47 protein-coding genes and 1 tRNA gene are annotated in these 47,305 nt (G+C 67.1%); 31 read left to right on the top strand and 17 right to left on the bottom strand.

The window, feature by feature from the left end; genetic code table 11:
* The 5 genes from AC1RQK_RS37955 to tolA all read left to right on the top strand — a co-directional run.
* Positions 1–1,531: sensor histidine kinase (locus AC1RQK_RS37955; protein WP_492814608.1), on the top strand; the 1,531-nt coding region annotated here is incomplete at its 5' end.
* Positions 1,528–1,845 carry a DUF4212 domain-containing protein gene (locus AC1RQK_RS37950; RefSeq protein ID WP_492814607.1) on the top strand — a complete coding sequence of 106 codons (318 nt, stop codon included), beginning with the start codon at positions 1,528–1,530 and terminating at the stop codon, positions 1,843–1,845. The genes AC1RQK_RS37955 and AC1RQK_RS37950, both read left to right, overlap by 4 nt.
* Positions 1,846–2,108: 263 nt before the next feature.
* A complete protein-coding gene (locus AC1RQK_RS37945; RefSeq protein WP_492373790.1) occupies positions 2,109–3,809 on the top strand; it encodes an MFS transporter in 1,701 nt (566 codons plus the stop codon).
* A 204-nt stretch (positions 3,810–4,013) separates the two neighbouring features.
* Positions 4,014–4,090, top strand: a tRNA-Met gene (locus tag AC1RQK_RS37940).
* Positions 4,091–4,563: 473 nt separating this feature from the next.
* Positions 4,564–5,310 carry a cell envelope integrity protein TolA gene (gene tolA / locus AC1RQK_RS37935; RefSeq protein ID WP_492373789.1) on the top strand — a complete coding sequence of 249 codons (747 nt, stop codon included), beginning with the start codon at positions 4,564–4,566 and terminating at the stop codon, positions 5,308–5,310.
* 118 nt (positions 5,311–5,428) lie between these two features.
* Here the strand turns inward: tolA and AC1RQK_RS37930 are convergent, their stop codons facing one another.
* The 6 genes from AC1RQK_RS37930 to AC1RQK_RS37905 all read right to left on the bottom strand — a co-directional run bounded on the left by AC1RQK_RS37930 (position 5,429) and on the right by AC1RQK_RS37905 (position 11,548).
* Positions 5,429–6,280 carry a MetQ/NlpA family ABC transporter substrate-binding protein gene (locus AC1RQK_RS37930; RefSeq protein ID WP_492373788.1) on the bottom strand — a complete coding sequence of 284 codons (852 nt, stop codon included), beginning with the start codon at positions 6,278–6,280 and terminating at the stop codon, positions 5,429–5,431.
* 83 nt (positions 6,281–6,363) lie between these two features.
* Complete coding sequence (locus tag AC1RQK_RS37925; protein ID WP_492373787.1) at positions 6,364–7,827, bottom strand: efflux transporter outer membrane subunit; 1,464 nt, start codon at positions 7,825–7,827, stop codon at positions 6,364–6,366.
* On the bottom strand, positions 7,824–8,792 hold the full coding sequence (locus AC1RQK_RS37920; RefSeq protein ID WP_309407611.1) for an efflux RND transporter periplasmic adaptor subunit: 969 nt from the start codon (positions 8,790–8,792) through the stop codon (positions 7,824–7,826). The genes AC1RQK_RS37925 and AC1RQK_RS37920 overlap by 4 nt, the downstream gene beginning before the upstream one ends.
* A complete protein-coding gene (locus tag AC1RQK_RS37915; protein ID WP_150991902.1) occupies positions 8,789–8,998 on the bottom strand; it encodes a DUF1656 domain-containing protein in 210 nt (69 codons plus the stop codon). The genes AC1RQK_RS37920 and AC1RQK_RS37915 overlap by 4 nt, the downstream gene beginning before the upstream one ends.
* Entirely contained in the window at positions 8,995–11,082 is a 2,088-nt protein-coding gene (locus AC1RQK_RS37910; protein WP_492814603.1) for an FUSC family protein, read from the bottom strand. The genes AC1RQK_RS37915 and AC1RQK_RS37910 overlap by 4 nt, the downstream gene beginning before the upstream one ends.
* 4 nt (positions 11,083–11,086) lie before the next feature.
* A complete protein-coding gene (locus tag AC1RQK_RS37905) occupies positions 11,087–11,548 on the bottom strand; it encodes a MarR family winged helix-turn-helix transcriptional regulator (protein WP_492373784.1) in 462 nt (153 codons plus the stop codon).
* Positions 11,549–11,877: 329 nt separating this feature from the next.
* Between AC1RQK_RS37905 and AC1RQK_RS37900 the strand changes: the two genes are divergently transcribed.
* The 5 genes from AC1RQK_RS37900 (at position 11,878) to AC1RQK_RS37880 (ending at position 16,804) form a co-directional block, all read left to right on the top strand.
* Complete coding sequence (locus AC1RQK_RS37900; protein WP_492814601.1) at positions 11,878–12,675, top strand: crotonase/enoyl-CoA hydratase family protein; 798 nt, start codon at positions 11,878–11,880, stop codon at positions 12,673–12,675.
* Positions 12,676–12,720: 45 nt separating this feature from the next.
* Complete coding sequence (locus tag AC1RQK_RS37895; protein ID WP_492814599.1) at positions 12,721–13,899, top strand: thiolase family protein; 1,179 nt, start codon at positions 12,721–12,723, stop codon at positions 13,897–13,899.
* A 38-nt stretch (positions 13,900–13,937) separates the two neighbouring features.
* Positions 13,938–14,702: an SDR family NAD(P)-dependent oxidoreductase gene (locus tag AC1RQK_RS37890; RefSeq protein ID WP_492814597.1), complete on the top strand. Its 765-nt coding sequence runs from the start codon at positions 13,938–13,940 to the stop codon at positions 14,700–14,702.
* A gap of 93 nt (positions 14,703–14,795) precedes the next feature.
* A complete protein-coding gene (locus AC1RQK_RS37885) occupies positions 14,796–15,803 on the top strand; it encodes a Bug family tripartite tricarboxylate transporter substrate binding protein (protein WP_492373780.1) in 1,008 nt (335 codons plus the stop codon).
* Positions 15,804–15,883: 80 nt separating this feature from the next.
* The gene (locus AC1RQK_RS37880; protein WP_492814595.1) at positions 15,884–16,804 is read left to right on the top strand and encodes a LysR family transcriptional regulator; all 921 of its coding nucleotides are present in this window, start codon (positions 15,884–15,886) and stop codon (positions 16,802–16,804) included.
* Here the strand turns inward: AC1RQK_RS37880 and madM are convergent.
* Both madM and madL read right to left on the bottom strand, forming a co-directional pair.
* The gene (madM, locus tag AC1RQK_RS37875) at positions 16,801–17,577 is read right to left on the bottom strand and encodes a malonate transporter subunit MadM (RefSeq protein ID WP_492814594.1); all 777 of its coding nucleotides are present in this window, start codon (positions 17,575–17,577) and stop codon (positions 16,801–16,803) included. The two genes, AC1RQK_RS37880 and madM, sit on opposite strands and share 4 nt — an antisense overlap.
* Before the next feature lie 10 nt (positions 17,578–17,587).
* On the bottom strand, positions 17,588–17,998 hold the full coding sequence (madL, locus tag AC1RQK_RS37870; protein ID WP_174427787.1) for a malonate transporter subunit MadL: 411 nt from the start codon (positions 17,996–17,998) through the stop codon (positions 17,588–17,590).
* Positions 17,999–18,346: 348 nt separating this feature from the next.
* Here madL and mdcA point away from each other — a divergent pair, with 348 nt between their 5' ends.
* From mdcA to mdcH, 7 genes are read left to right on the top strand one after another with little or no spacing between them, the layout of a single operon-like run.
* Positions 18,347–20,005: a malonate decarboxylase subunit alpha gene (gene mdcA / locus AC1RQK_RS37865; RefSeq protein WP_183034496.1), complete on the top strand. Its 1,659-nt coding sequence runs from the start codon at positions 18,347–18,349 to the stop codon at positions 20,003–20,005.
* On the top strand, positions 20,005–20,910 hold the full coding sequence (locus tag AC1RQK_RS37860) for a triphosphoribosyl-dephospho-CoA synthase (RefSeq protein ID WP_492373778.1): 906 nt from the start codon (positions 20,005–20,007) through the stop codon (positions 20,908–20,910). The genes mdcA and AC1RQK_RS37860 overlap by 1 nt, the downstream gene beginning before the upstream one ends.
* Positions 20,910–21,224 (top strand): malonate decarboxylase subunit delta, encoded by a 315-nt coding sequence (locus AC1RQK_RS37855; RefSeq protein ID WP_492814591.1) that lies wholly within the window; start codon positions 20,910–20,912, stop codon positions 21,222–21,224. The genes AC1RQK_RS37860 and AC1RQK_RS37855 overlap by 1 nt, the downstream gene beginning before the upstream one ends.
* On the top strand, positions 21,221–22,072 hold the full coding sequence (locus AC1RQK_RS37850) for a biotin-independent malonate decarboxylase subunit beta (RefSeq protein ID WP_477134436.1): 852 nt from the start codon (positions 21,221–21,223) through the stop codon (positions 22,070–22,072). The genes AC1RQK_RS37855 and AC1RQK_RS37850 overlap by 4 nt, the downstream gene beginning before the upstream one ends.
* Entirely contained in the window at positions 22,069–22,887 is an 819-nt protein-coding gene (gene mdcE / locus AC1RQK_RS37845; RefSeq protein WP_492814589.1) for a biotin-independent malonate decarboxylase subunit gamma, read from the top strand. Before AC1RQK_RS37850 ends, mdcE begins: the two co-directional genes overlap by 4 nt.
* Before the next feature lie 24 nt (positions 22,888–22,911).
* Positions 22,912–23,550 carry a malonate decarboxylase holo-ACP synthase gene (locus tag AC1RQK_RS37840; protein ID WP_492814587.1) on the top strand — a complete coding sequence of 213 codons (639 nt, stop codon included), beginning with the start codon at positions 22,912–22,914 and terminating at the stop codon, positions 23,548–23,550.
* On the top strand, positions 23,547–24,485 hold the full coding sequence (mdcH, locus tag AC1RQK_RS37835) for a malonate decarboxylase subunit epsilon (protein ID WP_492814585.1): 939 nt from the start codon (positions 23,547–23,549) through the stop codon (positions 24,483–24,485). The genes AC1RQK_RS37840 and mdcH overlap by 4 nt, the downstream gene beginning before the upstream one ends.
* Before the next feature lie 9 nt (positions 24,486–24,494).
* Here the strand turns inward: mdcH and AC1RQK_RS37830 are convergent, their stop codons facing one another.
* The gene (locus AC1RQK_RS37830) at positions 24,495–24,965 is read right to left on the bottom strand and encodes an Lrp/AsnC family transcriptional regulator (protein WP_006158020.1); all 471 of its coding nucleotides are present in this window, start codon (positions 24,963–24,965) and stop codon (positions 24,495–24,497) included.
* A gap of 162 nt (positions 24,966–25,127) precedes the next feature.
* Here AC1RQK_RS37830 and AC1RQK_RS37825 point away from each other — a divergent pair, with 162 nt between their 5' ends.
* Both AC1RQK_RS37825 and AC1RQK_RS37820 read left to right on the top strand, forming a co-directional pair.
* Positions 25,128–26,039, top strand: a complete 912-nt coding sequence (locus tag AC1RQK_RS37825) for a DMT family transporter (RefSeq protein WP_492814583.1) — start codon at positions 25,128–25,130, stop codon at positions 26,037–26,039.
* A gap of 114 nt (positions 26,040–26,153) precedes the next feature.
* A complete protein-coding gene (locus AC1RQK_RS37820; protein WP_492814581.1) occupies positions 26,154–26,549 on the top strand; it encodes a hypothetical protein in 396 nt (131 codons plus the stop codon).
* Positions 26,550–26,600: 51 nt separating this feature from the next.
* On the opposite strand, the gene AC1RQK_RS37815 is transcribed toward AC1RQK_RS37820, so the two are convergent.
* On the bottom strand, positions 26,601–27,632 hold the full coding sequence (locus tag AC1RQK_RS37815) for a DUF6352 family protein (RefSeq protein ID WP_492814579.1): 1,032 nt from the start codon (positions 27,630–27,632) through the stop codon (positions 26,601–26,603).
* Between the two features lie 231 nt (positions 27,633–27,863).
* On the opposite strand from AC1RQK_RS37815, the gene AC1RQK_RS37810 reads away from it, so the two are divergent.
* The 4 genes from AC1RQK_RS37810 to AC1RQK_RS37795 all read left to right on the top strand — a co-directional run bounded on the left by AC1RQK_RS37810 (position 27,864) and on the right by AC1RQK_RS37795 (position 31,288).
* Positions 27,864–28,913: an AvrD family protein gene (locus AC1RQK_RS37810; protein ID WP_492373770.1), complete on the top strand. Its 1,050-nt coding sequence runs from the start codon at positions 27,864–27,866 to the stop codon at positions 28,911–28,913.
* A 1-nt stretch (position 28,914) separates the two neighbouring features.
* Positions 28,915–29,670, top strand: coding sequence for an AAA family ATPase (locus AC1RQK_RS37805; protein WP_492373769.1), 756 nt, complete (start codon positions 28,915–28,917; stop codon positions 29,668–29,670).
* Positions 29,671–29,753: 83 nt separating this feature from the next.
* Positions 29,754–30,329 (top strand): flavodoxin family protein, encoded by a 576-nt coding sequence (locus AC1RQK_RS37800; protein WP_492373768.1) that lies wholly within the window; start codon positions 29,754–29,756, stop codon positions 30,327–30,329.
* 221 nt (positions 30,330–30,550) lie between these two features.
* Positions 30,551–31,288 carry a helix-turn-helix transcriptional regulator gene (locus AC1RQK_RS37795; RefSeq protein ID WP_492373767.1) on the top strand — a complete coding sequence of 246 codons (738 nt, stop codon included), beginning with the start codon at positions 30,551–30,553 and terminating at the stop codon, positions 31,286–31,288.
* A gap of 31 nt (positions 31,289–31,319) precedes the next feature.
* On the opposite strand, the gene AC1RQK_RS37790 is transcribed toward AC1RQK_RS37795, so the two are convergent.
* Together AC1RQK_RS37790 and AC1RQK_RS37785 are read right to left on the bottom strand one after the other, a co-directional pair.
* On the bottom strand, positions 31,320–32,546 hold the full coding sequence (locus tag AC1RQK_RS37790) for an aminotransferase-like domain-containing protein (protein WP_492373766.1): 1,227 nt from the start codon (positions 32,544–32,546) through the stop codon (positions 31,320–31,322).
* 42 nt (positions 32,547–32,588) lie between these two features.
* Complete coding sequence (locus AC1RQK_RS37785; RefSeq protein WP_492373804.1) at positions 32,589–33,545, bottom strand: Bug family tripartite tricarboxylate transporter substrate binding protein; 957 nt, start codon at positions 33,543–33,545, stop codon at positions 32,589–32,591.
* A gap of 263 nt (positions 33,546–33,808) precedes the next feature.
* On the opposite strand from AC1RQK_RS37785, the gene AC1RQK_RS37780 reads away from it, so the two are divergent.
* Together AC1RQK_RS37780 and AC1RQK_RS37775 are read left to right on the top strand one after the other, a co-directional pair.
* Positions 33,809–34,750, top strand: a complete 942-nt coding sequence (locus tag AC1RQK_RS37780; protein WP_492373765.1) for a LysR substrate-binding domain-containing protein — start codon at positions 33,809–33,811, stop codon at positions 34,748–34,750.
* A gap of 117 nt (positions 34,751–34,867) precedes the next feature.
* Positions 34,868–35,098 carry a hypothetical protein gene (locus AC1RQK_RS37775; RefSeq protein ID WP_150993073.1) on the top strand — a complete coding sequence of 77 codons (231 nt, stop codon included), beginning with the start codon at positions 34,868–34,870 and terminating at the stop codon, positions 35,096–35,098.
* Positions 35,099–35,391: 293 nt separating this feature from the next.
* Here the strand turns inward: AC1RQK_RS37775 and AC1RQK_RS37770 are convergent, their stop codons facing one another.
* The 3 genes from AC1RQK_RS37770 to AC1RQK_RS37760 form a co-directional block, all read right to left on the bottom strand.
* The gene (locus AC1RQK_RS37770; protein ID WP_492373764.1) at positions 35,392–35,811 is read right to left on the bottom strand and encodes a carboxymuconolactone decarboxylase family protein; all 420 of its coding nucleotides are present in this window, start codon (positions 35,809–35,811) and stop codon (positions 35,392–35,394) included.
* Between the two features lie 89 nt (positions 35,812–35,900).
* Positions 35,901–37,418 carry a M20/M25/M40 family metallo-hydrolase gene (locus AC1RQK_RS37765; protein WP_492373803.1) on the bottom strand — a complete coding sequence of 506 codons (1,518 nt, stop codon included), beginning with the start codon at positions 37,416–37,418 and terminating at the stop codon, positions 35,901–35,903.
* 295 nt (positions 37,419–37,713) lie between these two features.
* Entirely contained in the window at positions 37,714–37,875 is a 162-nt protein-coding gene (locus tag AC1RQK_RS37760) for a hypothetical protein (RefSeq protein WP_492814575.1), read from the bottom strand.
* A 259-nt stretch (positions 37,876–38,134) separates the two neighbouring features.
* Here AC1RQK_RS37760 and AC1RQK_RS37755 point away from each other — a divergent pair, with 259 nt between their 5' ends.
* The gene (locus tag AC1RQK_RS37755) at positions 38,135–38,572 is read left to right on the top strand and encodes a universal stress protein (RefSeq protein WP_183034476.1); all 438 of its coding nucleotides are present in this window, start codon (positions 38,135–38,137) and stop codon (positions 38,570–38,572) included.
* Positions 38,573–38,602: 30 nt separating this feature from the next.
* Here AC1RQK_RS37755 and AC1RQK_RS37750 read toward each other — a convergent pair whose 3' ends face one another.
* Positions 38,603–39,664 (bottom strand): serine/threonine protein kinase, encoded by a 1,062-nt coding sequence (locus AC1RQK_RS37750; protein WP_492373762.1) that lies wholly within the window; start codon positions 39,662–39,664, stop codon positions 38,603–38,605.
* Positions 39,665–39,697: 33 nt separating this feature from the next.
* Positions 39,698–41,368: a DEAD/DEAH box helicase gene (locus AC1RQK_RS37745; RefSeq protein WP_492373761.1), complete on the bottom strand. Its 1,671-nt coding sequence runs from the start codon at positions 41,366–41,368 to the stop codon at positions 39,698–39,700.
* Between the two features lie 307 nt (positions 41,369–41,675).
* On the opposite strand from AC1RQK_RS37745, the gene AC1RQK_RS37740 reads away from it, so the two are divergent.
* The 5 genes from AC1RQK_RS37740 (at position 41,676) to ybeY (ending at position 47,132) form a co-directional block, all read left to right on the top strand.
* Entirely contained in the window at positions 41,676–43,364 is a 1,689-nt protein-coding gene (locus AC1RQK_RS37740; protein WP_492373760.1) for a ClcB-like voltage-gated chloride channel protein, read from the top strand.
* A 137-nt stretch (positions 43,365–43,501) separates the two neighbouring features.
* Positions 43,502–43,882: a hypothetical protein gene (locus AC1RQK_RS37735; RefSeq protein ID WP_492373759.1), complete on the top strand. Its 381-nt coding sequence runs from the start codon at positions 43,502–43,504 to the stop codon at positions 43,880–43,882.
* Between the two features lie 94 nt (positions 43,883–43,976).
* Positions 43,977–45,329 carry a tRNA (N6-isopentenyl adenosine(37)-C2)-methylthiotransferase MiaB gene (miaB, locus tag AC1RQK_RS37730; RefSeq protein ID WP_492373758.1) on the top strand — a complete coding sequence of 451 codons (1,353 nt, stop codon included), beginning with the start codon at positions 43,977–43,979 and terminating at the stop codon, positions 45,327–45,329.
* A gap of 40 nt (positions 45,330–45,369) precedes the next feature.
* Positions 45,370–46,365 carry a PhoH family protein gene (locus AC1RQK_RS37725; RefSeq protein ID WP_043343789.1) on the top strand — a complete coding sequence of 332 codons (996 nt, stop codon included), beginning with the start codon at positions 45,370–45,372 and terminating at the stop codon, positions 46,363–46,365.
* 14 nt (positions 46,366–46,379) lie between these two features.
* Positions 46,380–47,132: an rRNA maturation RNase YbeY gene (gene ybeY, locus AC1RQK_RS37720; RefSeq protein WP_183034470.1), complete on the top strand. Its 753-nt coding sequence runs from the start codon at positions 46,380–46,382 to the stop codon at positions 47,130–47,132.
* Positions 47,133–47,305 lie beyond the last annotated feature (173 nt).

The following is a 47,305-nucleotide window of genomic DNA, read 5'->3' as shown; positions in this document are numbered from 1 at the left end:
CCCCCCCCCCCCCCCCCCCCCCCCCCCCACGCCCTCCCCGCCCGATGAGATCGTCAGCGACGAAACGCTGGCCGACGCCCTGCCGCACCTTGAAGACAGCGCGGGCCATCCGTCGCCGCGTTCGCTGTTCGGTGAAATCCTGGACTGGATGCTGGCACCGCTGCTGCTGCTGTGGCCGATGAGCATTGCCGTGACCTACCTGGTGGCAAAGTCCATTGCCAACGGGCCCTTCGACCGCTCGCTGGAGGCCAGCGCCATCGTGCTGTCGCAGCAGGTGCGCGAGGTCAACGGGCGCGTCACGCTGCAGTTGCCACTGTCCGCGCGCGAAATCCTGCGCGCCGATGAAACCGACAACATCTACTACCAGGTGGTGGGCACGCACGGCGAGTTCGTCGCCGGGGACAACGACATGCCGCTGCCCGGCGAGGACGATCGCGGCCACGCCGGGCTGGTCTCGCTGCGCGACGACCGCATCGCGGGCAACGACGTGCGCGTGGCCTACACCTACGTCGACCTGAAGCAGGCGGGCGACGCGCAGCCGGTGCTGGTGCAGGTTGGCGAGACGCTCGACAAGCGCGCGCGGCTGGCCAATGAAATCATCAAGGGCGTGATCCTGCCGCAGTTCGTGATCCTGCCGCTGGCGGTGGTGCTGGTGTGGTTCGGCCTCACGCGCGGGCTAGCCCCGCTGACTTCGATCCAGCAGCGCATCCGCGCACGCAACCCCGGCGACACCAGCCCCATCGACGAGCGCGCCGCGCCGCAGGAAATCACGCCGCTGGTGGCCTCGTTCAACGACCTGCTGGCGCGGCTCGACGTTTCCGTGCAGACGCAGAAGCGCTTTATCGCCGATGCCGCCCACCAGATGAAGACGCCGCTGGCCGGGCTGCGCATGCAGGCGGAACTGGCGCAGCGCGAGCAATCGCCCGAGGAGCTGCGCAAGTCGCTGGCGCAGATCGCCGGCAGCTCAGAGCGCGCGGCCCACCTGGTGACGCAGTTGCTGTCGCTGGCGCGCATGGAGAACCTGGCCGGCGCCGGCAGCATGGCGCCGCTGGACCTGGCCGCGCTCGCGCGCGAGGTGGTCAAGGACTGGCTGCCGCAGGCGTGGGCGCGCCGCATCGACCTCGGTGTGGATGCCGACGACCACCCGGTGATGGTGCAAGGCAATCGCCTGATGCTTACCGAGATGCTCAACAACCTGATCGACAACGCCATCCGCTACACGCCGGCCGATGGCCGCGCTACCGTGCGCGTCAGCGCGGATGCGTTCGAGCCCTTCGCGTACCTCGAAGTGGAAGACACCGGCCCCGGCATCCCGGTGGCCGAACGCGAGCGCGTGATGGAACGGTTCTACCGCGTGCTCGGCACCAAGACCCAGGGCAGCGGCCTGGGCCTGGCCATCGTGCGCGAGATCGTGCAGCAGCATGGCGGCGATGTCAGCATCCTCGACCACGTCTACCAGACGGAGCCGCGCCTGGCCGGCGCGTGCTTTCGCATCACGCTGCGCCGGCCATCCCCCCTGGAGCCTGCATGACCAACCCCGACCACGCGCGCGGCGGGCGCGACCAGGCCGATCAGTCCGAGCGCCGCGCGTGGCATCGCAACCTGCGCTGGATTGCCGCGTTGCTGTCGATCTGGTTCATCGTCACCTTCGTGGTCGCCTGGTATGCCCGCGAGCTGCGCTTCAATTTCTTCGGCTGGCCCTTCTCGTTCTGGGTTGGTGCGCAGGGTGCGCTGATCGTCTACGTCCTGATGGCGGCAATCTATGCCTGGCGCATGAACCGCGATGAGAGCGATGACACCGGCGGGCTGCCCGTGCCTGCCCGCCAACATGACGATGCTGCATAGCAAGAAGCCCGGCCCTGGCGCTCGAAGCTGATTTTCGCAAGCCCTCCAGAGACCCTTCGCACCGCAGCGCAGCACCACCAAGCCATCTTTTTGCCTAGCGTATACCCCGAGCGTTTAGTGGCGAATTCGGCCGAAATTGTCAGAACGCAGTAAGTTTCGCCTCCCACAATCCATTGCAACTTAGGAGGTTGTCGCGCGCCCGCCAGAGAACGCGTGCGCGCCGGCCGCCAACCTGAAAGTTCCGATCACAAACGGAGGAGACAATGGCTAACGCACAGAACGTGGCAATGCCCGGAGGCACAGCGCAGGGCTCGGCGATGACGCCCGAAGAGAGGAAGGTGATCTTTGCCTCCTCGCTCGGGACGGTGTTCGAGTGGTACGACTTTTATCTTTACGGTTCGCTGGCGGCCATCATCGCCAAGCAGTTCTTCTCCGGCCTCGATCCAACCGCCGCCTTCATTTTCGCCCTGCTGGCCTTTGCCGCCGGCTTCATCGTGCGGCCGTTCGGCGCGCTGGTGTTCGGCCGCCTGGGCGACATGATCGGGCGCAAGTACACCTTCCTGGTGACCATCCTGATCATGGGGGCCTCGACCTTCATCGTGGGCCTGCTGCCGGGATTTGCCACCATCGGCTGGGCCGCCCCGATCATCCTGATCGGGCTGCGCATGCTGCAGGGCCTGGCGCTCGGCGGCGAGTACGGCGGTGCCGCCACCTACGTGGCCGAGCACGCGCCGCACGGCAAGCGCGGTGCCTATACCGCTTGGATCCAGACCACCGCCACGCTCGGCCTGTTCCTGTCGCTGATCGTGATCCTGGTGTGCCGCAACATGACGGGCGCCAACTTTGAAGTCTGGGGCTGGCGCATTCCGTTCCTGGTCTCGATCCTGCTGCTCGGCGTGTCGGTCTACATCCGCCTGTCGATGAGCGAATCGCCCGCCTTCCAGAAGATGAAGGCCGAAGGCAAGACCTCCAAGGCCCCGCTGACCGAAGCGTTCGGCCAATGGCGCAACCTGAAGATCGTGATCCTGGCGCTGATAGGCCTGACCGCCGGCCAGGCCGTGGTCTGGTACACCGGCCAGTTCTACTCGCTGTTCTTCCTGACCCAGGTGCTCAAGGTCGACGCCACCACCGCCAACCTGCTGATCGCGGGCGCCCTGGTGATCGGCACGCCCTTCTTCATCTTCTTTGGCTCGCTGTCGGACAAGGTCGGGCGCAAGTGGATCATCATGGCCGGCTGCGCGCTGGCGATGCTGACCTACTTCCCGCTGTTCAAGGCCCTGACCCACTACGCCAACCCGGCCCTGGAGCGCGCGCAGCAAAGTGCCCAGATCGTGGTGACCGCGGATCCGAAGCAATGCTCCTTCCAGGGCAGCCCGATCGCCCGCGAAATCGATTTCCGCAGCTCCTGCGACATCGTCAAGCGGACCCTGGCACAAGCTTCGGCCAGCTATGAAGTGGTGGAAGCTCCGGCCGGCACCGTGGCCTCGGTGAAGATCGGCGACAAGGAGATCGCTTCCTTCAACGCCTCGCTGGTACCGGCTGGCCACAGCTTCGACGATGCGAGCAAGAAGCAGATCGCTGCGTTCAAGAAGCAGGTGGGCGAGTCGATGGCCTCGGCCGGCTACCCGACCAAGGCGGACCCCGCGCAGATGAACACCATCATGGTGCTGGTGGTCCTCGTCATCCTGGTGATCTACGTGACCATGGTGTACGGCCCGATCGCGGCCATGCTGGTGGAGATGTTCCCGACCCGGATCCGCTACACATCCATGTCGCTGCCGTATCACATCGGCAATGGCTGGTTCGGCGGCCTGCTGCCCACCATCTCCTTCGCGCTGGTGGCGCAGAACGGCAACATCTACTACGGCCTCTGGTACCCGATCATCATCGCGGGCGTCACCCTGGTCCTCGGCTCGCTGTTCATCCGCGAAACCAAGGACGTGGATATCTACGCCAACGACTGAAAGCGCGTGAGCCGGCCCGTCGTCCAGGGCACCAGTCTCATGCACGACTGATCCGGTAGTCAGTCGCTCCACCGGCGGGCCGCAAGGTCCGCCGTTTTTTTTGCAGGCTGCAGGGTGCATGCCGTGCTATTCGACGCCCTCAAAACTTTTTGAAGAAGTGGTGTTGACAGCCTCAAAATGCCATGTATAATCTCGGTCTTGTTCGGCGAATTAGCTCAGTTGGTTAGAGCGACGGAATCATAATCCGCAGGTCCGGGGTTCGAGTCCCTGATTCGCCACCATATTCGTTGAAGCCTGGAAACGGGCTACAACAAAAACCCCTCCCGATCGCAAGATCGGGAGGGGTTTTGCTTTTGGGGCTTCTGCTTTCTCGCGATCGATTTCCATCGCTCCCGATCGCAGGCAATCAGCAAACACCGGGGGCCGCTGCACGCCATTCAGGCCCGAGCCTCATCGTGAAAACGGCCCCCTTGGCCATGATCGCTCTCCTGCGATCTGGTGGATCATCATGGGCTGGCCTGGTACATGCGCTTTCGCTACCCTCGCCGGATCTACGCTCCACCCTCGGCGCATCCCGCCGCAGAGAATCCCGCTTGCCTACCGCAACGATGCCGACCTAAGCTGCATGCAGTGGATGCCATGCGCGGGGTCGCGCACAAAGCATTGCACCGTCTCCTTTCACAGGGATGTGAGAGTGATTCCAGAGTGACACAGCACTGACTATGCATCGCCCGTCCGTGGCCTGCCGCGCGTCATGATGACCATCGCCCATCCGTATCAACAGGTGCAGGAGCGAGGAACGCTGAAGTGTTTCCTGTTGGCTCTGTTCATGCATCTGCTGCTGGGCTTGATGCTTTACTACGGGGTGCATTGGCAGAGCCGCACGCCGGCCGGCGTGGAGGCGGAGCTATGGGACACCGTGCCCGAGATTGCGCAGCCCCAGCCGGTGGTCCAGCCGACGCCCGTGGAACCGCAGCCCGTGTTGAAGCCGGAGCCGGACGACAACGCCGACATCGCCTTGCAGGCTCAGAAGCGCAAGCAGGCGGCCGCGGCCGAGGAGGCCAGGCAGGCCGACCAGCGCGAGCGCAAGGCGCGAGAGGCGGAGCGCCAGGCGGCCTTGAAGCAGCAGCGCCAGAGCGAACTAGCGCGCCTGCAGGCCATGGCCAACAGCGCTCCCACCACAGGTGGCGTAGGCAGCCGCGCGGGCACCGGTGCCGGTGCTGGCGGCAACGCCTCGCCCGGCTACGCGGACCGCGTGCGGCGCCGCGTGAAGCCGAACATCATCTTTACCGAAGAGATCGCCGGCAACCCGGCCGCGGTGGTCGCGGTGCGCATGGCGCCGGATGGCTCGCTGCTGTCGGTGCGGCTCACCAAGTCCAGCGGCAATGCCGGCTGGGACAACGCCGTGCTGCGCGCGGTGGAGCGATCCGACCCGCTGCCGCGCGACGAGAACGGCGTGGCGCCCCCCGGCGTCAACATCACGTTCATGCCACGGGAATAGCGGCCGGCCACAAACAAAAAGCCCCTTCGGACCTTGCGATCCGAAAGGGCTTGAGTGTCAGGTCTGCGCAACCGGGACGGCTACCGGGACAACTCCATGTCCTCGGCCACCTGCCCGATCAGAATGACGGCACCATTGCACCCTTGAACTCGTTCTTCATGAACTGCCGTACCTCTTCCGACTGGTAAGCGGCGACCAGCTTCTTCACCCACGGCTTGTCCTTGTCCTGGGTGCGCACGGCGATGATGTTGGCGTACGGGCTGTGGATGTCTTCCAGCGCGATGGCGTTGCGGGTGGGCTGCAGGCCGGCGGCGAGCGCGTAGTTGGTGTTGATCACCGCTGCGGCCACGTCGGGCAGCGAGCGCGCCAGTTGCGCGGCGTCGAGCTCGACGAGCTTCAGCTTTTTCGGGTTGTCGCTCACGTCCAGCGGCGTGGCGTTGACGCCGTTGGTACCAACGCCGCTCTTGAGCTTGATCACGCCTTGCGCGGCCAGCAGGAGCAGCGCGCGGTTCTCGTTGGAGGGATCGTTGGGCACGGCGACCTTGGCACCTTGCGGCAGGTCCTTGGGCGACTTCAGCTTCTGCGAGTAGATGCCCAGCGGAGAGATATACGTGTAGCCCGCGCTGACCATCTTGTAGCCGCGCTGCTTCACCTGGCTGTCCAGGTAAGGCTGATGCTGGAAGCTGTTGGCGTCGAGGTCGCCGGCGTCGAGCGCGGCGTTGGGCTGCACATAGTCGTTGAACTCGACGACCTTGATGTTGAGTCCTTCGCGCTTGGCGACCTTCTGCACTACCTGCCAGACTTGCGCGTCAGGGCCGCTGACGGTGCCGACGCGCAGGGTCTGCTCCTGCGCCATCGCAGCGCCCGATGCCACGATGCCGAGCGTGGCTACCGCGACGGACAGCGCTTGCCGCAGGGAGGGATAAGAGAAACCAGAAGAGAAACCAGAAAAACCAGAAAAGTTGGACATGCTGCTTGTGTTCCTTTCCGCCATGCAAGCCAGCTTGCATGGCTTTAACCATGATGACAGCCCAGCGCGCGCACGATGCACGTTCAGTGCGCCTGCTCGCTCATCGTGCGCGACTCGACCTTGGGCGCATTTTGCCATCCGCCGCCCAGCGCAAGGAAGAGATTGATCTGGTCCAGCGCGACCTGGCTTTCCGACGCCGCCAGTGACGCTTCGGTGCTGGCCAGCGTGCGGTCGGCATCCAGGCTCGACAGGTACGGCGAGCGCCCGGCCTGGTAGAGCTGGCGGTTCTGCCGCGCGACTTCACTGGCCTTGTCGCGGGCATCGCGCAGCGCCTGGGTGCGCTCCAGCTCCCGCGTGTAGCTGCTCAGCGCCGACTGCGTTTCGCGCAGCGCCTTGAGCACCACGCCGTCGAAGTGGGCGAGCGCCGCTTCGGCGCCGGCTTCGGTGCCGTGGATGCGGGCACGCGTGCCGCTGGTCGGGATGTTCCAGGTGATCAGCGGGCCATAGCCCCAGTGCGCGGTCGGTGCCTGGCCAAGGTGGTCAAGGATGCCGGTGAAGCCGGCGGAGGCGCCGATGCGGATGGACGGGTACAGATCCGCCGTGGCAACGCCGATCTTGGCCGTGGCCGAGGCGAGTTCGCGCTCGGCCTGGCGCACGTCGGGCCGGCGCTTGAGCAGCGCGGCGCCGTCGCCCACGGGCAGCGCCTGGCGCAGCCTGGGTTCTTCGTGGCAGGCGTACTCCGCCTGCGATGTGGCGCTGGGCGGCTTGCCCAGCATCACCGCCAAGCGGTACGCCGCGCCCTCTTGCTCGGCCTTGAAGCGCGGCAAGGCCGCGCGCAGCACGTCGGCCTGCGCCTGTGAGCGCAGCAGGTCCACCGGCTGCCCGCGCCCGGCATCGACCAGCTTGCGGGCCAGCTCGACGCCGCGGCGCTGCAACTCCAGCTGATGCTCGGCCACGGTCAGTTCATGCGTGGCGGCGCAGCCCTGCACGTAGGCGCGCACGGTTTCGGCCACCACGCCGACACGGGCCTGGTCGAGTGCCGCCTGGCTGGCCTGCGCGCCGGCCAGCGCCGCTTCATCCGCGCGCGCCAGCTTGCCGAAGAAGTCGATCAGGTAGGAAACCTTGAAGCCGACATCGCCAAAGTTCATCACCGGAATCTTCTCTTCCTTGAGCAGCGGCTCGCCGGCGATCTGCCCGCGTTCCGCGCTGGCGGAGAGCCCGGCTCCCGGCAGGTTCTCTGCCTCCACCTCGTGGTAGACCGCGATGGCGCGCTTCAGGTTGGCCGCGGCCACGCGCAAATCGGTATTGGCAACAAGCGCCTGCTGCACCAGCTGGTCGAGCTTCGGATCGTCATACAGGCGCCACCAGCCATCGGGCACCTCGGCAATCGATACGGCGGGGTTGTTCGTGCCGAGCAGCGGGCCGTTGGCCGCTTGCGCCTTCACGGCGGCGTTGTCCGGCACATGGTAGTCGGGCCCGACCGTGGTGCAGGCGGCAAACAGCAGCGGCACCAGTGCCGGCAGCAGGGCTTTGCGCAACGTGTTCACTGCGCGCCTCCCTGGCTGGCGGCTCCCTTGGCGGCCAGCGCGAGCTTGTCCTTCTGATCCTTCTGGCCTTCCGGCCCGGCCTGCGCCTTGTCCCGGGCCGAGGGCTCGCGCACCGATACGGTAGCGGTACGGCCTGCGACCATGCGCAAGTCGGCGGGCGGCTCGTCCAGCGCGATGCGCACCGGGATGCGTTGCGCGAGGCGGACCCAGTTGAACGTCGGGTTCACATTCGGCAGCAGGTTAGAGCCGTTGGTGCGGTCGCGATCCTCGATGCCGGCGGCAATGCTCTGCACGTGGCCATGCAGCACGCGGGATTCGCCCATGATGCGGATGTCCACCGGATTGCCGATATGGATGCCGTGCAGCTTGGTTTCTTCGAAGTAGCCTTCCACGTGAAAGGAATTCGCATCCACCATCGACAGCACCGGGCGGCCGGTGTTGACGTAGTCGCCCAGGCGCGGCAGCCGGTCGTTCAGGTAGCCGTCGACCGGGCTGAGCACGCTGGTGCGTTCCAGGTTGAGCTTGGCGAGGTTGACCGCGGCCTGCGCCTGCGCCAGCGCCGCTTCCCCTTGCTGGACCTTGGCCAGGCCTTCTTCCACCACTTCCTTGGAGACAACCTCGGACAGGGTCTGGCTGCGGCGGGCTTCACGGCGCGCCTGCGCGAGCATGGCGCTTTGCGCCGCCGCCGTGGCCTGCGCCTGCTGCAAGGCCAGCGCGAAGCGGTCGCGGTCGATCTCGAACAACGGCTGTCCGCGCTGCACGCGCTGGTTGTCCTTGACGAGGACCTTGGTCACCAGCCCGGACACGTCCGGCGCGATCTGCACCACGTCTGCGCGGATATGGCCGTCGCGGGTCCATGGCGCCACCGTGTAGTAGTCCCACAGGTGCTTGACGACGACGACCGCGACCGCGGTGACGACAAGGGTAAGGACGATGGGTCCAAGCGTACGAAGATTCAGTTTCATGACTGCAGCCGATAGGCCAGGTAGACGATGCCACCCAGGACGATCACATATAACGCCAGATTGAACAGGGACCGGTGCCAGACCAGCCGATAAAAACCCACACGCGCCAGCACGGCACGCGCGCAAGCGGTGATCAGGAACGCCACCAGCATCCACGCCAGCAGGCTCGGGACAAACACACCATAGACGTCGACTTCACCACTCATTGTTCGTTGCTCGCTTGCTTGCTCATTGGGTCTGCCGCCTGGCCCGCGGGCAAGGCACCAGCCGCGCTCATTGCCAAGGGTGCCGCCGAAAACAGCGCGACGTGCATTTCCACCAGCGCGGCAAAGGCTTCGCGCGAAGCCTGGTCGGCGCGCGAGGCAACCTTGCGGATCGCCTTGGCCAGCCGGTCGCGCAGCACTTGCGGCGGCGTGTCGGCACGGGCATCCAGGCGTGCCTGGTAGTAGCTGGCAACGCCCTGCAGCACGCGCCGTACCGAGTGCTGGTGCTCCGGCGCCAGCGCGGGCAGTTCACGCTGCAGCGCCAGCGTGCTGAGCTCCACGCGCACTTCGGTAAAGCCGTCGCCGGTGGTTTCATCCTCGCTGGCCGCCAGCCGCGGCACCAGTTGCGCCAGGCGGTCCAGCATGCGGGCACGCAGATGCGCGTGCTCGCCCGGCTCGCGCCCGGTGGCATTGCGGGCGATATCGCCCCAGCTGGCGCGCACCAGCCTGCGTACCGCGGCCCTGGTGCCGAAGGGGCGGGCCACCAGGGTCCACACCAGCGCGAACAGAATGCCCGCGATGCCGGCCACGTTGCCGTTGAAGAAGGCGTTGAAGTCGGCGTTGTAGGCGCCCTGGATGCCGATATCGTTGGCCGTGATCACGGCCAGCGGCATGGCGATCAGCGCGAGCCGGGGCTGCGCCATCATCACGCCGATGATCAGGTAGGGCACCGCGAACATCAGCACCAGCATCTCGAAATCGTGCGCGTTCGGCAGGACCACGAACAAGTAGATGGTGGCGAGCACCAGGCAGACCACGTTCCAGCGGAAGAACGAGCGGATCATGGGCGCCGGCTCGTCCATCGCGGCAAAGAAGCAGCACGACACCGCGCCCAGCGCGACCGCGCCCGCGCCATCCGCCCAGCCCGTCCAGATCCACACCATGCCCATGCTGAAGATCGCCAGCGCGGTCGTGGCGGTGGAGAACAGCAGCATGCCGTGATCGTAATGGCGCGCGGCGCCCACGCCCCAGCGCTGGAACACCGGCGCCCAGTCGCCCTGCGGTGCGGCCTCGCCGATACGGCGCTGCAGCGACACGCAGTCCTGCCACAACTCCATCAGCTCGCGCAGACGGCCCTCGGCCGTGGCGGCCAGCGCCGCGTGCCAGTCTGGCCCGGCACTGCCTGGCTCCAGGCCGGCGTCGTCGATCGGCGCGTCCTGGGATAGCTGCAACGCTGGCAGCGGCGCCTGCGCGCCCGCGCTGATCCATGCCGACACCAGCGCCATGTTGTGCGACAGCCGTTGCGGAATGCCTGCGGCGTGCTGGTGCAAGGCGTCAACCACGGAAGCCAGCGACGACAGCACGGGCAGCAGCATGGTCATGCGGCCACGCAACTCCTGCGCGTGCTTCACGCGCGCGGCGCTTTCGGCGTCGTAGGAGAGATGGCTGATCAACTGGTCGAGCGCGAGGATGTCGGCGGCCAGGCGATGGCGGCTGTGATGGCGCGACACCTTCGCGGCCGGATGCGCCGAAAGCATATCGGTGGCCCACAGCGCGGCGTCCGCCAGCCACTGGGCGGATTTCTGGCCGAGCACCGTGGCAACCTTGGCGGGGAAAATGGTCGAGCCGACAATGCTCGCGCACACGATGCCCAGGCAGATTTCCTCGGCCCGCGCCACGGCGATGTCGAACACGCCCGAGGGATCGCTCACCGAGGGCAAGGCCACCATCGGCAGCGTATAGGCCGCCAGCATGAACACATAGCTGCGCGGCGTGCGGTGCAGCAGCGCGACGTAGAGCAGGATGCCGGTCCATAACGCCACCGCGGCCATCAGCAGCACTGGCGCATTGACCAGCGGCGGCACGATGGCGACGGATGCGGCCGCGCCAAGCAGCGTGCCAAGCACGCGATACAGCGCCTTGGAGCGCGTCGCGCCGGTGAGCGGATGCGCCACGATATACACGGAGGCCATGGCCCAGTACGGGCGCGGCAGGCCCAGGTACAGCGCGATGAACAACGCCAGCATGGCCGCTGCAAAGGCTTTGAGGGAGAAGATCCAGTCCCGTCCGGTGGGCCAGCTGACCATGTTCTTACGACCCGAAAGCAGTGGTGGGCGCGGACTCGGCGGCTTGGGCGAGCGCGTTGAGCACGCGCATGGCGCCCTCGAAGTCCTGCTCGCTGATGCCAGCGAAGACGCTGGCGCGGAGATGCTTGAGCTCGACCTCGATTTTTTCGGCGAGCGCCTCGCCAGCGTCGGTGAGCCAGAGCGCATTGGCCCGGCGATCGTTCGCATCCACTTCCCGGCGCACCAGGCCGGCGGCGGAGAGCTGGTCAACCAGACGGACCAGCGATGCGCCTTCCAGCCCGACATAGTCGGCCAGGGTGACCTGGCGCACGCCGCCGCCAAGGCGGCGGATAAACAGCAGGGGCCCCGCCGCCGCCGCGGAAATCCCGTAGGCGGTGACGGCGCCCTGCGAAATGTGGCGCCATTGGCGCCCGGCCAGCATCAGCTGGCCGGTAAAGGCAAAACGGAGGGCGTCGATGGAAGGCATGGACGGAATGATAGCAGCCATATAGTTAGGATGCAAATTATCACACTACAAAGCAATCTCCGTTGATACAAGCCGATGCGGGGCGATGCGGGAAGCACATGGAAATCGCATCGCCAGTTGAACCTGCCTTGCGCATCCAGGCTCGCGCCGCTGCCAAACGGCACCGGCACTGATATACGCGGGATATCGGCATCGCCGAAATGAATATTGGACACCCGAGGGCACGGTCCCTTAGCCTTTTGGGCAAGCGATTGTCGGCGGCGCCGCGCTGCGCCGGCCGTCCCGAGCCAAGGCGACGACGACGACGACAACAACGACCGGAGACCAGCATGACAAGCTTCCTGCGCTACGAGCAGCAGGGCCACATCGTGACCCTGACCATGAACGAGCCGGAGCGGCGTAACCCCCTCACCGGCAACACCGCTGTGGCCGACTTCCTGGAGGCCATCGACCGCATCCACCGCGACACCAGCGTGCGCGCGGTGATCATCACCGGCGCCGGCACCGCGTTTTCCTCAGGTGGCAATATCCGCGATATGGAACGCCAGGCTTCGGGCCAGGTGCCCGGCATGGAGATTCGCCAGGACTATCGCCTGGGCATCCAGCGCCTGCCGCTGGCGCTGTTCAACCTGGAGGTACCGGTGATCGCCGCCGTCAACGGCGCGGCCATGGGTGCGGGCCTGGACCTGGCCTGCATGTGCGACATGCGCATTGCGTCCGAGCAGGCGCAGTTTGCCGAGAGCTTCGTCAAGCTGGGGATCATTCCGGGCGATGGCGGCGCCTGGCTGCTGCCGCGCGTGATCGGCCTTGCGCGCGCCGCCGAGCTGACCTTCACCGGACAGGTCATCGATGCGCGCCAGGCGCTGGAGTGGAACCTCGTCTCGCGCGTGGTGCCGCCGGATCAGCTGCTGCCCACGGCCAATGAACTGGCCGAACGCATTGCCGCCAATCCGCCGCATGCGGTGCGGCTGGCCAAGCGCCTGCTGCGCGAGGCATTGCATACCCGGCTGGACACGCTGCTGGAATTGTCGGCCGGCTTCCAGGCGCTGTCGCACCAGACCTCGGATCACCGTGAGGCGGTGTCGGCCTTTCTGGAAAAGCGCAAGCCCGAGTTCACCGGCAGTTGATCCATCGTCGTTCCCATTTCCGTCAAGAAACATCGGAGACCCGCCATGCAGCAAGCCGTCATCGTCGACGCCATCCGTTCGCCCATGGGCCGCGCCAAGCCCGGCTCGGCCTTCACTGAACTCCATCCCACGGAGCTGCTGGCGCAGGTGCTGGCAGGGCTGGTCGCGCGCAACAAGCTGGACCCCGGGCTGGTGGAAGACGTCATCACCGGATGCGTGAGCCAGGTGGGCGAGCAATCCGCCACGCCCGGCCGCGTGGCCTGGCTGGCGGCGGGATTCCCAGAGCATGTGCCCTCCACCACCATCGACCGTAAATGCGGCTCCAGCCAGCAGGCCGTGCACTTTGCCGCGCAAGGCATCATGGCGGGCGCCTACGACATCGTGGTTGCCTGCGGCATCGAATCCATGAGCCGCGTGCCAATGGGCTCGGGGCGCATTGGGCAGAATCCGTACGGCCCGTCGTTCGAGGCGCGCTATGCGCCCGGGCTGGTGTCGCAAGGGGTCGCGGCGGAGCTGGTCACGGCGCAGTGGGAACTGTCACGCGATGATCTCGATCAGTACGCCGCGCAATCGCACCAGCGCGCGCACCAGGCGCGCGAGGCCGGCGCCTTCCGCCGCGAGATCCTGCCAATCCGTACCGCCGCGGGCCTCATCGCGCACGATGAAACCATCCGCCCCGCCACCACCGCCGAGCGCCTGGCCACGCTGGCACCGTCCTTTCGCGACGAGACGCTCGGCCAGCGCTTCCCGCAGATCGGCTGGCATGTGACCGCCGGCAACGCCTCGCAGATCAGCGACGGCGCCGCCGCCATCTTGCTGATGAGCGAGCGCGCCGCCTCCCGCCTGGGCCTGAACGCCCGCGCGCGCTTCGTCGCCTTCGATGCCTGCGGCGACAGCCCCCTGACCATGCTGACCGCGCCGATCCCGTCGAGCCAGCGCGCGCTGGACAAAGGCGGCCTTGCGCTCGATGCGATTGCACACTACGAGATCAACGAGGCCTTTGCCTGCGTGCCGCTCGCGTGGCAGCACGCGCTGGGCGCCGACCCGGCACGCCTGAACCCGCGTGGCGGCGCGATCGCGCTCGGCCACCCGCTGGGCGCTTCGGGCGCGCGGCTGATGACCACCATGCTGCACGCGCTGGAAGACAGCGGCGAGCGCTACGGCCTGCAATCGATGTGCGAAGCCGGCGGCATGGCCAACGCCACCATCATCGAACGGCTCTGAGCCGGCACGCACCCATATCCAGAACGAGGAGATACCAGATGAAGCTTGCCAACATGTCCGCCGTCGTCACCGGGGGCGCCTCCGGGCTGGGCCTCGCCTGCGCCCGCCGCCTCACCGAACGCGGCGTCGCCGTGGTGATCGCCGACCTGTCCGAAGACAACGGTGCGGCCGCCGTAGAGGAGCTCGGCGCGCTCGCCCGCTTTGTCCAGGCTGATGTCTGCGACACCGCACAGATGACCCGCGTGTTCGACGCGGCCGACACGCTCGGCACCATGCGCGCGCTGATCCATTGTGCTGGCGTGGGCGGCCCGGTGCGCCTGGTGGAGAAGGACGGCCAGCCCGGCTCGCTGGAAAAATACGAATCGATCGTGCGCATCAATCTCGTCGGCAGCTTCAACACGCTGCGCCTGGCCGCCGCGCGCATGGCCCGCAACGAGCTGGTCGACGGCGAGCGCGGCGCGTGCGTGCTGACGGCGTCGGTGGCAGCCTATGAAGGGCAGATCGGGCAGATCCCCTATGCGTCCGCCAAGGCCGGCATCGTCGGCATGACGCTGGTGGCGGCGCGCGACCTGGCGCAGCGCATGATCCGCGTGTGCACCATTGCTCCCGGGCTGTTCGATACGCCGCTGCTGGCGCGCCTGCCGGAAAATGTGCGCGCCTCGCTGGGCGCCTCGGTGCCGCATCCGGCGAGGCTCGGCATGCCGGATGAATTCGCCTCGACGGCGCTGCACATCCTGGAGAACGCCATGCTCAACGGGGAGACCATCCGGCTCGACGGCGCGATCCGCATGGCGCCGCGCTAAAGGCGCAGTCGTCGCAATGGCGATGCGGACCGGGAAGCGGACGCGCCGCCACGCCCGCACGAGGGCGACCATGCATACCGGAGGAGACACCCCATGCCTATCACGCTGTTCGGCAGGCTTTGCGCCACCCCGCTACGCGCGGCCGCGCTTACCTTGTGCGCGGCCGCGATGCTGCCCGCCGCCGGCACGGCCCTGGCCGAGCCGGCATGGCCTGAACGCCCTATCACGATCATCGTGCCCGGCGCGCCGGGTGGCACCACCGACCTCCCGACCCGGCTGGTGGCGCAAAAGCTCAGCGCCATGCTGGGCCAGCCGGTCATCGTCGACAACCGCCCCGGCAGCGGCGGCATCATCGGCACGCAGGCCCTGCTGCGCGCGCCGGACGATGGCTACACCTTGCTGGTCGGCAACACTGGCTCCCATGCCATCAACTACAGCGCCTACAAGCACCTGAACTACCGGCCCCAGGACTTCGTGCCGATCACCGACATGATCTCGTTTCCCAACGTGCTGGTGGTCAACGCGCAATCGCCCATCAAGACCGTGGCCGACCTGAGCGCGGAACTGAAGAAAAAGCCCGGCCAGCTCTCTTATGGTTCCGCCGGCATCGGGCAGACCACCCATCTCACCGCCGAGCTGTTCCGCATGCGGTCCGCGACCGAGGTCATCCACGTGCCCTACCGTGGCTCGACACCAGCCACCACCGCGCTGCTGTCCGGGGAAACCACCTTCATGTTCGACAACCTGACGCAGGCGCTGCCGCACATCCGCGCGGGCAAGCTGCGCGCGCTGGCGGTCACCAGCGCCGAGCGCCTGCCCAGCCTGCCGGACGTGCCGACCATGGCACAGGCAGGCGTGAACGATTTCGTGGTGATGGGCTGGCTCGGCATATTCGCCGCGGCACGCACGCCGCCGGCCCTGGTCTCCAAGCTCCAGGCCAGCCTGGCGAGCGTCATGCGCGACACCGAGGTAGCGGCCAGGTTCAAGGAGATGGGGGGACTGGCCGGCGGACAGCCGCAGGCGAGTTTCGCCAGGTTCGTCGGCAGCGAGCAGAAACGTTGGGGGGAAACCATCCGCGCGTCGAACCTGAACCTGGACTGAGGAGCGCCCCCCGAACCATCCGGCATCGAATCTGGTTATCATGCTCCGGTCACCGCCACCGCACGCACGCCTCGCCTCCCATGCGAAACCGGATCAACGAAGAAATCACCTTGCGCAAGCTCGAAGTCCTGCTCGCCTACATGGAGACCGGCAACCTCGCCAAGGCCGCCGAGGTGCTGGATGTGAGCACGGTCAGCGTGCACCGCGCGCTGCACTCGCTGGAAGAAGGCATGCGCTGCGCGTTGTTCCGCCACGAAGGGCGCAACCTGCTGCCGACCGAAGCCGCGCACGTGCTGGCGGATGTGGCCACCGATGTCCTCAAGGCCATGGCCGACGGCATCCGCGCCACGCGCCAGGCCGCCGGGTATTCAGCCGATCACATGAAGATCGGCTCGCTCTATTCGCTGACCATCCGCACGGTGCCCGACGTGGTGATCGGCATCAAGGTCAGGCGGCCCGAACTACAGGCCGAACTGGTGCTCGGCTCCAACGCCGACCTGCTCTTCAAGCTCAAGCAAGGCGCCATCGACGCTGCGCTGATGGCCATGCCCGAGCCGGACCCCGAGATCGAATCCATTGCGCTGTTCGAGGACGAAATCTACTTCGCCGCGCCGGCGGATTCGCCTTATGCGCGGCAAGCCTCCATCGACCTGCGGCAATGCCGGGACGAGCCCTTCGTCACGCTCAGCGAAGGCTTCATCACCTACCAGGGCTTCATGGACGCCTTTCGCATCGCCGACTTCACACCCAATGTGGTGATGAAGGTCGGTGACATCTTCTCGCTGATGAACCTGGTCAGCGGCGGCGTAGGCTACGCGCTGCTGCCCGGCCGCGTGCGCGACGTGTTTGCGCACAAGGTGACGCTGGTTCCACTGTCCTCGCAGTACCGGCTGCGCCAGACCATCGGGCTGAGCTTTCTGCGGCGGCGCGAGCGGGATCCGAACCTGCTGGCGCTGGCGGCGGTTTGCCGGTTGGCGATGCGGGTGCCGCAGCCCGCCTAACCCACCACCGCCTTGGTCGCCAGAAACAACAACGACGGCCCCAGCAGGCACCCCAACCCCGTGTGGAACGTCGCCACCAGCGCACCGTAAGGCACCAGCCTGCGGTCCGTCGCCGCCAGCCCCGCCGATACCCCGCTGACGGTGCCGGCCAACCCGCCGAACACCATCGCGGCGCGCGGGTTGTTCAGGCCAAGGAAGCCTGCCGCCATGGGCGTGCCGACCATCACGATGATGGCCTTGATCAGCCCGGTGGCGATGCTCAGCGCGATCACGTCGGAGCTGGCGCCCAGCGCCGCGCCGGTCACAGGCCCCACGATATACGTCACCGCTCCGGCGCCGATGGTGGTCATGCTGACCGCATCGCTGTAGCCGAAGGCGCGCGCCACGGCAGCACCCACGATAAACGGCAGGATGGTGCCGAGCAGCAGCGACACCGCGCCGACCAGCCCGGCCTTGCGTGCCTCGGTCACCTGCACCTCGAAGGCGGTGGCAACGATGGCGAAGTCACGCAGCATGGCGCCGCCCATCAGGCCGATGCCGGAGAACAGCGAGAGATCGGCCAGGCCTTTTTCCTTGCCGGTGACGATGCCGCCATAGTAGGCCAGCAGCAGGCCGATCACGATGGCGATGGCGGAGGCGTGGACGCGACCGAAGGTCAGCCAGCGCGAGAGCCTTGACGACAGCCACATGATGATGCCAACTGCGGCAAACGCGGTGACCAGGGCGTTCTGCAGCAGGATGTTCTCGATAATGTGCAAAATGGAATGCGGCATGGCGGCGTCCTTAGCGCGATGCGTGGCTGGGGGTGGCTTCCGGCGAGGGCAGCGGCGGCAATGGCGCGTGGTCGCCGGTGCGGCTGAGCACCGCGATGCAGCAGGCCGAGACCAGCACCGCGCCGACTGCCGCGATCAGGGCTACCGGCCCGCCGCGCAACGCGGCGACCACGTTCTGTTGCGCCGCCATCGCCACCACCACCGGGATGTACATCGCGCCCCAGAAGCCGACGCCCGCCTCGGTCTCCTTGGGCAGGAGGCCGCGCCCGTGCAGGAAGAGCCGTATCGAGATCAGCAGCAGCATGGCAATGCCGACCCCGCCCACATTGGCCTTGACGCCGATCGCAATGCCTAGCAGTTCGCCAAGGAACAAGCCGATTAGGTGGCAGAGCGCCAGCAAGGCGGTTCCGTAGATGATCATGGTGCTGTCTCCTGTTGGCCCGTCGGCAGGGTTGCGCGCGGGCTGGTTCTAGGTTTGATGGATGCAATCTAGGCCAGCCATCGCGCTGCATCAATCAACCCGGCGGGAGAATCGTTAGCGTGGGATTAACGGCGGGATGCCGCCATCCGGCGCACTAGTGACCAGGCCGGCTCTTGCGTGCCAGGTGCGGCGGCGTACAGTGCGCCCCCGGCCGGGACCGCGCGCCTTGCATGTCGGGCCGCCAACACTTACACCTAGAGTAACGATGCCACGCCGGGCGTCATTGCTTGCGCCGCGCGCGCTGCGTATCTTGGTGCCATTCCTTGCATCAAGCACACCGGAGACGCGATGCCGAACCCAGCCACGGACCGACAGTGGGACACCCGCCGCAGCGAAAAGCGCCGCCGCATGGCGCGCGGCGCCGCCTTTGCCAGCGGCCGGGTCGTGCCCACGGCCGACATCGTCCCATTCCTCGAAGCCATCACCGCGCCGGGCGACCGCGTGGTGCTGGAGGGCAACAACCAGAAGCAGGCCGACTTCCTCTCGCGCTCGCTGGCCGAGGTAGACCCGGCCAAGGTGCACGGCTTGCACATGATCATCCCGAGCGTGAGCCGGGTGGAGCATCTCGACCTGTTCGAGCGCGGCATCGCCAGGAAACTGGACTTTGCCTATGCCGGCGCACAGAGCCTGCGCATCTCGCAGTTCCTGGAAGATGGCCAACTGGAGGTCGGCGCCATCCACACCTACATCGAGCTGTACGCGCGGCTCTATGTGGACCTGACGCCCAACATCGTGCTGATCGCCGGCTACAAGGCGGACCGCGACGGCAACCTCTACACCGGTGCCAGCACCGAGGACACGCCCGCGCTGGTGGAGGCCGCCACCTTCCGCGACGGCATCGTGGTGGCCCAGGTCAACGAGATCGTGGATGACCCCGCCGGGCTGCCGCGCGTGGATATCCCCGGTTCCTGGATCGACTACGTGGTGCAGGCCGACAAGCCCTTTTTCTGCGAGCCCCTGTTCACGCGCGACCCGCGCCTGATCAAGCCGGTGCATGTGCTGATGGCCATGATGGCGATCCGCGGCGTGTACGAGCGCCACCAGGTGCAGTCGCTCAACCATGGCATCGGCTTCAATACCGCTGCCATCGAACTGATCCTGCCGACCTATGGCGAGTCGCTCGGCCTCAAGGGCAAGATCTGCAAGTACTGGACGCTCAACCCCCACCCCACGCTGATCCCCGCCATCGAGTCGGGCTGGGTGGAGAGCGTGCACAGCTTTGGCAGCGAGCTCGGCATGGAGAACTATGTGGCCGCGCGCCCGGATGTGTTCTTCACCGGCGCGGATGGATCGATGCGCTCCAACCGCGCCTTCTGCCAGCTTGCCGGCCAGTACGCGGTGGACCTGTTCATCGGCTCCACGCTGCAGATCGACGGCGACGGCCACTCCTCCACGGTCACGCGCGGGCGCCTGTCCGGCTTTGGCGGCGCGCCCAACATGGGCCACAACCCGGGCGGCCGGCGCCATCCCACACCAGCGTGGCTCGACCTGATCGAGACCGACGACCCGCTCGCGCGCGGCCGCAAGCTGGTGGTGCAGATGGTGGAGACCTTCCAGGCAGGCGGCAAGCCGACCTTTGTCGAATCGCTCGATGCGGTGCAGGTGGCCAAGGACAGCGGCATGCCGCTGGCGCCGGTGATGATCTACGGCGACGACGTCACGCACGTGCTGACCGAGGAAGGCATCGCCTATCTCTACAAGGCACGCTCGCTGGAGGAGCGCCGCGCCATGCTGGCGGCCGTGGCCGGGGTGACGCCGATCGGCCTGCGCCACGACACCAGCACCACGCGCCGCATGCGCAGCGATGGCCTGATCGCGCTGCCCGAAGACCTCGGCGTGCAGCGCAGCCAGGCTACGCGCTCGCTGCTGGCGGCCAAGAGCATGGCCGACCTGGTCGACTGGTCCGGCGGGCTGTATGAGCCGCCGGCACGCTTCCGGAGCTGGTGATGGCAAGCCTCGCGTTACCTGCCGGGCACCGTGACGATGCCTTCAACCCCGCCGCCATCGCGCTGGCCGATCTCGCCGTCAATGCCCTGATCGACGAGGCCGCGCTGTCGCCCAAGCCGGGGCTGGTGGATGGCCGCGGCAATGGCGCCCACGCCGACCTCAACCTGGACCTGATGCGCGTCTCGGCGCGCGCGCTGCATCCCGCCTTTGCCGAGATGGCGGCGGCGGGCATGCGCGCGGCGCAGCCCAGCGTGGCGTTGCGCGAGCGGCTCGGCGCGCTGGGCCGCGAAGCGGAGGCCGCGATGATGCGCGCCACCGGCGGCATCAACACGCATCGCGGCGCGATCTGGAGCCTGGGACTGCTGGTTGGCGCGGCGGGCTTGCACCGGCATGGACATGGCGCGCATGGCATAGCCCGCACCGCCGGCGCCATCGCACGCTTGCCCGACCGGCACCGTCCCGCGCGCACGGGCAACAAGGGCGAACGGGCCTGCATCAACTACGGCGTCGCCGGCGCGCGCGGCCAGGCGCAGGCGGGCTTCCCGCATGTGCTGCGCGCTGGCCTGCCAGAGCTGATTCGCAGCCGGGCGCGCGGCGACGCCGAGCCCAGCGCGCGCGTCAACGCGCTGCTGGCGATCATGCAGCGGCTCGACGATACCTGCGTGCTGGCCCGCGCCGGCCGCGAAGGCCTGGCGCTAATGCAGGACGGCGCGGGCCAGGTGCTGGCAGCCGGCGGCATCGGCACGCTGGCCGGACGCCGCCTGCTGCGCCGGCTCGAAGGCGGCATGCTCGCCTGCAACGCCTCTCCCGGCGGCGCAGCGGACCTGCTCGCCGCCACTTTCTTCCTGGACCGGCTGCCACCCGCAGCGCGGCCGGCCAAAGCCCCCGTGCAAGGAGACAAATAATGGAACAGCTCCAGTTCGAATATCCCGCCGGCGCGCCGGCAAGCCAGCGCGTGCTGGTCGGCGTGGTCGGCTCCGGCGATCTCGAAGTCATGGTCGAGCCCGGCACGGCCGGTACCACGCTGGTTCACGTCACCACCTCGGTGGACGGCTACGGCAAGGTCTGGGACGCGCAGCTCTCGCGCGTGTTCAGCACCGAGCCGCGCGCGGCCATGCGCATCCACATCCATGATTTCGGCGCCACGCCGGGCGTGGTGGGCATGCGGCTGGCGGAAGCCTTCGAGGCGCTCGGCGGCGATGGCAAGGAGCAAGCATGAACCACGCATCGCTGCTGAACCGCGAGAGCTTTGTCGAACTCGGCGCGCGCGCCCGCGTGCATGCGCTGCTCGATCCCGGCACCTTGCGCGAACTCGCCGGCCCCTTCGACCAGCTAGTCTCCCCGTGGCTGGAACGCCAAGGCGTGGTGCCGCAGGCGGATGACGGCGTGGTGGTGGCCAAGGGCCGCATCGACGGCCATCCTGCCGTCGTCCTCGCCATCGAAGGCGCGTTCCAGGGCGGCAGCCTGGGCGAAGTGGGCGGCGCCAAGATCGCCGGGGCGCTGGAGCTGGCGGCGCAGGACAACCGGCGCGGCGTGCCCACGCGCGCAGTGATCCTGTTCGAGACCGGCGGCGTGCGGCTGCAGGAGGCCAACCTGGGACTGGCGGCCATCGCCGAGATCCACGCGGGCATTGTCGACCTGCGCCGCTACCAGCCGGTGGTTGGCGTGATCGCCGGCACCGTGGGCTGCTTCGGCGGCATGTCCATCGCGGCCGGCCTGTGCAGCTGCCTGGTGGTGACGCGCGAGGCTCGCCTCGGCCTGAATGGGCCGGCAGTGATCGAGCAAGAAGCGGGCGTGGCCGAATACGATTCGCGTGACCGGCCCTTTATCTGGAGCTTTACCGGCGGCGAGCAACGCATTGCCACGGGCCTGGCGGATCGCTACGTGGAGGACGACACCGAAGCCATCCGCGCCACGGTGCGCGAGGCCCTGGCGCAGGGCGTGCCGGCCGTGCACCGCAGCGAGCGCTACGCGCATTACCTGCAACGCCTGGCCGAATACGATCCGGCACGCCAGCCGGAGCCGCAAACCGTCCGCACCATCTACGCACACGGAGCGAAGCCATGAGTTCAGCAAACACCCAGGGCCGCGGCGAGGCCTGGCTCGCGGCGCTGACGCGCAACGCCCCGCGCCTCCCCGGCTATCCCGCCACCGTGCAGGTGGCCGACGCCGAACTGGCCGGCCAGCCGGCGCGCTTTATCGCCGTGGTGCCCGACGCCGGCAACACCTTCCCGCGCGTGCGCGACGGCGAGGTCGGCCTGCTCGAAGGCTGGTCGCTGGCGCGCGCCGTGCACGAGATCGTGCTGGCCGACCGCGACGCCGCCATCAAGCGGCCCATCGTGGCCATCGTCGATACGCCCAGCCAGGCCTATGGCCGGCGCGAGGAAGCCTTTGGCATTCATCAGTCACTGGCCGGTGCGGCCGATGCCTACGCCACGGCGCGGCTGCAAGGGCATCCGGTGATCGCGCTGCTGGTCGGGCGCGCCATGTCGGGCGCCTTCCTCGCGCACGGATACCAGGCCAACCGCCTGATCGCGCTGAGTGATGCCGGCGTGCAGGTACACGCCATGGGCAAGCAGGCCGCCGCGCGCATCACCATGCGCAGCGTGGAGGACCTGGAGAGCTTTGCCGCCACCGTGCCGCCGATGGCGTATGACATTGGCAACTACGCCACGCTGGGCCTGCTGTGGAAGCGGGTCGGCGTCAACCACGCGGCGCAGCCCGACGCGGCCGATCTCGATACCGTGCATGGCGCGCTGCAAGCCGCGCTGACGGATATCCAGGCGGATCCGCAACGGGATCTGCGCAGCCGCCTGGGTGGAGAAAACCGCCAGGCTTCCAGCCGTGTGCGCGAAGTGCTCGCGCAGCAGTGGCAGGACTGAACCATTGCACGACCGGCGCATGAGATGACCACAAGCACGCTCCTGCCGCATGACCTGCTGTGGCTCGCGGACGCACCGGGTTTCGCCCGTGCCAATGCGCTGCCGGCGTGGGCAAGTGCCGACTGGCTCGCGCAAGCCCCGCTGGTGGTGCGGCGCGATGGCGCCGTCGAAGACCGTATCCCGGTCGGGCTGCGCGGCACCACGCGCGCACAGCGCCACGCGGCCTGGCTGCCCGCCGCGCAGGTAGCGCGCGTGGTCACGCCGGACATGCTCGTGCGGCAGGCACGCTGGCGGGATCATCCGCGCCGCGCCGCCTTGCCTGCGCTCGCCGCGCTGGCGCGCATCGCGCCGCAGCTGAATGCTGCGCAGGTGGACTGGGGCGTGACCGGCAGCGTCGGCTTTACGCTGGCCAGCGGCATTGACGTGCTGCATGCAGGCAGCGACCTGGACCTGCTGGTTACGGCGGGAACGCCGCTTTCGGCCGAACTGGCCCGCACTCTGGCCGCCTTGCTCGACGATGCGCAAGCGCGCATCGACATCCAGGTGGCCACCCCGTTTGGCGCGTTCGCGCTGCGCGAGCGCGTGCGCACCGGCGGCCGCGTGTTGCTCAAAACGGCGACTGGCCCTGTCATGAGCCAGGACCCTTGGCAGCCGCAGCCATGAGCACACTATTCACCTTTCCGGGGCAAGGCGCCCAGCGCCCCGGCATGCTGCATGCGCTGCCCGACCACCCTGCCGTGCGCGCTACTGTAAGCGAGACCAGCGAAGTGCTCGGGCGCGATGTGCTGGCGCTGGACAGCGCGGCCGAACTAGCGTCCACCGTGGCCGTGCAGTTGTGCCTGTTGACCGCTGGCGTGGCGATGGCGCGCTGCCTGCTTGCCGAAGGCGCCAAACCCGATGCCGTGGCCGGCCTGTCGATCGGCGCCTTCCCGGCGGCGGTCTGCGCAGGCGTGCTGGACCATGCCGATGCGGTCAGGCTGGTGGCGCAGCGCGCAACGCTGATGGAGCAAGCGTATCCGAGCGGCTATGGCATGACAGCGATCCTCGGCATGGAGCTGGGCCCGCTGGAGCGCATCATCGCGCAGGTGCACGGACCGGCGTCGCCGGTCTACCTGGCCAATCTTAATGCGCCCGCCCAGTTCGTGATTGCCGGCGCCGCGACGGCCATGGCACGCGTTGCGGAGCTGGCGCTGGACAGCGGCGCGCACGCGGCCAAACCCATTGCCATCAGCGTGCCCTCGCACTGCGCTCTGCTTGACGGCGCGGCAATCGAGCTCGGTCAAGCGTTCGAGGGTGTGCGCATCAACCGCCCGAGCCTGCGCTACTTCAGCGCTAGCGCGGCACGCGAGCTGCGCGATCCGGCGCGCATCGCCGCCGACCTGGCGCGCAACCTTGCCGTGCCGGTGCGCTGGCATGAGGCCATGCTGCTGGCGCGCGAATGCGGCGTGCGCCTGGCAGTGGAAATGCCACCCGGCAATGTGCTGACGCGGCTGGCCGCGCCGCTGCTGCCGGACGGCATCGCCGTGGCCTGCGCCGACACGCGCATCGACAGCGTGGTCGCGCTCACGGCGCGTGAAGCGCTGCGGGCGTCGTCCTGAACCGGGCTATCAGCCCAGCGGCAACGCCGTGCTGTACAGGACCTGCTTGAGCGCAAAGCTGGAGCGGATGCTGGACACGCCGGGAATGCGCGTGATCTGGTCGATGATCAGCCGCTCCAGCGCTTCCACATCGGCCACCACCACGCGCAGCAGGTAGTCCGCATCGCCCGACATCAGGTAGCACTCCATCACCTGCGGCAGGGTGGTGATGCGCCGCTCGAAGGCATCCAGGGTTTCGCGGCGCTGCTTGTCCAGCGAGATCTGGATAAACACCACCACCTTCAGCCCGAGCCGGCGCGCGTCCAGCAGCGTGACACGGCGCGAGATTACGCCTTGTTTTTCCAGCTGCTTGACCCGCGCCAGGCAGGGCGAGGGGGACAGGCTGACGCGACTGGCCAGTTCCACGTTGGTCAGGCTGGCGTCTCGCTGCAGCTCGTTGAGAATCCGGATATCCGTGGCGTCCAGGTCGATGTCCAGCACGTTGCACTCCTGTTTTTTCATATGGCAGCATTCTATGCCGCAACGGCACGCATTTGCAGCCGCCTTCGGTTTCTGCTGCGGCGCAATAAACCGTAGACTTTCCAGCATCCAGCTCCCATCTCGTGGCGGCGGGACAATCTGGTCAAAGAGTCGAGTCGAAGCATGCAAGCACAACAAGGATGGCGCCGGTTTATTCCCCTCGCCTGCGCCGTGGCGATCTGGGGCGGCAACTGGCCGGTCATGAAGCTGGGCCTGACCCACGTCAGCCCGCTCTGGTTTGCCGCCGCGCGCTTTGTCTCGGCCGCCGCCATCAGCTTCCTGGTGCTGGGTGCATTTCGCCGGCTGCGCGTGCCCACGCGGCAGGAATGGCCGCTGGTGATCGGTGTGGGCCTGCTGCAGATGGCGGCCTTCACCGCGCTGGCGCTGTGGGCGCTGCAGTACGTGCCGCCGGGGCGGGCCTCGGTGATCGCCTATGCCACCTCGGTGTGGGTGATTCCGCTGTCGTCGCTGGTGCTCAAGGAGCGGCTGTCGCGCCCACAGTGGATCGCCACCGGCCTGAGCTATGCCGGCATCGCGCTGATGATCGCCCCGACCGTGCGGGACTGGCAGTTGCATACCGCCGTGGGCCTGGTGATGCTGCTCGGCGCGTCGCTGGCCTGGTCGCTCAGCATCATCCAGCTGCGCGCCAACCGCACGGTGCGCCTGGGCGCGGACATGATCCCGTGGGAAACCGCCGTGGCCTCGGTGCCGCTGGTGGTGCTGGCACTGCTGCGTGACGGCGCGCCCCACTTCCTCTCGGTGCCGGAGATCTGGCCGCTGCTGTTCTACACCGGACCGCTGGCCACCGCACTGACCTTTATCGTGGTGCTCAACATGACACAGGCCTTGCCGCCTGCAGCCACCTCGATCGCCATGCTGTGCGTGCCGCTGATCGGGCTGGTGGTCTCAGCGGTGGCGTTCCAGGAGCGGATCTCGGCGGATCTGTCGGCCGGGCTGGCGCTGATCGCGTTGGGGGTGGCAACGTCGGCGCTGGCGCCGTGGCTGGGACGGCGGCTGCAGTGGCGCGGCGCCTGATGCTTTGGAAATTAAGCATCAAACGTTACAAGAAGACACAGTTGTATTACCCCGCTAATACCTGACATCGGCGCGCCGGCTTACAGTGGAGCCAATCACTAACCGGAGCCACCCGTGCGGAAAACTGCCACCCTTTGCGTCATTGCTGCTGTTGCAGGCCTTGCGTCCAGCGCCGCATTCGCGCGCGTGGATGTGGACATCGGCATCGGCATGCCCGGCCCGGTGTTTGTCGCGCCGGCTCCCGTCTACCAGCCAGCCCCCGTGTACCGGGCCGCGCCAGTCTATGAACCGGCCCCGGTGTATGTGCAGCCCCAGCCGGTGGTAGTGACAGGCCCGGGTTACTATGGCCCCGGCTACTACGGCCCCGGTATGCGCGAGCGCGCCTGGCGCGAACGCGAATGGCGCGAACGCGAATGGCGTGAACGCGAGTGGCGTGAACGCGATCGGCGCGAGCGTGATTGGCACGAACACGACCATGAGCGCGACCGCGACCGCGAATGGCGCCGTTGATGGCGCGGACGTGGCTCCTCCTGCTGGTCGTGGTGCTCCTGCGGCCAGCGGCTATGAGATCGAGGCCAGAGGCAGGTTCAGCAGCAGATTCTGCGGCTTCACCTTGAGGACCCCGGCCTCGTTCATCGCCGCCGCCAGGTAGACGGGCCGGCCAGCCACATCCGGGCGCACCACGGATGGATCGGCAAAATCCAGCCGGAACAGCGACAAGATGCGCCGCTGCCGCTGCGGCTCCAGTTCCACGCCGCGATACAGGTCATTGAGCAACAGCGTGGCCTGCGCGTCCAGCCCGATATGCCAGGCCCACTGCCGGTCCTCGATCGCGGAGAGCGGCATCACCATCACCTCCACCCCGAAGAAATGCCGCACCCAACGCGCGAGCACGCGGCTGAACGCAGCCAGCGCCGCGCTGCCGCTGGCGAAGCGGATCACCGTGTCGTGGCGCTCGCTGCGTCCCCAGTAAGCCTGCGCGTTATCGCGATCCAGCACATCCAGTTCCACCTTGCGCGCCGGGACCTGCGCTTCGGCCAGCATGCGGCCTAGCTCGCCGTAGACACTGCCCGACGCGTGCAGCTCGACGGTGTCGGCATCGGCCAGCATCACCCCGCCTTCCTGCAGCGAGACCTTCTGCGCGCGGGAGAACAACTCCGCGGCGCGCCACTCCATCGGATCCGGCTTGTCACTGTCATGCAGGATGCCGTGCACGATCAGGTGCGCAAGCTGGTCGATAAAGACCGGCGGCACCCTGACGTTGCCCTCGCGGAAAATATCCAGATAGGCCGCCTCGATGGTCGGCGCGGCAAGCAGGCGCTCGCGCATGGCCAGCACCACGGCGTAGTTGTCGCGGGCATCGGGGTCTTGCAAGGCGGCAAGCTCGCTGGCCGGCACGGCCCGCCGTGGCTCGGCGATCAACGCAGCATGCAGCGCTCGCTCGGCGTCGCAAGATTCGTCCACCGGTGCTACCTCCGGGCGGCGCCACCACATCCGCAGCAGGTGGTCGCTGGCCAGCAGCTGGCCGTCACCGTCGCGCGCAGCGGAGTCGAAGCCGGAATGGGGCCAGCGGGCGGGGATGGATTCAACCATGGTGGGTTAGCAAACAAGGGGAGCCTCAGTATCCCATAGGCCGCGGCAGCGAGCCCCTTGCGCCTTGGCAGAAAAGAACCAGTTTCCTGGCGCGCGGCCATTGCGCGGCTCGCTTGGGAGAACCCGCACAGACCGCACTTGATTGCCGAGCGCAATACTCCGACCAGAGTATGTACGCTGCAAACCGCCCGCGCAGATACTCTCCCTCCTGCACAATTCACGGGGCGAACCATGCACTTCAGCGCCAGGGCTGACGCCAATCACGCACGGCAACACCCGTCCCAGCGCGGACAGTCACGCCACTTTGCCGACATTGATCAGTTGCTGGGCCCGCGAGAACAACGCTACTTCGGATCCGGATTCAAGCGCGTCCAGTATCGCGTGATAGCGCCCTGCACCGACATCGCAGCGCTGCCATGCCAGGGCAAGGTTGCGGTCATCTATCCTCAGGACTGGTCCAGGAAGTCCACCGGCGCTACGGCGCCGCCGCATCTCTCGACAGTGGACGCAACCCATCTGGGCGCGGTGCTCTCCGAGTGGGCGGTAGCTCAGCGATTCTCGACAAGTCCGTCCGAGCCTGAAGTGCTGATCAATCGCTGTGAGATTCGCAGTGGAAATGCACCCGATGAACAGCTCGACGCCCTGCCTTATGCCATCCATCGCATTGTCACCGAGCCGCTCAAGGATCGCCGCTCGCTCTACCGCTTTTCCACGCGGATTGAACTGCAGCTTGGCGGCATGGAACTGGCGGTGACCCTGACCCACAACGGGCAGCCGCGCAACGATGCGACACACGTCGACAACACCGGAATGCTCGAACACGATGCGCCGCAATCGGTAGCCGGCAGGCTGGCGATCGGCGGCGTCTACGGGATCGATCTGCACCATCTCATGCTCAGTCCCGACGACGGCCATGCCATCGCGGAGACCATCTTCAGTGCCCCTACATCCGTCTACCGAACGCTTTCCAATGTGGAGTTCGTATTGGCTTGCGCCCAGATGGCGCAAGCCGTCATCTACCAGAAAGACAGGATTTCACGAACCCGGAGCAATACGCTCTGGATGCGGGATTTCATTATCAGCACCGCCGTGCCCTGCAAGGTCCGCCGCCAGCAATTGATCGAGCTGCACACGTTGAGCCACAAGCGCAGGCGCGCGAATGGATGCAATTGGTCCGTCTTCCGCTTCCTATGCCAGCTTGGCACAATGACCGCCACCTTCACATTCGCCCACCACCTCCCCGCGACGGAAGAAGATGCCCCGCCTGCGAGCAGGGACTGACATGCGCATCGTGATCTCCGGCACTTACTCCACCGGCAAGTCGACCACGACCGATGCCCTGGGTTACCTGACCGGCATTCCCCGCACCAATGCCCGCACCATGCGCGAAATCATGCCGGAAGCGCTACCGGGCAAGGTGCTTGAACAGTGCAGCATTCCCGAACTGATGGAACTCTGCCTGTGGCGGTTCAAGGAGCGTGTCGTGTCCGAGCACCTGTGCGGAGACACCTACATTTCGGACGGCTCCTGCCTGCACGAGTGGATCTATGCCCGAGGCCGCCTGATCGCGGGGATCAATCCCGCCAATGGGCCACTAACCCGCGGCCTGCGCAAGCTACTGGGCTTGCGCTATCGCCCCACGCATGAACACATCTTTGAGCGACTCATGCACGCGGTGGAGGCGCACGCCCGCGCCTCGTATGAGGAGGTGATCCACCTGCCGATCGAGTTCCCGATGACCGACGACGGCCATCGCCCCGTCTCGGAAGCGTTTCGCCGCATGACGGAGCGCATGTTGCTGGAGAGGTTGCAGGCGCTTGGCATTCCCTGCCGCGTGGTGGGCGGATCGATCGAACAGAGACTCGCGCAAATTACAGCGCTCTATGGATGGCCGCACCTATGCAGCATCCCCGACGCCATCGCCATGGCCCGCGCCAACGCGGCACGCATCGAGCAGGAGAGCAACGCCCGCCATCAGTCGTTCCGTGAAGGCATGGACTGGCGCCATCGCCTGGTGCGCGGATTGAGCACCTTGTAGAGCATTCACAACGCCCAGCGGGCCGAGGCCGAGTCTTCTGCCTTCCAGTTTCCCACCGCCAACAACGCAAAAAGGAGTTCCCCATGCCCAGGATTGCCATCGTCTATCAAAGTAACGCAGGCCACACCGCCGTGCTCGCCCATGCGGTCCAAGTGGGCGCGCAGTCGATCGCCAACACAACCACAAGCCTCATTCCTGTCTCTGAGGTGAACAGCCGCTGGAGCGAACTCGACCAGGCCGACGCAATCATCTTTGGCGCCCCCACGTTCATGGGGAACGTCCCTGCCGACTTCAAGCGATTCATGGATGACTCCTCCGTCGTCTGGGCGTCGCAGGGCTGGCGTAACAAGCTTGCGGCCGGGTTCACTTGCTCGGCATGCTGGAGCGGGGACAAGCTGAACACCCTGATGCAAATGACGATCTTTGCCGCGCAACACGCCATGATCTGGGTACCGCTGGGTACGATGCCCGGCTATCACACCAGCCAGGGAACCCCGCGGGACCTGAACCGGGTCGGCGGCTTCCTGGGCGCCATGGCCCAGGCCAATGCGGACGAATCGCCCGATGTCGCTCCGCCGCAATGCGATCGCGATACGGCTCAGGCACTGGGCAAGCAAGTCGCCGAAATTGCCACCCGGTTCATCTACGGCACGCGCTGATTGAGCGCGGGCCAAGTTCGAGAATTATCCGCTTGACCCGAGGACATGCCCGGACGATGATTTCCGGGTACTTCGGCGCCGGCACCAGCGGTTGTGGCATGCGCCTCCATAACGATCGGCGGACACGACACATCGCTCACCCGGCGCGCGCTCCGTCCCTACCCATCCAACCCACCGTGCGCATCCAATGCGCAAGGGCAGGTGCTTAAGGAGCGACAACGATGGACATGCATGCGTCTGCGCTTTATGTGAAAGCACCTTCCAGCCGTGGCCGGGAGATTCAGCAGTCCATGCGGTCCGCCGCGATTGCGGATCCGGATAGCTTCCTGCACTGGTCACGCACCTGGCTCAATGAACTGATCCCGCACCAGATGTCCGCATTCGGCCTGACCACCAAACATACCTTGGGGGTCAGGCCACTCGAAACGTTCACCTTTCGCGTGCCGGAGGCCTACCTGCAACAGGTTACGCGTAGCCCAGGCGTGGGCTGCCCGGTTTTTTCGCACTGGATCCTGGCGCGCACTCCTCAGTTTTTCTGCCCGGACATGGCCGGCGAGAACGTGGCATTGGCGTCGTTATTCAAGCAATACGCGCTTGGCAATCTTTTTCTCCACGGGCACGTCGATGCGGACCGCGGGCTGGCGTCTTATTTCGCGCTGTTCGGCGTGGATACGGCGCGCCGCGCTCACCACGAGCACCATGCCGAGGCGGTTGCCCTCGGGGTCCACGAAGCTCTCGTCAAGATCCATCATCTCAGAGGGAGCGGCAATCCCGCGAGCGCGGCCGTACGATCCCTCACCAAAGCGGAGCAAGCGGTCTTCCATTGGCTCCGCCAAGGCAAGACCAACTGGGAAATCGCACGTATCCTCAACAAGAGCGAGTGGACGGTGAAGACCCAGGTTCAACACATCCTGCGCAAACTGGATGCCAGGAACCGGCAGGTGGCGATATCCCGCTAAGTGGCCGTTTCATGAAGCGAAGCGGTTCTGGCTAAGCGCCCTGGCTGGACATTACCGCCTGCCGCAAACGCGCCACGCCTTCCACGATCTGCGTATCGGACGCGGTGGCGAACGATAGCCGCAGCGCGGCCGAGCGCTGTCCGTCCACGCCAAAGCTGGCGCCCGGCACATACATCACGCGCGCCGCGATGGCGTGCGGCAGCAGGCTGGCCGCGTCGGCCACGCCGTCGATCTCGCACCACAGGAACATGCCGCCTTGCGGGGTTTCGCAGCGCAGCGCGGAACCGAACGCATCGGCCAGGGCCTGCACCATCAGGTCGCGCTTGTGGCGGTAAAGGTCGATGATGCGCGCGGTCTGGCGGGGCAGCAGGCCGTCCGCCAGGCAGCTTGCCATGGCGAGCTGCAGCCACGGCGAGGTACACAGATCGCAGACTTGCTTGGCGATCACCGCGCGCCGCAGGATTTCGGCGGGCCCGGCCATCCAGCCTAGGCGCAGCCCGGGCGCCATGGTCTTGGAGAAGCTGCCGAGATAGATCACCCACGGTGTCAGCGCGGGCTCCTGCGCGGCCAGAGACAGCAGCGAGGGCAGCGGCTCGCCGTCAAAGCGCAGGCTGCCGTAGGGATCGTCTTCCACCACCACGATGCGGTGCTGCGCGGCGAGCGCGAGCACGGCGCGGCGGCGCGCCAGCGCCAGCGTGCGCCCGCTCGGGTTGGCGAAGGTGGGCACCAGGTAGAGCAGGCGCGGCCGTTCGGCGTCGGGGCAATCCGCCAGCATGGTGGCAAGGGCCTGCACGCACAGCCCGTCCTGGTCGGAAGGGATGGCGCGCACGGCGGCGCCGGCGAGCCGCAGCGCCTGCACGGCGGCGGGATAGGTCGGCGTTTCCACCCACACCGGCGTGCCCGGCGCGACAAAGGCCTGCACCAGCAGGTCGAAGCCTTGCTGCGAGCCCGAAGTCACTACGACCTGCTCGGGCGGCAACGGCGCGCCGCGCTCCGCCATCAGCGCGGACAATGCCTGGCGCAGCGCGGGCATGCCCTCGGTCGGCCCATACTGCAGGCATTGCGCGGGATTGGTGGCCATGACCTTGGACGCGGCATCCTGCAGCGCGGTGGCATCGAAGCTGGCCGGCGAGGGATAGCCACCCGCGAACGAGATCATGTCCGGCAGGCTCATGTAGGGAAACAGCTCGCGGATGGGCGAGCCTTGCGGCTCCCGCATGGCCGGCGCGAACGCGTAAGGATGGACTGGCGTGCTCATGAGAGGCTCGGTGTGGGATCAGTCGATCGGTCGATCAGTCGATCAATCGACGGTGGCGCCGGAGAGCTTGACGATCTCGCCCCACTTGCGGCGATCGTTGCGCACCAGTTCGGCGAACGCTTCCGGCGAGTTCGGCGCCAGCTCGGCGCCCTGCTCGCGCAGCTTGGCCTGGATGGCGGGATCGCTGGTGGCGCGTGCCAGGTCGCGGCTGATCTTCTGCGCAATCGCGGCGGGCAGGCCCTTGGGCGCAAACAGGCCGAACCACGGGCTGGCGTCGAAGCCTTCGACCGGCCCGGCCGCTGCCACGGTGGGCACATTGGGCAGCGCCGCCGAACGAGCTGCGGAGGTAACCGCCAGCGCCTTGAGCTTGCCGGCACGGACGAACTGGATCGATGCGGGCAAGTTATCGAACATCACGTCGACGCTGCCGCCCATCAGGTCGGCCAGCGCCGGGCTGCTGCCCTTGTAGGCAACGTGGCTCATCTGCGTACCGGTCATGCGCTGGAACAGCTCGCCCGCCAGATGGGTCGACGTGCCGTTGCCGGCCGAGGCCATGTTGACCTTGGCGGGATTGGCCTTGAGGTAGGCGATGAACTCCGCCAGCGTGGTCACGCGGGCGCGCTCGGCAAATGCCGGCGAGATCACCACCACGTTGGGCACCTTGGCCACCAGCGAAACGGGCACGAAGTCCGCCGCGGCGTCGTAGGGCAGCTTCTTGTACAGCGTGGGATTGATGCCGAACTCGCCGACCGAGCCCATCAGCAGCGTGTAGCCATCCGCCGGCGACTTGGCCGCCACGCCGGTGCCAACGATGCCGCCGGCGCCAGGACGGTTGTCCACCAGCACCGGCTGCTTCCACATCACGGTAAGCTGGTCGCCGATCATGCGCGCCACCATGTCGGTGGTGCCGCCGGCCGGATACGGCACGATGATGCGGACCGGCTTGTTGGGGAAGTCGTCCGCATTGGCCGTGGCCGCGGTCACGGCCAGCAAACCCATTGAAATGCCGCAATGGCCGATGATGCGAAGCAGTCGATTCATGCCGGTCTCCTCGTTTCCTTATTGGTTGTGATGTCCCGTCTCTGGTCTCTTGGGGGGCGGGGAACGCCGGAAGGCCTATAGGCAACATTCCGGGAGTTCGGCATTTTTAGTCATCAACTTTTTTACATCAAGCGAGATTTACGCATAGGATGATGACTTTCATGCATCAAACTGGGGTGCCAGTGAGATGCCCAAGTCAACCGCCCCCTGCCACTCGCCCCATGAGCGCCTCCCGCATTCCCAGCCTCAGCAGCCTGCGCGCCTTCGAAGCCGCCGCCCGACACCAGAACCTGCGCCGGGCCGCGGCGGAACTCTGCCTGAGCGAGAGCGCCGTCTCGCGCCAGATCGCCACACTGGAAAGCCAGCTCGGCGTGGCGCTGTTCCACCGCGCCAACCAGCGTGTCAGCCTGACGCCGGCCGGATCGCTCTACGGCTACCAGGTACGGGAAAGCCTGCAAAAGCTGCAGCGCGACACGCTGGACATCATGGCGCACGAGGGCGCGGGCGGTATCGTGGAACTGGCCTGCGTGCCGACCCTGGCCGTGGAATGGCTGATCCCCCGCTTGCCGGCGTTCTACGCGCAGCATCCACAGGTGGTGGTCAACTTCAGCGCGCAAGCGGATGTGTTCCTGTTCGACGGCACGCCGTACGACGCTGCCATCCACTACGGCGAAGCCAACTATCCGGGCGGCCGCGCCGACCCGCTGTTCGATGAAGAATCGGTGCCGATCTGCCATCCTGAGCTGTTTGCCGGCGAAGGGCCGGTCAGCGCCCAGCGCATCGCGCAGGCGCCCTTGCTGCACCTGTCGACGCGCCGGCTGGACTGGAAGAACTGGATGGAGGCGGCCGGTGTGGGCGACGTCAACGCCATGCGCGGCACGCGCTATGACCACCACAGCATGGTGATCAGCGCCGCCCGCGCCAAGCTGGGCGTGGGCCTGGTGCCGCGCTTCCTGGTGGAGGAGTACCTGGCGCTGGGCCTGCTGGTGATGCCGGTGGCGCAGGCCATGCGCTCGCAGCGCGCCTACTACCTGGTGGCGCCGGACTCGCGGCCAATGAGCGATGCGATGTCGCGCCTGCGGACCTGGCTGCTGGCGGCGGCGCAGGATTTTGCCGCGCGGCAGGCCTCGGGGCGGGCCCCGGGGCTTGCACAGGACGTTTAATCAGAAAATTTGAATATCGAATACGATACAGGGACCCTTATCGATCCCGTACCAGATCTATCCTTTGTCACATGGAGACGGAACATGTTCTCCCAATTTCAACAAGGCAGATAGATCATGAGAATTACCACCGCCCGCCTGTTCCTCGCTGCCGCCATCGCCGGCACCGCCCTGCTCTCCCTGAACTCCGCCTTTGCCGCGGACGCTCGCGGCACCCACGCCGGCGACAACTACGGCTACGTGCACCGCTCGGCCGACGCCTATACCGATGGCGCGCGCAAGGTCGACGCGTTCAGCGACGGCGCCCGCACGGTCAAGCACGACTATCCGTTCGGTTTCTCCGTGTGAGCATCAAGCAAGCGCTGCACGGAAAGCACAGACAGCACAGACTGCACAGACAGCAGGAACGCATCATGACCGTCAAAGACACCGCCCTGATCCTCGCCGGATGGATCGCCGCCTGCCTGGGCAGCGGCTACCTCGTGAGCTTCGCCGCGCAGGCGCTGCAGCGTTAGGACTGACACGCTTGCGCGCCTGGGCGGTTAAGCGCTTGCAAGGCAAGCGCCGCGCATTTGGCATGATTCCGGTTGAATCCGCACCGTGCATCTGCCACAAGCCTGCTCCCGCCTGCTACCGCCCACTTAGCCCTTCACGTTGGCAGCCTCCAGCACTTCGGCCAGCTTGCGCCCGGCGTCCAGCGCCGCCGGAAAGCCACAGTACACCGCGCTGTGCACCACCAGTTCACGCAATTCCAGCGGCGTCACGCCATTGGCCAGGGCGCCGCGCAGATGGCCGGTCAGTTCCTGCGGCCGGTTGAGCGCGATCAGCATCGATACCGTGGCCAGGCTGCGCTGCTTGCGGTCCAGGCCGTCACGCGTCCACACCGTGCCCCAGGCGAACTCCGTCACCAGTTGCTGCAGGCCGACATCGCCCTGCTGTTGCGCGGCGTCGAACGCGCGCTGCACGTGTTGTTCTCCCATGACTTCCGAACGTACCTGCCGGCCGGCTTCGAAGGCCGGCGTTTGCGCGTAGGCGGCGGGATCTTGCCTGGCTTGCGTCATCTTGCTATCTCCTGTGATTGCATGGGTCATTGGGCAGGCACGCCGCGTCCTGGCGGATACGCGGCGCCTGCGGCCTACGGCGTTGCCCCTTACTTGAACGGTGTCTGCAGGATGCCCATCACGGTACGGATGCCATCGCGGTAATTGCCCAACCGCATGTTCTCGTCGTAGCTGTGCTGGTTATTGTCCGCATTGACCAGCGGCACGATCACGAACGGCGCCTGCAGCGCCTGCACCGCCGCGCCGGTCGGCACGGTGCCACCCATCATTCGGATCTGCACCGGCGCTTTGCCGTAGGACTGTTGCATAGCCTGAGTGAGCCACCGGCTGATCGGCGCCGACAGGTCCGTGCGCGCGGCGGAGCTGGAGGCCGAGACCTCGCCCGCGGTGACCGAAGCAAGCTTGGGATAGCGCGCGCGGTCGTCGTCGGTAGGCTCGCCCTTGACCAGGTGGTAGCCCTGTTTTTCCACGTGCTGCCTGACGAGGCCGAACAGGGATTGCGGGCTGGTCTCCGGCACGGTGCGGATATCGATTTCGGCCACCGCCACTTCCGGAATGATGGTGCGGGCCTTCTCGCCCACGTCGCCGGCGGCCATGCCGCGCACGTTCAGCGTGGGGTACTGCATGGCCTCCTGGTAGTTGGCGCCAACGCGCTCGGCGCGCGCGATGCCCAGGCGGCGGCGCAGCGCGGCCTCGTCGTCTGGCACGGCGGCCATGATGCGGCGCGCGCGTTCATCGATCTTTACCGGCTTGTAGTAACCGGCAATGGTGACGCGGCCGTCGTCGTCCTTCATGGTGGCGAGCAGGTTTGCCAGCCGCTGCGCGGGGTTGGCGGCATAGTTGCCGTAGTGGCCGCTGTGCAGGCCCTGGCTGGCGCCGAATACCTTGAGCTGCACCAGCAGCACGCCGCGGTTGCCGAAGATCAGCGTGGGCTGGTTGCTCTGGTGCATGGGGCCATCGAAGATCACCATGCCGTCATTGCGCAGCAGCGCCAGGTTGTCCGCGATCACCTTGCCCAGCGACGGCGAGCCCTTCTCCTCCTCGGAATCCAGCAGCACCTTGATATCGACCGCCGGGTCCACCCCGGCGGCCTTGAGCGCATCCATGGCGGCCAGGAACATCACGATGGGGCCCTTGTCGTCGGACGACGAACGCCCGAACACGCGCCATTCGGGATCGACCTGGCCGGCGTAGAGTTTGTCCAGCGGCAGCGTTTCCCACTTGCCATCGGCGCTGCGCGCCTTGAGCGTAGCCTCCCACGGGCTGGGCTGCGCCCATTGCGACGGCGTTACCGACTGGCCGTCGAAATGCATGTAGAACAGCACGGTCTTACGCGGGCCAGCGCTTTGCTGCGTGCTGGCGGGGTATTCGGCGTAGACCATCGGCTTGCCGTTATTGGGCAGCTCGCGCGCCTGGAAGCCACGCCGGGCGAAGGCCTTGACCAGCCAGTCCGCGTTCTTCTGGATATCCGCCGGCACGGTGGCGTCGTTGGGCAGCGCCAGCAACTCGACCCATTCGCGGTAACTGCGCGCCGCGGCCTGATCGGCGTGCTGCTGCAGCTGCACGCCGTCGAGCGTGGCGGCGTGCGCGCCAGCGGCCAGCAGCATGGCGCCGAGGGCGCTGCACACGGTCGCGCGGACAGCGCTGCGCAAGGGGGACTGGAAGGTATGGGAATGGGTATGCAGGGGGGCGCAATGCGGCGCGCTGCCAGGCGCGCGGGCAAGGGAACGTAGTCTCATGGCTCTTGTTGGATAGGAAAGTGCATGGCGACGGATACGACGGGCGGGCCGCGAGACAGCCGCGCGGCCCGCACCCGGCAGTCTGAACCGCTACATGCAACTTGTCCACGCACGGCGCCCCTGGCGGCGCGCCTTCATCGGGCCCGGCAGCGCGCAGGCACCTTCAGGGACCCTGCTCATCGGGCGACCGGGAAAAGCCCTCCTCGCGGCGCGCAATGGCACTGGCCAGCCCGAATTCCATGGCAAAAAGCAGGATCAGCGCGAGCATGGCCAGCGCGCCGATCGCCAACCGATAGTAGATCCACATGGCGGCAAGCCGGAACATCCGACAGAGTTGTCCTATCTGCAGCGTAGATTTCCCCGCATCAAAAAGGCGCTGAGATGCCACGGCACGGTGCAAAAAAACCGTCAAAACGGGAAATTGGAAGGCTCATGGAAGGTGCCGGCGATTGCGCCCGGACTTGATCTGGATCCAGGCAAGGTTGCCCGCAGGGTGCCATGATGACAGTAGTGACCGCCCCCGAGCCACCCGGCGGGGGCCGCCATGCCGACAACGATCACAGCCACTACAGGAGATAGCCGCCATGACCAACATCGTGCTCGCCACCGACGGTTCGCCCTTTTCCGACGCAGCCGCTCGCTTTATCGCCGAAGGCAAACTGCTGCAAAGCGGCTTTACCGTGCATGTGGTCCATGTGACGCCCGATGTCACCGGACAGGTACGCGCCTTCGTCAGCAAGGAAACCATCGACGCCTGGCATCAGGAAGAAAGCGGTAAGGCCATGCAGTCCGTGGCCGACATCCTCGGCGCCGCGGGCATCGCCTTCGAGCAACATGCGCTGCACGGCTTTGCGCCGGAGCGCATCGTCGCCTACGCCGCCAGCGTGGACGCACGCGGCATCGTCATGGGCACGCACGGCCGCGGCTCGTTCTTCGATGCGGTGATTGGTTCGGTGGCGGGACGGGTGCTGGCGCACGCCCCGTGCCCGGTCGTCCTGGTCAAGGCCCCGGGCAAGAAGTAAGGCAGCCGGCCTGGGCTGGCCGGCGCCGGGTCAGACCGGCCAGAGCGGCGGCTCGTCCATCAGCGCGACCTGCTCGCGCAGCTCGAGGATGCGGTCCTGCCAGTAGCGGGCAGTCCCAAACCACGGGAATGCCGCCGGAAAGGCCGGATCGCGCCAGCGGCTGGCCAGCCAGGCGCTGTAATGCAGCAGGCGCAGCGTGCGCAGCGCCTCGATCAGGTAAAGCTCACGCGGCTGGAATTCCGCGAAATCCTCATAGCCGGCCAGGATGTCGGCCATCTGGCCCTGCTGGGCGGCGCGGTCGCCTTCCAGCAGCATCCACAGATCCTGCACCGCCGGCCCCATGCGGCTATCGTCGAAATCGACAAAGTGCGGCCCGGGTGGGCGCGAACCCGCATGCGACTCCTCGATCCACAGCACATTGCCGCGATGGCAATCGCCATGCAGGCGCAACTGCGCGACATCGCCCGCGCGCTCGAAGCAGCGGCGAGCGCCATCCACGGCGAGGTCGGCAACCGCCTGCCAAGCCGGGCGCAGTTCCAGGGGAATACAGTCTTGCGCCAGCAGCCAGTCGCGCGGGGCCACCCCGAAGGTGTCCACGTCGATGGTGGGGCGTGCCTGGTAAGGATGCGTGGCGCCGAGCGCATGGATGCGGCCGATGAAACGGCCAAGCCAGGTCAGCGTATCGGCACGATCCAGCTCCGGTTCGCGCCCCCCGCAGCGGGGAAACACCGCGAAGCGAAAACCCGCATGCGCCAGCAGCGTGGCGCCGTCGCGCGCGATGGCCGGCACCGCCGGAATCTCGGCGTCGGCCAGTTGCCGCACGAAAGCATGCTCTTCCAGGATGGCGGCGTCGCTCCAGCGGCCGGGGCGGTAGAACTTGACCACCACCGGCGCGCTGCCTTCGATCCCCACCTGCCAGACCCGGTTCTCATAGCTATTGAGCGCCAGCAGGCGGCCATCCGGCTCGAACCCGGCGGCCTCCATGGCATCCAGCATCAGGTCCGGCGTGAGGCTGGCGTAGGGCACGCCATCGCCATCGATGGGCGTGCCGCCGTCGCCGGGCACCTGAAGGTCAAACCCTGAACTGGACATTGCGCGTGGCAGCCGTTGGGGAACGTTATGGAGTTAGCGCGTGGGCTTGGCGCGCTGGCCGCCCAGCAGCGCGGCTTGCGGCGCCGGACGGCGGCCGCGTGCCGCCGGATCCTGTCCGGTGCGCGGCTGCGCGGCGTGGGTGTTGGCACCGGCGCGGTTGCCGTTGACATCGCCATTGCGATCACGGTTGCCATTGCCATTGCCAGCGGCACGGTTGCCGTTGGCCTCGCCGGTGCGGTTGCCGTTGGCCTGACCGTTACGCGGGTTGCCTTGCCCAGCCGAAGCCGGGCGGCCGCTGCCCTGCGCCGGGCGCTGGCCCGGTGCCTGCGGCGCGCGGCGCTGGCCTTGCCCATCGGCCGCGGCCGGAGCCTGGCCGCGGCCTTGCGGCGCGCGTGCCGGACGTTGCTGGCGCTCGCCAGCTTCCGCTGCCGGTGCACGGCCGCGCGGCTGGCCGCCGGCGGGTGCCTGGCCGCGGCCACGGCCGCCACCACCGTTGCCCTGGCCCTGGCCGCGTGCCTGCCGGCCCTTCTGGATCGGCTCGGCCGGAATGCTCGGATCGACCTCGAAGCCCGGCAAGATGGTTTGCTCGATCTGGCGCTTGATCAGCCGCTCGATATCGCGCATCAGCGAGATTTCATCCACGCAGACCAGCGAGATCGCCTCGCCCTCGGCGCCGGCGCGGCCGGTACGGCCGATACGGTGCACGTAGTCTTCGGGCACGTTGGGGAGGTCGTAGTTGACCACGTGGGGCAGTTGGTCGATGTCGATGCCGCGCGCGGCGATATCGGTCGCCACCAGCAGGCGCAGCGTGCCGGCCTTGAACTCGGTCAGCGCGCGCGTGCGGGCCGACTGGCTCTTGTTGCCGTGGATCGCCAATGCCGACAGGCCGTCCTTGTCGAGCTGCTCGGCCAGGCGGTTGGCGCCGTGCTTGGTGCGGGTAAACACCAGCACCTGGTGCCAGTCGTTCTCGCGCACCAGGTGGGCCAGCAGTTCGCGCTTGCGCTCGCGGTCCACCGGGTAGACGCGTTGCGCCACGGTTTCGGCCGTGGTATTGCGGCGCGCCACTTCAATGGAAGCGGGGTTGTCCAGCAGGCGGTCGGCCAGGCCACGGATCTCGTCGGAGAAGGTGGCCGAGAACAGCAGGTTCTGGCGCTTCGGCGGCAAGACGTTGAGGATCTTGCGGATGTCGTGGATGAAGCCCATGTCGAGCATGCGGTCGGCTTCGTCCAGCACGAGCATTTCCACGTGCGACAGGTCGATGGTGCGCTGGGACAGGTGATCGAGCAGGCGGCCGGGCGTGGCCACCACGATATCGACACCACGCTTGAGCTGTTCGATCTGCGGGTTGATGCCCACGCCGCCGAACATCACCATGGAGCGCAGCTTGAGGTACTTGCCGTAGTTACGGACGCTTTCTTCCACCTGCGCCGCCAGTTCGCGGGTCGGGGTCAGGACCAGTGCGCGCACCGGCAGGCGCTGTCCACGCGCGGGTTCGCGGCCGGCCGAGGATTCGGACAGCAGTTGCAGCAGCGGCAGCGTGAAGCCGGCCGTCTTGCCGGTGCCGGTCTGCGCGCCGGCAAGCAGGTCGCCCCCTTTCAGGATGGCGGGAATCGCCTGCGCTTGAATCGGAGTCGGCGTGGTATAGCCCTGTTCGGCCACGGCACGCATAAGCTTGTCGGACAAGCCAAGTTCGGAAAAAGACATGAATTGACGCTTCGGCCGCCCTTTGCGCATGTGGTGCGCCAATCGCGGGGGCGACGTGAGTGAGAAAACCGAAAACCGGAAATACCGACCGGCGAAGCGAGGCGACTGCCCCCGCTTCTTTAGGAGGAAAGACCGCTAGTGTACCAGCCTGGCGCTTTCACGCGCGCGCTGCGCCCCGAGGGACGCGCGCGCCGCTGCGCTATGATGGCGGCCATCCCCCGCCTGGCCCCTGCCTGGGTGAGCCCACGCACCGCGCGGGCGCGCGCCAGCCCGGCCCAGCCCATCCCAGCCCCCGGATGCCGACACGATGCGGTTCAGGTTCATCGAAGACCAGGAAGTCACCCTCTTTACTGCCATCCCGGTAGGGATTGCCGCGGCCATCGTCACCACCCTGTTCAAGGAGGCGCTGGACGCAAGCGGCTATGTGATGTTTGGCACGCATGCCGATATCGTCACGGTATTCGCGGGCCTCGCCCTGATCTGGCGGGTGGCGATCCCGACGCTCGGCGGCGTGATCGCGGGCTTGCTGCTGACGGCGGCAGCCAAGCTCAACGCCGCGCAGCCAGGCGTCTCCGACTATATGGAGGCGGTTGCCAGCGGCACCGGGCGCCTGCCGGTGCGCATCACCTTGCTGCGCGCGCTGTCTTCGTTCTGCTCCATCGTCACCGGCAGCTCGGTGGGCAAGGAAGGCGCGATGATCCAGCTCGCGGCCCTGTGCGGATCGGTGTTTCCGTCCGCGCGCGGCGGCAGCGGGCCGGATGGCGACACCAACCTGCGGCGCATGCTCACGGCTTGCGCGGCGGCCGCCGGGCTGGCCTCGGTGTACCACACGCCGCTATCGGCGGCGGTCTTCGTGGCCGAGGTGGTTTTCGGCGCAGTGGCAGTGCAGCGCCTGATGCCGCTGTTCCTGGCTTCCGTGGCGGGCACGGTGGTCAGCCAGTTACATGGCGGCCTGCAGCCGCTCTACCCCGGCCTGACCGTGCCCGCCGACCTGCTGCATCCGCCCATGCTGCTGGCGGCGGTCTTGCTCGGCGTGCTGGCCGGCGTGTCCGGCGCCCTCTTCATGCGCGCCTCCAGCCTGGCCAAGGGTGCCTTTGCCCGGGTGCCGGGCGGCCTGGTGCCGCGCCTGGCGCTGGGCGGTGCGATGGTGGGCGTGTTGGCGATCTGGGTGCCCGAGGTGGTCGGCAACGGCTACTACACCATCCAGTCGATCTTGCAGGCGCACCCCTTGAGCGTATCGCTGGCGGCGGTGTTGCTGGCCAAGCTGCTGGCCACCGTGCTCAGCATGGGCTCGGGTGCGGTGGGCGGCGTGTTCACGCCTTCGCTGTTCGTCGGCGCGGCGCTCGGACAACTGCTGGCACCCGCCGTGCCAGGCGGCAGCGGCGCGCCGCTGCTGCCGCTGGTTGGCATGGCCGCCTTCCTGGCCGCCACCAGCCAGGCGCCGCTGATGTCGGTGCTGATGGTGTTCGAGATGACGCTGGCCCCGGCGCTGCTGCTGCCGGGCATGATCGGCGCTGCGGCGGCCTACTACACCGCATCGCGTTGCCAGACCTTGTCCTTGTACAGCGTGGTGGCAGAGCGCACCCAGGCATCCGCCGCCGCGGAGCGCGCGCGGGCGCTGACGCTGGCCGGGCTGTGCGACGCCACCGACACCGTCATCGGCCCCGAGGCCACGCTGGAGCAGGCCAGCGACAAGTTCGCCGAGACCGGCACGCGCTATCTTTATATGATTGGGCCGGATGGCTGCCTGCTGGGCGCGCTGTCGATCCATGCGGTGCAACGTGCCCTGCGCGAGCGGCCGCACGCGGGCCTGCTGGCACTGTGCGAACGCGATTTCCCCACCCTGACGCCGGAGTCGCGGCTGCCCGACGCGCTGCGGCTGTTCACCCATCACGCGCTCAACCGGATCCCGCTGATCCGCGATACGGCCGGGCGCGAGCTGATGGGCACGGTCTCCAAGCAGCGTGTGCTGCAGGAAGCATCCGGGCTGTTCTAGCGCCGCGCGGCCGGCGGGCGACCGGGTAGAATATTAGGTTGCCCGGCCCGCGCCACCGGGGAGAAGACCCGAATCGCTTTCGTTTTCCGCTTTCGTTATCCGCTTTCTTTTTCCGAACCGTTTCTGCCGGAGCCTTCATGCCAGCCAACCGTGCCGCGCGCCCTGCCTTTTTCGCTTTGGTCCGGGCCACCTTGCTAGCTGCATCGCTTGTTTTGCCCGCCGCGCTGCTGCCGGCAACGGCGTATGCGCAGCAAGCGTTGCGCGTGATCCCCGCGGACGCGGCCAAGGCCAAGCTGGTGCTCGCCGCGCAGTCGCCCAGCGCGCCACAGTCGGCCACGCTGGACGGCAAGACCGTTGGCGTGGCGCCGGGCCTGCGGCTGTTCGGCACGGACAACCAGTTGCTGCCCATCGGGGCGGTGGCCGGCCAGAAGCTGCCGGTACGGTTCAAGCTCGACCTCTACGGCCAGTTGCTGACGGCCTGGGTGCTGACCGAGCAGGAACAAAAAGCAGCGCAATAGTCGTAGTCCGGGGCGCGGCGACGCGCCGAGGCCCGGATATCTTTCGCCCCCATAAAACCCTGATGCCCCCAGGTCAACCACTGAGATCGGCACCATGAAAAAAGTCTTCGTCAAAACCTACGGCTGTCAGATGAACGAGTATGACTCGGACAAGATGGTCGATATGCTCCATGCCACCCAGGGCATGGAGAAGACAGACACGCTGGAAGAAGCGGACGTCATCCTCTTTAACACCTGCTCCGTGCGCGAGAAGGCGCAAGAGAAGGTGTTCTCCGAACTGGGCCGCCTGAAGGCGCTCAAGGCCGTCAAGCCGGACCTGGTGATCGGCGTGGGCGGCTGCGTGGCGAGCCAGGAAGGCGCCGCCATCGTCAAGCGTGCGCCCTATGTCGACGTGGTGTTCGGCCCGCAGACGCTGCACCGCCTGCCTGACATGATCAACCGCCGCCAGCAGACCGGCCACTCGCAGGTGGACATTTCCTTTCCCGAAATCGAAAAGTTCGACCATCTGCCGCCGGCACGCGTGGAAGGCCCGAGCGCCTTTGTCTCCATCATGGAAGGCTGCTCCAAGTACTGCAGCTACTGCGTGGTGCCCTACACCCGTGGCGAGGAAGTCTCCCGCCCGTTCGAGGACGTACTGGCGGAAGTCGCCGGGCTGGCCGAGCAAGGCGTGCGCGAAGTCACGTTGCTGGGCCAGAACGTCAATGCGTATCGCGGCGCCATGGGCGGCACCAGCGAGATCGCCGACTTCGCGCTGCTGATCGAATACGTGGCCGAGATCCCCGGCATCGAGCGCATCCGCTACACCACCAGCCACCCGAAGGAGTTCACGCCGCGCCTGATCGAGATGTACGAGCGCTGCCCGAAGCTGGTCAACCACCTGCACCTGCCGGTGCAGCACGCTTCAGACCGCATCCTGATGGCGATGAAGCGCGGCTACAGCGTGCTGGAATACAAGAGCATCATCCGCAAGTTGCGCGCGCTGCGCCCGGACATGTCGCTGTCATCCGACTTCATCATCGGCTTCCCCGGCGAGACCGAGGCGGACTTCGACAAGCTGATGGCGATGATCGAGGAGATCGGCTACGACACTTCGTTCTCGTTTATCTTCAGCCCGCGCCCCGGCACGCCGGCGGCCAGCCTGGCCGACGACACGCCGCACGAGGTCAAGCTGCGGCGCCTGCAGCATCTGCAGGCCACCATCGAGGAGAACGTGCAGCGCATCAGCAAAGGCATGGTCGGATCGGTGCAGCGCATCCTGGTGGAAGGCCCGGCACGCAAGGATCCAACCGAGCTGCACGGCCGCACCGAGAACAACCGCGTGGTGAACTTCGCACTGCCCGGCGTGCCCCAGGCCAGGCGCGACCGCATGGTCGGCGAAATGGTGGATGTGGCCATCACCGAAGCCTTCCCGCATTCGCTGCGCGGCGAAATCGTCGTGCGCCAGTAACCCACGCCCGATGCAGCCCGATGCAGCCACTCGTACCCAGATGAAAATCCCTTCAGCCGAATTCGTCGCCCCCAAGGACGACAACGCCCGCCTGCAGAACCTGTGCGGGCCGCTTGACGAGAACCTGCGCCAGATCGAGCAAGCGCTCGACGTCACCATCCAGCGCCGCGGCCATCGCATGACCGTGCGCGGCGCCTACGCCCGCGACGCCGCGGCGGCCCTTGAGCGCTTCTACAACAACGCCCGCACCGCCCTGTCGATCGACGACGTGCAGCTCGGCCTGGTCGAGGCGCGCCAGGTCGCCGCGCACGGCGGCTATGTGCCCGACGGCGCGAGCGCGGATACCGGCAGCGACGATGACGAATCCCCCGTGCTGCACACGCGCCGCGCGGGCCTGCACGGGCGCACGCCCATGCAGCGCGACTACCTGCGCAACGTGCTGGCGCACGACCTGACTCTGGGCATCGGCCCGGCCGGCACCGGCAAGACCTACCTGGCGGTGGCCTGCGCCGTGGACGCGCTCGAGCGCGACTCGGTCAAGCGCATCGTGCTGACGCGACCGGCGGTGGAAGCCGGCGAACGCCTGGGCTTCCTGCCCGGCGACCTGGCCCAGAAGATCGATCCTTACCTGCGGCCGCTGTACGACGCACTCTACGACCTGCTCGGCTTCGACCGCACGCAGAAGATGTTCGAGCGCCAGATGATCGAGGTCGCGCCGCTGGCCTATATGCGCGGGCGCACGCTGAACCACGCCTTCATCATCCTGGACGAGGCGCAGAACACCACGCCCGAGCAGATGAAGATGTTCCTGACCCGGATCGGCTTTGGCTCCAAGGCGGTCATCACCGGCGACACCACCCAGATCGACCTGCCACGCGGGCAGAAGAGCGGGCTGGTGGAAGCCCAGCACGTGCTGCGTGAAGTGCGCGGCGTGGCCATGACCCGCTTTACCAGCACCGACGTGGTGCGACACCCGCTGGTGGCGCGCATCGTCGATGCCTATGACGAATATCACGCTCAACACCGAGACGCTTAATCAAACGCCCAATCGTGAACGCAAAATCCTCCTCCCCCGCCAGCCTGATCCTGTTCGACGCCGAAGGCCGCGCGCGCAAGACCCAGGCACACGCCCTGCGCGTGCAACTGCCTGACGGCCGCAGCATCACCGTGGACCTGTCGCAAGCCGCCGACGGCGTCGTCGCGCTGCTGGCCGAGCACACCGACGACCGCCAGCAGGCCGGCCTGCTGGTGCGCCCGGACAACCACGACGCCTTGTCGGTCGCCGTTACCGCCACGCCTACGGTCACCACCACCGGCACACCCGCCACGCCGCCATCCCTGGAACTGGCACTGCAATATGGCGAAGGCATCAAGGGGCAGCGCGGCCTGCCGACCCAGCGCAAGGTCCAGACCTGGGCCAAGTCCGCGCTGTACGCCGATGCGACGCTCACCATCCGCTTCGTGGGCGAGGAAGAAGGCCGCAGCCTGAACCGCAGCTACCGCGGCAAGGACTACGCGACCAATGTGCTGACCTTCGCCTATGCCGAGCACGAGTCCGACCCGGTCAGCGGCGACATCGTCCTGTGCTGCCCGGTAGTGGAGCAGGAAGCCCGCGAGCAGAAAAAGTCGCTTGAAGCGCACTACGCCCACCTGATCGTGCACGGCGTCCTGCATGCGCAGGGCTACGAGCACGAAGAAGATGGCGAAGCGGAAGAAATGGAAGCCATCGAGACGGAAACGCTGCAAGCCCTAGGCTTCCCGGATCCGTACCTGGCAGACGGCAACATCAAAATCAAGGACTAGGTGTAGCCGTGTGACCCGCCCCCAGGCGGCGAACACCCCAGCGCGATGCGAAGCGAGCCGTCAAGGTTCACCTAGGCCGTATGGGGCGCCTCGGGCTTCGGCGAAAAGAGCGGAAACGAGGGACCCATGTCTGAGTATCGCCTTAAGGCGATGCGAGTTTGGGTCCCGGCCGC

It is taken from the genome of Cupriavidus sp. GW822-FHT02D05 (assembly GCF_058802485.1).
The sequence above is the reverse complement of the archived record's forward strand: the minus strand, read 5'-3'. Positions and strand labels throughout refer to the sequence as shown.

What these genes read in the sequence shown, in the direction of transcription:
- AC1RQK_RS37815 (WP_492814579.1), bottom strand. Translation starts at nt 27,632, where the DNA reads ATGGTTGAATCCATCCCCGCCCGCTGGCCCCATTCCGGCTTCGACTCC.
- madM (WP_492814594.1), bottom strand. Translation starts at nt 17,577, where the DNA reads ATGCCGCATTCCATTTTGCACATTATCGAGAACATCCTGCTGCAGAAC.
- AC1RQK_RS37740 (WP_492373760.1), top strand. Translation starts at nt 41,676, where the DNA reads ATGCGGTTCAGGTTCATCGAAGACCAGGAAGTCACCCTCTTTACTGCC.
- AC1RQK_RS37880 (WP_492814595.1), top strand. Translation starts at nt 15,884, where the DNA reads ATGCGAAACCGGATCAACGAAGAAATCACCTTGCGCAAGCTCGAAGTC.
- AC1RQK_RS37905 (WP_492373784.1), bottom strand. Translation starts at nt 11,548, where the DNA reads ATGCCTTCCATCGACGCCCTCCGTTTTGCCTTTACCGGCCAGCTGATG.
- AC1RQK_RS37950 (WP_492814607.1), top strand. Translation starts at nt 1,528, where the DNA reads ATGACCAACCCCGACCACGCGCGCGGCGGGCGCGACCAGGCCGATCAG.
- AC1RQK_RS37860 (WP_492373778.1), top strand. Translation starts at nt 20,005, where the DNA reads ATGGCAAGCCTCGCGTTACCTGCCGGGCACCGTGACGATGCCTTCAAC.
- AC1RQK_RS37910 (WP_492814603.1), bottom strand. Translation starts at nt 11,082, where the DNA reads ATGGTCAGCTGGCCCACCGGACGGGACTGGATCTTCTCCCTCAAAGCC.
- AC1RQK_RS37725 (WP_043343789.1), top strand. Translation starts at nt 45,370, where the DNA reads ATGAAAATCCCTTCAGCCGAATTCGTCGCCCCCAAGGACGACAACGCC.
- AC1RQK_RS37840 (WP_492814587.1), top strand. Translation starts at nt 22,912, where the DNA reads ATGACCACAAGCACGCTCCTGCCGCATGACCTGCTGTGGCTCGCGGAC.
- AC1RQK_RS37770 (WP_492373764.1), bottom strand. Translation starts at nt 35,811, where the DNA reads ATGACGCAAGCCAGGCAAGATCCCGCCGCCTACGCGCAAACGCCGGCC.
- AC1RQK_RS37760 (WP_492814575.1), bottom strand. Translation starts at nt 37,875, where the DNA reads ATGTTCCGGCTTGCCGCCATGTGGATCTACTATCGGTTGGCGATCGGC.
- mdcA (WP_183034496.1), top strand. Translation starts at nt 18,347, where the DNA reads ATGCCGAACCCAGCCACGGACCGACAGTGGGACACCCGCCGCAGCGAA.
- AC1RQK_RS37900 (WP_492814601.1), top strand. Translation starts at nt 11,878, where the DNA reads ATGACAAGCTTCCTGCGCTACGAGCAGCAGGGCCACATCGTGACCCTG.
- AC1RQK_RS37810 (WP_492373770.1), top strand. Translation starts at nt 27,864, where the DNA reads ATGCACTTCAGCGCCAGGGCTGACGCCAATCACGCACGGCAACACCCG.
- mdcE (WP_492814589.1), top strand. Translation starts at nt 22,069, where the DNA reads ATGAGTTCAGCAAACACCCAGGGCCGCGGCGAGGCCTGGCTCGCGGCG.
- AC1RQK_RS37825 (WP_492814583.1), top strand. Translation starts at nt 25,128, where the DNA reads ATGCAAGCACAACAAGGATGGCGCCGGTTTATTCCCCTCGCCTGCGCC.
- AC1RQK_RS37780 (WP_492373765.1), top strand. Translation starts at nt 33,809, where the DNA reads ATGAGCGCCTCCCGCATTCCCAGCCTCAGCAGCCTGCGCGCCTTCGAA.
- miaB (WP_492373758.1), top strand. Translation starts at nt 43,977, where the DNA reads ATGAAAAAAGTCTTCGTCAAAACCTACGGCTGTCAGATGAACGAGTAT.
- AC1RQK_RS37785 (WP_492373804.1), bottom strand. Translation starts at nt 33,545, where the DNA reads ATGGGTTTGCTGGCCGTGACCGCGGCCACGGCCAATGCGGACGACTTC.
- AC1RQK_RS37765 (WP_492373803.1), bottom strand. Translation starts at nt 37,418, where the DNA reads ATGCTGCTGGCCGCTGGCGCGCACGCCGCCACGCTCGACGGCGTGCAG.
- AC1RQK_RS37855 (WP_492814591.1), top strand. Translation starts at nt 20,910, where the DNA reads ATGGAACAGCTCCAGTTCGAATATCCCGCCGGCGCGCCGGCAAGCCAG.
- AC1RQK_RS37850 (WP_477134436.1), top strand. Translation starts at nt 21,221, where the DNA reads ATGAACCACGCATCGCTGCTGAACCGCGAGAGCTTTGTCGAACTCGGC.
- AC1RQK_RS37795 (WP_492373767.1), top strand. Translation starts at nt 30,551, where the DNA reads ATGGACATGCATGCGTCTGCGCTTTATGTGAAAGCACCTTCCAGCCGT.
- AC1RQK_RS37805 (WP_492373769.1), top strand. Translation starts at nt 28,915, where the DNA reads ATGCGCATCGTGATCTCCGGCACTTACTCCACCGGCAAGTCGACCACG.
- AC1RQK_RS37890 (WP_492814597.1), top strand. Translation starts at nt 13,938, where the DNA reads ATGAAGCTTGCCAACATGTCCGCCGTCGTCACCGGGGGCGCCTCCGGG.
- tolA (WP_492373789.1), top strand. Translation starts at nt 4,564, where the DNA reads ATGATGACCATCGCCCATCCGTATCAACAGGTGCAGGAGCGAGGAACG.
- AC1RQK_RS37885 (WP_492373780.1), top strand. Translation starts at nt 14,796, where the DNA reads ATGCCTATCACGCTGTTCGGCAGGCTTTGCGCCACCCCGCTACGCGCG.
- madL (WP_174427787.1), bottom strand. Translation starts at nt 17,998, where the DNA reads ATGATCATCTACGGAACCGCCTTGCTGGCGCTCTGCCACCTAATCGGC.
- AC1RQK_RS37735 (WP_492373759.1), top strand. Translation starts at nt 43,502, where the DNA reads ATGCCAGCCAACCGTGCCGCGCGCCCTGCCTTTTTCGCTTTGGTCCGG.
- AC1RQK_RS37930 (WP_492373788.1), bottom strand. Translation starts at nt 6,280, where the DNA reads ATGTCCAACTTTTCTGGTTTTTCTGGTTTCTCTTCTGGTTTCTCTTAT.
- AC1RQK_RS37945 (WP_492373790.1), top strand. Translation starts at nt 2,109, where the DNA reads ATGGCTAACGCACAGAACGTGGCAATGCCCGGAGGCACAGCGCAGGGC.
- AC1RQK_RS37895 (WP_492814599.1), top strand. Translation starts at nt 12,721, where the DNA reads ATGCAGCAAGCCGTCATCGTCGACGCCATCCGTTCGCCCATGGGCCGC.
- mdcH (WP_492814585.1), top strand. Translation starts at nt 23,547, where the DNA reads ATGAGCACACTATTCACCTTTCCGGGGCAAGGCGCCCAGCGCCCCGGC.
- AC1RQK_RS37800 (WP_492373768.1), top strand. Translation starts at nt 29,754, where the DNA reads ATGCCCAGGATTGCCATCGTCTATCAAAGTAACGCAGGCCACACCGCC.
- AC1RQK_RS37790 (WP_492373766.1), bottom strand. Translation starts at nt 32,546, where the DNA reads ATGAGCACGCCAGTCCATCCTTACGCGTTCGCGCCGGCCATGCGGGAG.
- AC1RQK_RS37745 (WP_492373761.1), bottom strand. Translation starts at nt 41,368, where the DNA reads ATGTCTTTTTCCGAACTTGGCTTGTCCGACAAGCTTATGCGTGCCGTG.
- AC1RQK_RS37775 (WP_150993073.1), top strand. Translation starts at nt 34,868, where the DNA reads ATGAGAATTACCACCGCCCGCCTGTTCCTCGCTGCCGCCATCGCCGGC.
- AC1RQK_RS37920 (WP_309407611.1), bottom strand. Translation starts at nt 8,792, where the DNA reads ATGAAACTGAATCTTCGTACGCTTGGACCCATCGTCCTTACCCTTGTC.
- AC1RQK_RS37755 (WP_183034476.1), top strand. Translation starts at nt 38,135, where the DNA reads ATGACCAACATCGTGCTCGCCACCGACGGTTCGCCCTTTTCCGACGCA.
- AC1RQK_RS37915 (WP_150991902.1), bottom strand. Translation starts at nt 8,998, where the DNA reads ATGAGTGGTGAAGTCGACGTCTATGGTGTGTTTGTCCCGAGCCTGCTG.
- AC1RQK_RS37750 (WP_492373762.1), bottom strand. Translation starts at nt 39,664, where the DNA reads ATGTCCAGTTCAGGGTTTGACCTTCAGGTGCCCGGCGACGGCGGCACG.